This is a genomic window from Streptomyces sp. NPDC090499, assembly GCF_044769305.1.
GTDB lineage: Bacteria > Actinomycetota > Actinomycetes > Streptomycetales > Streptomycetaceae > Streptomyces.
In genome coordinates this window covers 56,586-100,370 of the sequence record NZ_JBIVXP010000027.1, presented here as the reverse complement: position 1 = coordinate 100,370, position 43,785 = coordinate 56,586, and the positions used below count along the sequence as shown (strand labels likewise).

Sequence of the window (43,785 nt, the reverse complement as noted above, 5' to 3'; positions counted from 1 at the left end):
CCACCCTGCGGGCAGGGAACGAAAGCCCATCGGCGCACGCCCCCCGGCGCACTCCCTGACCTTGATCGGCTACACCACGACAAGGGACGCCATCGTCAAGACCGGATCGGCACGGCGACGATGCCGTTTCACTGAGACGCCGCCGGCGCAGGGCAGCCGCGGGGGCTCGGGCTCAGGACACAGCCGGTCCCAGATTGAGGTTGTTCTCCTCCGCACGCAGGTAGGGGGAACGGCGCTGGAACGCCTCGTAGCGGCCCTGCATGTACCGGCTGGCTTCCTCAGGTGATGGCTCCGCGGCAGGCCTTGGGGGCCAGGGCAGACTGCTCAGGTCACACAGAGCCAGAGCGAGGGCGTCTCGTGGATGCACGGGTGAGTTTGCCGCCTGCTGCTGGGCCAGTGAGCAATGGTGCAGCAACGCCGGCTCCAAGCGGTGGAGTTGCAGAGGGTCGAAGATGGCCAGCACGCGGTTCGTGGTGTACGGGGGCACCAGCCGGAAGCCGATGTGCCCGGCATAGGTGAGCAGAGGCAGGGGGTGCGCGGCGTCGTCGGGCAACGCACCGAGGACCTTGCTCCAGTTCTGCGCGAGCAGCCACTGCTCAAGAGCCCGTGCCGCGTCTGCGGGACTGTTGCTGGGCGCGGTGGCCATCACGTGGCGGACCACGCTCCAGTACTCCTCCTCGGCGTCCAGGCGAGCCTGCCCGAGGTTGGCGAGGAAGTCGGGGAGCACCTCGGCCGGCAGTGCGATGCAGGCGAGCTGTCCGGTTTCCCGCCCTGCTCGCAATGTCAGGTTGCCGTGGGAGGAGCCGATCTCGAGAAGGTCGACGACGAGGGTCCTGCGCCCCACAGTCCCGCTACGTGAACGGGACGGGGGCCTGCGGCGCTTGCTCATGCGGCCGTTCCTTCCACCTCGATGCCGCCCGCGGGCCGGGCCGGACGCCGCACTGTGATCGGGCTATAGACGAGAGCCCTTGGAGCCACGGAACGCGGGGAGGCGGGCGTGACCTCGAACTGGGCGGAGAGAAGGGCGAGAAGTTCGCCGGCGGCACTGCGAGCGGCCGAAAGGAGCGCGGCGGCCAGCTCCCGGTCGTAGTCCTCGATCGACTCGTTCCAGGCGCACTCCCGCAGTCGCTCCGCGTCGTCCTCCTGGTCGGTCCATCGCAGCTCCACCGTCACGCCGAACCGGCCGCCGTTGCGCACACGGGTACGCCAGGCCAACTCCGGCCGTGTGCGGATCAGCTCCTGCACTTCGCGGAACAGTGCGGGGGCGTCGATCAGGCGGGCCACGGACTGGGCATCCAAATAGCCTGCGACGGCTTGGGTGATGATGCCAAGGCCCAGCCCCTCGTTGTGGGCTTTCACAATGAGCGCCTCGAGGCTGCGGTGAGCTTCATACACGCCGAGCTGCGCAGAGTGCAGACGGCGGGTGAGTGCCTCCAGCCGTAGGGCTTCGCGAGCCTCGGCGATGTCGTCCGGGGCCGCCTGGCAGATGGCGGAGGGGGCCACCGAGGTCTGGTCACAGACCTGGGCGCAGGCACGGACCTGCACATCCGGCTGATCGGTGTGGGCCTGCAGGACGGATGGGAGGTTCTTCCGCAGCACTCTCTGCGCGAGGTCGTCGACACCGTCACACATTCCTTCGTCAGCGAGATACACGCCGGGCGGATCGGCTTCCTCCTCAAACTGCTCGTAGTGCTGCCACTCGGTGGCGCCGGGTGACTGGGTTTCGAGCCAGCACTGGTAAAGGATCACGAGCTGTCCTTCCTGGGAAAGATCGAGTTGACCTGTATGCACTGCTGTTGGTGGATGCAGGAGCGGCGCGCGGGGCAGGGCCGAGGGCCCACGGCGGAGCCGCGTGAGACGGAAACCGAACCGTGCGGCCACTGGTGGGATGGCATGGCACCCGCCCGTCGGCGAGCCCTCGTGCAGTGCAACGAGCAGATGAAAGGACGGGATGCGCGTCAGACCTGCAGAATCGGATCGCCGTCGAAGCAGCCTGCCAGCCGCTTGTCGAGGAGTTCGTCGGTGATGGCCTCGATGCCGGTCTCGATGACCTTCGGGGTGACCTGGCAGACGAGGTAGGACAGTAGCTTCATGCTTCGTTGCCCGGGTGGCGTGGCTCGCCCTGCGCTCGCTGGTGAACGGTCGGGGCAGCGTCAGCAGGAGGAGGCGACGGCAAAGCGGAGAGCGGGGAGCCGGCGACATCGCGCAGACCTTGTAGGAGTTGCGCGAGAACGGCGGCGGCTGCCTGCCGGCGTGCGGGCTGCGTGGACCACACCGCGGGGAGTATGACGCCCGTGAACACGAAGAACACCAGGGCCAGCACCAGAGCCGGGACAGGGGCGGTGAGCCAGGACATGCGCACTCCTCAAAGGGGATGGGGGTTGTGTCGCATCGACCGTGACGGACGGCAGCCCCGGGCCGGGGTTTCGCTGAAAAGTCCCAAAGCAGACGGCAGTTGGTGCAGGTCACTCCTTACGCTGCCAGAGGTCACACTGAATCAGCGGGAACGGCGGGGGTGGGTGCTTGAGCGTGGGGGAGACCTCGGGACCGGTAGCAGTCTTCTGCAAGCTGCTGGGACGCCTGGTGAGCGAGCGCGGCATACAGCAAAGCGACTTGGCCCGCGCCGTGAACCGCAGCCCCGCCGCCATCTCCATGCTGCTTAACGGGCACCGCTCCACCCTGCCCCCCTGGGACGACGTCGCCCGCATCGTGGAGTACTGCCACCAACGCGCCACCACCCCGCCGTCCGGGCTCACCCCCGACCTGGCCTACTGGCGCCACCGCCACCATGAGGCGGAAACCGACGCTGACCAGGCGCCACCGCCACCGCGCGCCGCCAAACCGCCCGCCTCGCCACCTGCCGAGACCATCCCCGACGACTTCGTGAACGCCGTGAACGTCCTCGTCGGAGAAAGGCGGGGCTTCGACCGGCTGGCCGCAGAACTGCTGGAGCCGCTGAAGCTGCACGGCGCCATCGTCACCGACCTGAACGCCGTGCTGGAAGGTTTCGCCGACCGGGTACGGGCCAGTTGCGCCACCACCCGAACTGCCCTGCTGCGCGCGGCCGATCTGGTCATCCTGGTCACGGCGTTCTGCGAGGCCGTGGGCACCTCAGGCACCTACTACACGACAGAGCTCGGGCACGAGCAGGCCGACCTCACCGGCGACGTGGTGGCCGAACTGGAGCGTGTCACCCTGGGATCGCAGCGGGTCAGGCATTCCGCCGACCTGCGCGCGGAAATCGCCGCCGCCTACGCCTACGCGGCTGACACCGTGTGCGACGAAAGCGGCGTAGGCGGCCAGCGGCCGGACAAGCTCGCGCACCGCGCCTGGCGTCGCTACCAAGCCCTGCTGGCCCAGGTGACATGGGAATGTCCCGAACTGCGCCTGACCTCCGAGACGGAAGACCCGCCCGAAGCCATCAACCCGCCCGAGACCGTGACACCGGCCACCTCACCCAGCCGGGGCCTTGCCGGACTGTCCCGGCTACTGGAGACCTTCGCCCAGGACAACAGCGCCCCGGCCCCCGCGCACCAGCAGCAACTCCGTGCCCCCCTTGCCCAGGTCGACGAGTCGGGCCCGCGCATCCCTGACCTGGAAACCGGCTACATCAACCCCGCCTTTCGCGTGGCCGGCCGCTCAGGTGACCGTGCCCTGGCCCGTGAGGACTGGTGGCAAGTCCAGCCGCTGTGGGACGACCTGGAGGACTTCCTCGCAGCCCACCTGCTCACCGAGGACGCCACTCGTGCGCCGCTGCTGATCCTGGGCCATCCCGGATCGGGCAAGTCGCTGCTGACCAAGCTGATCGCTGCCCGGCTGCCCGCAGCAGAGTTCTTCTGCCAGCGCGTCGAACTGCGCCACCTGCCCGCAGACCTGGGCATCCAGGAACAGCTCGAGGAGGCCGTGCTGCGCTCCACCGGCCGGCGCACACCCTGGCCGGACGTCACCGCCCCGGACACAGGCGTCGTCAGAGTCGTCCTCCTGGATGGTTTCGACGAACTGCTCCAGGCTGCGGCCGACCACACGGATCCCACGCGCCACTTCGCCTACCTGCAAAGCGTGCAGCAGTTCCAGCAGCGCGAGGCCGACCACGCCCGCCCCACGATCGTGATCGTCACCAGCCGCACCGTGGTCGCCGACCAGGCGCTGACCCCGTATCCCAGCACCGTCATCCGCCTGGAACCCTTCGACGCTGACCGCATACGCGGCTGGCTCCACGTCTGGAACACCACCAACCGCCGCTACTTCTCCACCCACGCCCTGCAGCCCCTCACCTGGGATGTGGTGGGCCGTCACGAAGAACTCGCCGGCCAGCCGCTACTCCTGCTCATGCTCGCCCTCTACGACGCCTCCGACAACGATCTGCACCTGCTGCACGGTGCGGGCATCCAACGCCTGGGCCTGTACGAGCGGCTCCTGACCGAGTTCGTGCGCCGCCAGGTGACCAAACACAACGCCCTGCCGACCGAGACCGAAGCCGCCCGCGTCGCCCACGAACTGCAGCGCCTGTCCGTCATTGCGATCGGCATGTTCAACCGTCACCGGCAAGGCATCGCCGCCACCGACGCCGAGAACGACCTGGCTGCCCTGCTCGACGCCGCTCCTGCCGACACCACGCCACTGCTGTTCGGCCGCTTCTTCTTCATCCACGAAGCTCAGGCAGTCGTCACCGGCCACGAACGTAGAGCCTACGAATTCCTGCACGCCACCTTCGGCGAATACCTGCTGACCCGCCTCGTCACCGGCGAACTGCGCCACCTCCTGGCCACCACCAGCCCGGACAGCGACCATCCCGTCGACGACGGCCGCCTGTACGCGCTGCTCTCCCACGTTCCACTCACTGACCGAGCCGAAGTCGTACGCAACACCAGCGAACAACTCACCCGCCTCACCCAGGCACAGCGCGAGCACCTGACCACGCTGCTGACCAGCCTCTTCAACCAGACGCCCGGCGACACCCACCACCGCACCCACGTGCCCTACCGCCCCGCCCCCACCCACCGCACCCAGCAAGACGCCGTCTACAGCGCCAACCTGCTCCTGCTGGCCGTCCTGGCCCACTCCACCCTCCGCGCCTCCGCCCTTGTGAGTAGCCGCAACACGGTCGACTGGTGGCGCCGGCACGCCCTGCTGTGGCGCTCGCAGTTCAGCGATGGATCCTGGGACGCCTTCACCCGCACCCTGGCTGCCGAGCCCTTCACCGATCCCGTCACCGGCCACAGAGACCTACTGGTGGGGCTTTCCACGCACCGGCCCGAACAAGAACTCGCCTGGACCGTGAACCTCGCCACCCGGGACGACGCCACGGCACAGACCTTCCAGTATCTCGACGGCGCTGCTCCAGCCGACCTGTACCGGCCGGCGGCCTTCACCTACGACCTCGGCGCACAGCACGTGTTACACGCTGTGGCACCGATCCTGCACCAGATGCCCACCGCCCTGGAGACCTACCACGGGGTCGACCGCACCCGCAGCCTGTCCCTCGCACATGCGCTGATCTCCCTGCTGTACCGGCCCACCGACGATCTCTGGCCGCCCGGCACCCCCTACGCCGAACTCCTTCTGATGCTGCGGAGCCTGTCCGGCGACGAGCGCCTGCTGGCTGCGGACATCCTGGGCCGCCACCTTCTCCACGCCGCCGCCGACCTGCCCGCGGCCACCGTCATCGACATCCTCGACCAGCTGACCACCATCCAGTTCACCAGCGCCGGCGGCCTGTCCGCCCCGACCTGGCTGGTCCTCGCCCAGTGCGTCAACGACCTCGCCGGACGCCCGGACATCCCGCACGACCAACTGAACCGGATCACACGCCGCTTCGGTCCCGATGCACCCGCCCTCAATGCCAGCGGCGACCCACTGACCCGACTGCTCTGCCTGTTCACTGAGGCCCAGACCAGCACCATGTGGCACGCGGCAGACCACCCACCGGGCCAGGCCGTGCTCACCGAAGGCATCACCCTGCTGGAGCGGATCCCCCACCCCAGACCGCCCCAAGCCGTGGTCGGCCTGCTCCGCTTGGCCCACGACCTCGGCGCCGACGACTGGCTCGCTCAACGCGCCGAGCAGTTGCTGAAGACACTCACCCGTGACGGACTGCACCGCCTGCGCCCCACCGATGTCGACTGGCTGAAGCACCTCGTACACGACGCGACCCTCCTGGACGAACTGAACCTCGTCACCCGTCTCTGGCGGCAGCAGTGACGGGCTGGCACAGGTGCACGTGTCCGTTGCTCAGGTCCACCAGATGGCCGTGACGTTGTTCGGTGGCTCCGGCACGTTGGCTTCCAGCGACCTCACTGACCGTGACGGCTCCCCGTGATTGCTTTTGAGGCGGGCCGGAGGGAGCCGCGTGCGCGTTGGGCTTGCCTGTCATGCCGTGCGAAAGCTGTGGACGACTCCGCGCCGGTCGGTGATGTACAGAGCGTTTCTCGTGGTGGCCGGTTCTCCTTGGACTTCGGGATCCCAGGTGAGTTCGTCCGACCACAGGCGTCTGCCCGTCTGGATGTCGCAGGCAAGTACGCCGGCTCGGTGGCCGATGCACACGGCGCCGCGGAGGACAAAGGGCTGACCCAAAGCAAGGCCCGGCAGACGCCTGACCCATCGGGGTGTGCTGTCCGCAGCGTCGAACGCCGCGAGTGCACGCCCCATATTCACCACCACGGTGCCGTCTGCCACTACAGGCGAGGCAGCGAGGGGAGCGGCAGTGTCACTCCGGTGACAGGCGCCATCGGTACGGGATATCCGGTACAGGCCGCCTCGCCTGCCGGAGACGTAGAGGTACTCGCCTGATGCGACAGCCGCCGATGACACCGGTGCTGGCAGCGGTGATCTCCACAAAGGACGGCCGCTGCCTAATTCGAGAGCGACCAGGACACTGCTGTCGCCATCAGGGCGCTCCACGATGTACAGCACGCCATCGGCGAGTGTCCATGCGAGTGAGACGGCAGCGTCAGCTCGGTGGCGCCATATCTCCGCACCGTCCGTCGTGGCCAGCACCACCACCTCACGGCCGGCCGACTCCGCGGACGGAGTGCTGCCGGGCGACGCGGTGCGCAGAGTGCACACCGCGTCGTCGTTGACGAGGATCGGGGCAACGAGCCGCTGATGATCTGGCGGGGACACCCAGCGGAGCTTGCCACTGCGGGTGTCCAGCGCGTAGATCCTGCCCTCCTCGTCTGGGGCGTAGAGCGATTTCGATGCGTAGACGGCGAGGTCATCACGCACGCGGAGGGACTGCTCCCAGCGTGTGCGCCCGGATGCAAGCGTCAAGGCGCGCAGCCGGCCGGCTGTCGCGGACGCGTAGACGGCTTCGTCACCGAATGGACTGATCCGATTGAAGGCCGTTCTGGCGGACCATGCCTCGGCGCCCGACACTGCATCGAACACGCGGATCAGGTGGTTGTGGCGCACCACCGCATACCCTTCGACCACCTGCGGCTGCCAGGCGTCAGATGCAGCCGTGGCCTTCGTCCACTGCAGCACCGGTGCGCGGAACACCGATGCCCGGCCTCGGCCTGGCCGCGCATGCGAAGGCGTGCCCGCCACCGGATCACTGCCGGCCAGGCCCGCAAGGCACTTCTCGGGAGCGTCGGTGAACTCCTCGATGTGCGCGATGAACGCATCGATCGACGCGGTACACAGCTCGTTCTCCCGGGGGACAGGAACCCAACTGGGAGCTATGGACAAGGCGTTGAGGTGCAGGGTGAGGTTGATCCAGAACATGCGTTGCTCGTCGACGTCGTAAACCACCCCGATCACGGGGACCTTGCTCGACTTCCAGTCCGTGAAGTGATGCCCGACCGGGATCGCGTAGCCGCGGGCACGTTTGTATTTCTTGCCCGCCTTGACCTGGGCGGTGAAGGAGTACCCCGTTCTCTTCCGCTGCCGGGTCAGCATCACGAAGCAGTCCTCGCCGTGGTCAGTGCCGTCGGCGATCTCTTGCACGAGGTGGTCGTGTTCATCGAGGAACGACCGCAGCGCATTGACCCCAGCCCGCTCGATGCGTCGATTCGGGGGGACAGTTGCCATCCACTTCCCTCGGTCATTGCCGCCAGCGCGTCCGCCCGGGCTAGCTCGCGCTGCCGCCGTGCTGGTCGATCCATTCCTGCGGGATGAGAGCGTCACCGTCACGCCAGTTGTAGCGCACGCGGTCCTGGAACCAGGACTCGGGCAGGTTGGCATGGTCGCTGACGATGATCTGGAATCCGCCGCCGAGCTCGTCGACCACATCCCGCATCAGCTCGAACAGGCGCAGGACTGCTTCCCGGTCCTCGTCCCGGGCGGGGACGTCACGCATGCCCGCCTGCTTGGCGACGTCGGAGGGGTAGTAGGGCTGGGTGGGCTGGTCCAGCATGAGCAGGCGCGGCACAGGCCGACCGTGCACGACGAAGTACTGGTGCAGGGCCAGGTGCGCCACCAGGTGGTAGCCCACCCAGTTCTTTCCGCTGCCGATTCGCATCAGCTCGGCCACGCCCTCGTCGGAGTCCGTCACCACGGTCAGCCGCTTGAGGTCCAGACGCACATGTCGGGTGCCGTGTTCAAGCCTGAGCCGGTCGGCCCACTGCGTCATGTCGCTGCTGATGTAGTTCAGACTGTGAGCGAGACGGTCCTCGACCTCCTGCGGATCCAGTTCCGCCTCCAACCCGGTCACCACCTGCTCGGCCAGCGTGATCTGGGAACGCAGCCGGACCAGGTCGCCGCCCGGGCCGGCATGGTCGAGCTGAGCCAGGTAGGTGTCGATACGGCCTCGTGTGTAGGCCTGCTCCTCGGCCCTGCTCTGCAGCCCGCGGCGGGCAGCCTCCGCCTCCGAGACGACCGACAGGGCGCCTTCGACACCGCGCAGCCGCTGGCGCAACTGGTCGGTCTCCTCCTGGAGCTGACGCAGAGCCCGTTCCCGGCCAGGGCGGGTGGTGCGCACCGCGTCCAACTGCCCGCGCAACTCGTCCCGCATGGCCAGCATGGCGTCGACCGGCGGGTCGGGCTCGCTCAGTTCGCTGCCGCAGGCCGGGCACGCCCGCAGGTCCTGCCCGCCGTCCGGCTGCACGGCAACCAGCTGGGCGGCACCAAGCCGGGACACGCCCCGGTTCACGGCTGAGGTGAACCCGTTCTCGTGGTGTTCCTGGTCGGTCAAGAGCTTGCGCTGATCGGCAACGTCGCGCAGGTTGCGCCGCAACTGGTCGCGTACCTGCTGCAGTTCGAGCTCCCGGCGCCGCTGCTCCTCCTCCCGCATGGGGGTGGGCAGGGAAGCGACGGTGGCGGCACGGCGCAGCGCCTCGATGGCCCCGGCCCGGTCGGCCACCACCTCCACGGCGCCCGCCTCGGGCAACAACCCACGGGTCTCGGCCTCTCGCAAGAGTGTTTGGAGAGTGACGTCCACGTCCTGGTTGAGTGCCTCGGCCGCCTTCAGCTCGCCCTGCAGCCGGCGCAGCGCCCGCCGGGCAGTGGTCAGCTGCTGCTGCATGGCAGCCTGGTCCTCGGCGACCGCGCCGAGGAAGTACGGGAGGGTGGTGCGCAGCGCGGTGCGGATACCGTCCTCGGCCTGGCGGTGAAAAAGCCAGCGCCGGTGCGAGACCTCGTCCTGGTTCTGCAGGCACAGCAGGGCGGCGTGCCCCAGGTGCGCGGTCAGCGGCCCGCTGCCCGGCCCGCCCGTGCCCTCAACGGCCGTGTCCCCGATACCGATCCGGCCGCCCAACTGCTCGCGCACCATGGTGGAGTCGGCATTGACCCGCAGCTGCTCGAAGTCCAGCGGCTCCAGGTCGGCGCCCAGCTCCAGCATCGCGTTGGTCACCGACTTGCGGCCGGGCGCTGGGGCCTTGCGCGCCACGAACGCGCGAGTGTCCGGCAACTGGAACAGAGCGGCGTACCAGGAAACGGTCCGGCTGATCGGGCCGATGGGCAGCGTCACCTCGTCGCGGCCCATGCAGAAGTCCACGATGTCCAGCAGCGCGCTCTTGCCGGTTTGCGAGGTGCCAGTGACGATATTCAGCTCGCCCAGACAAAAGTCCAGGACCCGCTTCTCGCCGCTCTTGCTGTAAAGAATGATCGACCGCAGCTGCACGCCGCTTAGGGTCTCACACCCAGCAACGCGAAGACCGTCGACGGCTGCTCGGTGCGCGCGGTCCACCGGCCGACCAGTTGCGCCTTGCGTACGAGCTCACCCAGCTCGCCCTCGAGCCGGGACACCCCGCGCAACGTGCCGCGCACCCGGCCCCCCTGCAGTTCCAGCAGGCCGTGCCGCAGCCCGAAGCGCAGCCCTTCCTGTACCACTGGAGCAAGGGAGGCCGCACGCTGCGGCAGGCCGGCCACCAGCACCGGATTGCGGGCCACCCAGGACGACAGATGTGTGGACACCGCCGTGGGCAGCGCGCGCCGGGTGGGCCCGTGCATTACCAGCGGCGGGGTCAGTGTGACCAGCGGCCACACCATCAGCTCACCGCCGCTCTCACGTTCGTAGGCCGCTGCTGACGCGGCCTGGATGGTGGCCAGCAGCGCAGGATTGAGGAACGCGGCGGCCGCCTGGGGCCGCTGCTGCCAGTTAGCCACGCGCGACTCCGGGCAGGTTCAGGTTCTGCACGCGTTCCTGGAAGCCGGGGTGCCAGCCGATGCGTCCGCGGTCGGCCAGCTCGTGGTGCTTGCCCCGAGAGAAGAACGGCTCGTCGTAACGCTCCCGCACCCGGTACTTGGTCTGATCGAGAGCCCAGCGCAACAGAGCGGACCCCGCCTTCTTGCGGTCCTGCTCCGTCGCGTCCTCATCGAGGCTGTCGAGCATCCAGTCGAACTCGCGCCCCCACTCGTCCCTCAAGTTGTCCTCGAACCGTTCCAGTTCCTCAATCCCGACCAGATCGTCCTCGAGCCACAACACCGTCTGGGTGTAGGCGCGGTAGTAGTCCACCATCGCCTTGTCCAGCTGCCGGGTGGCTCCCACCCACCGCAGTTGGTGCAGGAAACACGCGTCGGTCAGCTCGTCGCGCGCCTCGTCGGTGAACGCGTCGCGCTCCACCAAGGTCGGCAGTCGGTCAGAGGTGTAGTCGTCCCGGATCCGGCTGATCTGATGGACCAACCGGTCCACGGACACACTTGTCATTCGTTTGCGCAACATCGTCACCGTCTGCTCATGCCACCAGGCCCACAACTGACGCATGAACGAGTCCTCATGCCCCTGAGGCAGCGTGGTGCGCAACTTGCTGCGCACCGCCCGGTCCACGTCATCAATGGTGATCACGGAGTCGATGACACGCATCCGGCTGACGAACACCGCCCGCTGCGCCATCGGCAGCTGCAAGAACGCCTTCCGGGCCGCGGCGGACTCTCTCGCCCTGGACTCGGTGGCCGCCGCGTTCAGCAGTCTCAGCGCCACATCCGCCCCCTCACCCCCGGACCGCAGCGCAGCCATCGCCGAGCCGGGCCGTGCCTGCTGCGTGGTCACCAGCGTCAGCCACGGCCCCTCTGCGTCCCCCGGCGCATGCGTGTCCATCCATGCCTGGAGGGTGCGCCACACGTCGTCGTCCTTGTCACCGAGCGTGCGGGCCGTCTTCAGATGGTGCTTCACCTGCAACAGGTCGACGGCCGCGCCGTCCTCGTCCCAGGCCACATCATCGTGCAACTCCAGGCTGATGGCCCCGTCGGGGCGCTGCTCCGCTCCCCGCAGCAGCTCCAGCAAGGCCCACTGCGACTGAAACAGGTAGCCCAAGGCAGAGGAGGAAGCCTCGTGAACGGCGGACGTCATGCCTCAGTCTCCCGACGTGTCAGGCACGGTGTCCACCGCGCCACACCTATGCGTGAACATCAGTTCTATTATTGAGATCGCGGGCGGCCACGCAACCGCAGCCCCCGTCGCCGTGCGCGGCGCCACCCGCGGCCGGCACAGCGAGAAGGCCCGCGACTGCCGCACCGCCTGTCCGAACCCGACCGTCAACCTCATGCCGGGACGGCTGGTTGACATGACGTCATCGCGGCATGGATGCGCTGCACCCCCTTGCCGCGACGACGCCCGCCCGCACTGTGCTGATACCGCCGCCTTGTGGGATCGCGTGAATGCTCGACCATCACACGAAGTGGCCATAAGGCGATCACATCCACTGCTCTTCGTTTCATCGGTCGTTGTCCCGGCGGAGAGACACCGTCGGCCAAACAGGCCCGGCCATCTCCGTGGAGAAGACAGGGGGCACCCATGGGACGTACGAAGAAGAACAAGCCACGCCACAAGCTGCGGGGTCTGCACGACGCCAGCCAGCGCCGAAGCGCCAGGACACGCGCGGCGCCGATCGCCTGGACGCCTCTGAAGCAGTCATGCGGCTGCGTGGTCGACTGGGGATGGAGCAGCCAGACCGCCGACCCAATGACGTTCACGAACTGGTACATCAGCCGCCTGACCGTGCCCTGCCCCTGGCACACTGATTCCGTGGCCGGGGCATCCGGCGTCGCTCTGCCGGACGAGATGGTCCTCCAACCGCACGGCACCAGCGTGCTCCTGCACGGGCGCAGGGCCGCCGCCGACCGCCACGAACTCGGCGGCGAACTCGCCTCCCGTCTCACCCACGTGCTGGAGAAGGCGCGGCAAGGAGAGGCTGCGCTCCTGGACGATGCGCCTGCCGGATTCCGCAGCTGGCTGATCGCCAACACTCCCGACCCCGCCCAGGCCTGGCTCGACCATGAACTGTGCGAGATCGTCCTTAACCAGGGTCGCTCCGCCCTGCCGCGGGAACGGCTCGAGCAACTGCCCGAACAGTTCGTTTCCCCTTCCCCCGCGAGCACCCAGCCGGAGAGCGCGGCCTGCAACATCTGCTCCTTCTCCGCCGCCAACGGCGGCATCCTGTGCGCCTGCGGACATGACTGGGCGTGTCACCCCGGCGAGGTACTGCTGGGCGAGCCGTGCTCGCACTGCCCCTGCACCAACATGGACCACGCCTGGGCCATCGCCCACGCCAGCAAAGGACCGACCCAGTGAACGCCCTTCCCTTGCCTGCCTCCTGTCCGCCGGCACCCGCCCCCGCCTCCGCCCCCTGCACGGTTTCCGTGTGGGAGCTCCTCCACGAGGCCCTGCACGCGGAGGCTCACCGTTGCGAGGGAGGCGCAATGACCTACACATCCGGCCTGTTGGGTGTCCCCGTGGCCCGCGACAGCCTCCTAGCCCTTGCCGACCTGCTGGCTTCCTCCCACAGCGGCCTGGAAAACAGGATCCTGTGCCTGGAAAGTCACGACGAAGAAGGAACCATCCTGGCCGAGAGCGCGAGCCGGGCCAGGCGTTTCAGGCTGGGCCGCGGTTACTGGCCCGGGGTACATCGGCTGTGCCGGCAGACCGGATGCCGCCGAGAACTCGTCCCGCACCGAACCCTGTGTGACACCCATATGAAGGCTGCTGGCCCACCGGCGGTGCGGGATCAGACCAGCCTGGTCGCCGAGGGCATCCGCATAGACCGTGAGGCCGCGGACTCCACCGGCAATGAGGCGATGCAGCAGCTGATGAAGGCCGCGCTCGCCGTGGGCATTCCGGCAGCAGACCACGCCCGCTACTTCGCCGAGCGACTCCACCTGGCCGATGCCGACACGGCGGAGGATTGGGACTACGACGAGCACGAGCATGAGATCCGCCAGGACGAAGTGCGTCTTCTGCTCTGCATCGGAGCCCTGTCCCAGACAGAGCAGGCACCGGCGAATCGCGTCGCTCCCCGGCAGATCGGTCCTGCCGACCCTCGGCAGCTTCCAGGCTCCCCGGACCACTTGATGCTGGACTTCTCTTGCACGACAGGCGGCCTCCAGCCCGGCCGGTCCGATGACGACATCCAGTACTGGCAGGTGGACGTGCACCACCGCGTGCCGGACACCGCCCGCCGCACCGGGGAGCACGATCTGGGACAGGTCGGTCAACTGGCCTTGCTGAGGGTCGGCTGGGGGCAGGACCCTCACATGCTGGACAGCCAGGGCGCCGAGTTCAGCGCGGGCCTGACCGCGCGGGCCGCCTACGATGCCGTCGACGACCCTGACAGTACGATCCACCAGCTGGGCCTGCGTGAGGACGGTGACCTGCTGCTCCTGCTCAAGGTGGAACTGGACCCGGCCTGGCGGGGATTCGGCCTCGGTGCCTTCCTCACCCGCCAAGCCCTTCACGTGCTGGCCCGCGGTTGCCGGGCGGTCGCCACCACCTGCGTCGAGGACACGGACTCGGCCGCAGGCCGCCTTGCGCTGGCGGCAGGGTTTTGCCCCGTCAGCCCGTTGCTGGCCGTGCTCGACCAATCCGGCGGCCGTCAGACTCTGCAGGAACGCCTTCTGCAGAGGCATCACCTGGACCGTCTCGTCTCCCTCTGTGATCCGGACCGCGACGCTGTGCCGCCCTTCTGACCGTGTCACGCTGGCCAGGGACCTCTGACCGTGCTCTGGCCGGCGTGCACGGCCGACAGGCTGCCGACCGGCCCGCCAGTTCACCCTGGCGGGCCGTCGCATCTGCCGCATGATGCGGTGTCTGGTCACCATTGCCGGAGCGGGTCGTCGTCGAAGCGGCCCACCAGCTGGTTGTCCAGCAGTTCCTCGGTGATGGCCTCGATCCCGGTCTCGATGGCTTCTTGCGCGCTCTGGCAGACGAGGTAGGACAGCGGCTTCATGTAGCCGCCGGTACGGCGGTGCAGGTGGGCAGCGAGCTTGAGCAGGTCGCCCGGACGGTGGTGGTGCAGGCGCAGGTCCTGGTCAAGTGCCTTGACGACCTGGTGGAACAGCTCGTAGTCGTCAGCACTGTAGGGGATCGGGTTGACCGCCAGAGTAGGGATGCCGCCCGCACCGCCGTCGGGCGGGTCGGGCCGCTTGCCGCGCCGGGCCTCGTTGACGATCTCCCGGGAACCCGGCCCGCAGTAGACGAAGGACACGTTGCATTCGTCGGCGAGGTAGCCGAAATAGTCGAAGGCCGTCTTCAGCTCGCAGTTGTCCAGCCGGTCGATGCCGTCGACGAGGACCAGGCGGGTGCCGCGGGATTTCATGACATGGCAGACGGGCCCGGTCATGTCGGTGCTGCGCTGGCTGGTCTCGGGGTCTTTGGTGTGCTTGTGGCCCAGGAACTCCGCGAACGGGACCGACATGTCCAGCCTGCTGCTCGGGGCCAGCGGGGTGTTGATGTGGATGACCGGGATCCGTTTAGTGTCGGCGGGCAGCCGATCGCGGATGACGCCTTCGAAGGCGCGGCCGATCTGCCGCAGCACCGTGGTCATCCCGGTCTCGCCCGGCCCGTCGACGGCCAGATGCAGCGGGCCCTCGCTACGGGGGCCGCCCACCAGCCACAGCCGCCGTGCAACCGCGACCGCCTTCTTCAGCGCCGGCGTCTGCACGGTGCGCATCGTTGCGTGGTAGTGAAGGCGTGGGTCGTCGGACCCGACAGGGTCTTCCGTCTGCGGGCAGGTTGCCAGGTCGGGCGGGTCGATGACGCGGCCGAGCTGGGCCTGCCAGCCCGGGCGGGTGGTCGGCGGCAGGAACCGGTCGGTTGCGGCAGGGATTTCAGGGAACGGCATGGCGTCGTCCTCGGCGGCGGGCGGCGGTGACCGGCACGAGATATCCGCGCCGGCCACCGCTCACAGACGGGGTAAGAGCGCTAGGACTGTTCAGCGGATACAGGGTCGTGATCGAGGCCATCGCCCGGCTGGGGCGCGACCGACGGGCTGCCGGGCAGCGCGAGGCGCACAGCCGGCGCGCACAGCCGGCGCGGGTCGACGTCCATCACCGACAGGCTGGCGATGCTGCCGTAAACGGGTGCGGGGATGCCGCGGTAGGGGTCCTGCACCGGCGCCGGCCCGACGCGCATGCCGCGCTCGACGGGGGTCGGCTGCGGAGCGGCGGTGCGGGAGGGGCCGCGGCCGACGCGCTCCAGCAGGGAGCGAACCAGCCGGGCGATGGCCACCTCGTCGCGAGTGTGGCCACCCTTTTCGACGTGGGCAAAGGTGGCCTGGTCCCAGACGTGTTCGCTCCAGGCATCGCCGATCAGCCGCTGGTAGACGAAGTCGGCCTCCGCCCACTTGCCGTTGCGGTGGTCCTCGAGCCAGACCTTCTCCGGCTGGTGGGGGTGATAGCGCACCGGCCATCGCTGGCCCTTGCCCGGCCAGCCCGAGCGGGTGTTGCGATAGCCGTTGAGGGCACGGCTGTCGTAGGTGCGGTTGTTCAGGCGGATGCCCTTGTCGGTGACCTGCACCCAGGCGGTGGGCAGCAGCCGCAGCCGGTCCTCGGCGCTCAGCCGGAGGGGGACGTAGCCGCTGCTGGCGACGTGGGCGGCGAACATCTGGTTGGGGGTGCGCGGCGGCATCGAGGGCAGGAACGGGTTGCGCAGTTCGCTGTGCGGGCGCTGCTGCCAGCCCAGGGCGATCCACTGCTGCAGGAAGTCGTTGATCTGATCGATGCGCCACAGCCGCTCTTTGGCGACGTCCTTGCCGCGGTGGGTGAGGTCCTTGCCGGTGTAGCCGGGCACGAACTGGCTGAAGAGGCTTTTGACCGAGCCGAAGGACCGCTCCATGATCGCCTTGTGGGTGGGGGAGTAGGCGCAGGCCGGGCGTACGGAGATGCCGAGCTGGGCGCAGGCGTCCATGAAGGCCCGCCCCGCGAACACCTTCCCGTTGTCCATGATGATCATCTCCGGAATGATCACCGGCCGGGCGGCCGCGCCCTCCATCCGCTCGTCGGCCTCCACCAGCTGCGCATAGGGCAGATCGGAGCCCTTGGCACCCGCCTTGAGCGACCAGTGCGGGCGCATCGGCTGCGGGGTACACATCTCGGCCAGCAGGAACAGGGCGTCCACGGCCTTGGTGGCCCGCCCGCCGTGACGACGGGAGGTGGATCCGGTCTTGGTGCCGCTGGACTTGGGCCGGATGACCGCGGCCAGGATCGTCCGAGTGACCACGTCGATGGCCGCGGTCAGCTCCAAGGACACGACGCGTGAGGTCTCGTCTAGGGCCAGCATGTCCAATGAGGTGGTGTCGATCTGCACCTGCTCGCCCGGCGCCGTGGCCATGGCCAGAGTGAACGGCGGCTCGGGGCGGTGGCTGCCGTCGCCGCGCCGGGCGGCGGCCTGCTTTCCGCAGACGATCCCGAGTCGGTCCAGCAGCCGGTAGAACGTCGCTCTGGACGGCATCACCTTCTCCGCCTTCTTCTTGAACTTCCGCACGCATGCCCTCCTGAGCAGTTCAAACAGCCGTGACCTGGTCCCGATGGACCTCTTCTCGTGCCGCTTGTGCACCTTGCGCAGCAGCTTGACGACCTGCTCGTCGACGCGGCCGTGCTGGCTTGGGCCGCGCACCCGCCGCTTGTCGACCAGCCCCCACACGCCTTGCTCCAGCCAGGCCAGCCGCTTGCGTTCCACCGTGGCCGCCGACACCGGGTGGTGCGCGGCGCGCAGTTCGGCGGCCTTGGTCTCATACCGGTCGCGCAGGGTAGTGCGCCCGGGGTCGTAGCAGGGGCGCGGAGCCGTGCCCGGGGCAGCGAATCCGGGCAGTCCCGTGTGCACTTCCAGCACATGGTCGAGCCAGAAGTCGACCTCCTTGCGGGCCTCCTTGGACAGGCCCTCCAGCAGGTCCGCGCCGCCCAGGGGCCGGCGTTCGGACGCCGGCGACGGGGCGGGGCTCGTCTGTGACCGGCGCGTCCGGCGCGTCCAGCACGCGGAAGCCAGGGGAGCGGTACAGCGTGTCCAGCAGCACGACGGCGTCCTCCCCGTCGGCGTGCTGGCTGAGCAAGTGCACTCTGCTGCCCTGCAGCGCCGTCACCAGATACGTCTCGTCGTGCCAGTGCACGGCGCTGCCTACCGTCACGGCCCCGGGCCGAGCCGGTGCGTGCACCGCCATCAGCGCACCCCCTGCGGCGACCACACCAGGGAGCGGGCCGGCACGAACGGGGTGCTCCAGTCGATGAGCAGCTCGCGCTTCCAGACCAGGTGCAACGCTCGTGCCACCGTGGCCAGTTCGGGCAGGGCACTGGACTTCACCCCGTCGGTGAACGGGCGCGGCCGGGCGAACACCTGGTGCAGGACGTGTGCGGTGTCCGCGTCCGCCAGCCGCGTATGCCGGTAGCGGGCCAGCCGCTGCCGGTTCGCGGCCGCGGCTGTGTCATCCCCGCCCGGATGCACCCGCACCTCCCAGCCGGCCTGCTCGCCGGCCGCCTCCAGGAGCCTCGATGCCTCCTCCCAGCCGCCCGCCGCCCGCTCCGATGCCCTGCACACCAGCAGCCGTGCGCGCCCGTCGGCCAGCCGGGCGAAGAAGTCCGGCACGTACCCCCCTGCGCTGTCCGCCCAGGCCAGCCGCAACGGCCAGCCGGTGAACGACATCACCTGCGGATCGAACTCCAAAGACAGCGCCGCCTCCAGGGCACCGAGGCTGGCGCAGCCCGCGAGCCGGGCCTGGCCCGCCGGCCGCCACCACGTGGTGATCGCCCGCCGGCCCCGGTACCGATTCGGTCTCCACACCTCGGCCCGTTCCTCCAGCCGCTCCTGACGGACCTGGCTCACGGGTTTCTCCAGCAGCCGCCCCGCGGGGGACAGGAACTGCGCCCACACCACCTCAGCCACGACACCACCTCTCACGACAGCGAAAGCACGGATATCGCCCGCGTGATCGATCCGGGCGATGCCGATCACCGTGGCCGCCCGCTGCCCGCGAGGAAAGCGATCCGGGTCGAACGCCCTCGAACGAGCGAGCGCGCGCCGTGCCTGCGCGCCGTTCGATCACACGGGCGAACCGGCTGTTGTGCCAGGTGAACCCGTACTGAGAGGCCGGAAATAGGGGGGCGCAGGACAACATTCGGTGCGCGCCCGCTCGAACGGAGCAGATTTCCGGCCTGCTTCCGCGGCATCTGTGCAGGTCGACGGCCAGCGGAACGTTCTTGCGTATGACGCATGTGCTTTGCGGATTCCTGCATGCTGCGCTGCCAAGCGCATCTGCTTGGACCAGCAGTGCCGCACCCAAGACCAAGCACCAGTGGGGGAGCCGAACCAGCCCATGGACGGACTGTTCGACTTCGACGCCATCCCAGAGCCCGGGCCGACGCCCGGCGGCCTGCCCGTGCCGGCGCAGCGGCGCAGACTGCGCCGCGAGTCCGGCCTGTCTGCACACCAGATCGCCGACGCCTGCAGCGTGAGCGAGGACACCGTCCACGCCTGGGAACAGGGCAGCACCACCCCACGCGGCGACACCGCGGCCATCTACGGCCATCTGCTGGCCGCCCTCAAAGCCCGGCAGGAGGGCACTGCCGTGCCGGAACCCCCGCCAGCCCAGGCACCCGACTGGGCCGCGCTGGGCGCCCTCCGCCACGAGATCCCCACCCAGGCAGCAGCCCACGCACCGTGCCGACGCTGCCAGCAGCCCACACCCCACCGCGTCGGCGGCCGCCCCCAGCACCTGGGCACCCGCTGCCCCGCGGCCGACGCCGGACAGGCCCAACCCGCCCCGCCCGCAGGCCAGTCAGCCTCTGCACGGCCCACCGGTGCCGCCCCTGTACCGACTTCGCCCTGCCCGCCCGCCGCCGTGGTGCGGCTGTCCTATCCGCCGCTCAAGGCCAGGAGCATCTCCGACGGCCCCCTTGCCGTCCTCGAGGCCGGCCCGTCAGGGCTGGTCGCCCACCTCGCTGACGGCCGCACCCGGGCCTGCCCCGCCGAGAACCTGCGCGGGCTGCTGGCCTGGGCCGTGAACACCCCGCTCGGCGCGACCCCGGTCCACCGCGAAGCGCTGCCGCCCGGCCCGCTGCTGGTGCTCACGTCCACCGCCCGCGCCCGCCTGGCGCTGCCCGCCGGCCTGCCTGACCTGCCCGCACGGCATCCGCGCAGCGACCACCCGCTGCTGCAGCAGGCCCGCGCGATCGGCTGGCAGACCGATGCCGACGGCCTGGGCCCCTGGACGCGGCTGTACCCCAGCGCCGGTGATCCAGCCTGCGACAGCATCCACCTCGCCGTCACCGACTGGGGCGCCCTGCACCAGGATGCCTGGAACCTGCCCGAACGGCTCACCCCCGGCGAACTCGCCGCCGTCCTGGGCCAGTACACCGCGCTCGTGCGCACCCCGCTGGGCCCCCCGGGCGCCTGCGGACACCAGCTCATGCGCGACCTGCGCCCGCCCGCCCACCGCCACACTGCCACCGGCGCCCTGCTGACCGCAGGGGTGGGTGGAGCTCTGACGAGGCCGGTCGACCCGGCCCCCTGCGAAGCCCCGCCCGGCCACCAACTGGCCAGCCACCGTGCCGAGCAGGACACTCTCGCCGACACCGACATCGACTGGTGGCGCCACCCCCTCCCCGACGAAGCCGACCGCGCCTACGCGGTGTGCCTGGCGGTCAACCTGTTCCACCTCGCCGGCATCAGAGAGATCCAGGTCGCCGACGGGCCGGCCCGCCACGTTCCCCACCCGCCCTTCGACCGCAAGCGGCCCGGCAGCTGGCTCGTCGACCTCTCCGCCGTCCCCCAGCACCAAAAGCTGCCACCGGCCTTCGCCGGCACCGGCCCCGTCTGGCACACCACACCCGCCGTCGCCTACGCCGCACTGCGCGCGGGCGCAGCACAGCTGAAACGACCCGCCGAGGGCTGGCTGCGCCCCGGCCCGACTAGCCCCTACCTGGCCCCCTGGTACGACCACCTGCGCCTGGCCCGCTTGCCCGTCCTGGAACGCCCCGGCATCACCGCCACCATGGACACCCCCGACCTCCTGGCCGCCCTCGCCGGCCTGGCCCAGGCCGACCCCCTGCAACGGGCCCTGCTGCACGCCGTGCACGCCACCGGCGAGGACGCCCTGACAGCACTGGCCCAGCCGCCCGCCCAGCCCGACCAGGCCGCGCTGGCCGCCTGGCCCACCCCCAAGGAGCCCACCTGGCGTCCCGACCTGTATGCCGCAGTCGTCGCCAACGCCCGTGCCCACGTCCACCGCAAACTCGCCCGCACCTCCCGCACCGGCTACTGGCCCCTCGCGGTCGCCGGCGGCCACATCATGTACGCCACCCACACTCCGCACCTGACCGAGATCACTGAAACTCCTGGCAGCGACTTCAGGATCGGCATCTCGCCCGGCCACGTCCTTCCCGTCGCGGTGCGCCCCCTGCACTGGTACACGGACCGCTGCGCCGAGGGCACGAACCCCGCCCAGCTGCTGAAGGACACCTGCCCGTCATGGTGAGCCCCCCGCCCGCCCACGGCGCTTCCAGCTTGCCCCGGGCGGCTTCCTCCATCTCACTCCGCGGCGGCCACGGGCCGGCCCAGCCGCCAGTCAAGACACGAGGCGTCCTCCAGCGCCCCTCGTTCCGGCAGGCCGTGATGCGGGTCCATGACCGGCAGGTGCCCCGTTCGGTAGCCGGGCGGCGGCGCCGGCCGGGCCAGCCGGTCCACCACCGGTGCGGTAATGCGATGCTGCAGCGTCCACTGGCGCAGCATCCGGTAGCCGCCGTGCTCTATCGGGCCGGGCATACCCAGCCGCTCGCCCACAAAGGCGATCCATCGCTTCGAGACCCAGCCTGGTGCACCGCCCGCGAACTCCCGGCCCCAGAGCCGCTGCCGCTCGTACACAGCCATGGCCTCGGCGACGATGACGGCCTCCGGGTAGACGACCAGCGGCACTGCCCACCGCTGCCGCCCGGTGCCCAGCACTGTCTCCCGGCCGGCCCAGAGGGTTTCCGAGCCCATCTGGCGGCTCTGCCACCAGGCTGCGGTCACCTGCAGTGCATCGGCCAGCAGCGCCCGCGCGTACGGTCCCAGCCGCTGCTGCAGCCGCACCCGACGGCGATGCGCCCGCACCACTTCCTCAAGCCCGGCCAGCGAGACCTGGGCGGGGCCGCCGTCGGCGGTGCTGCGCAGCCACCGGCCGTGGCGCACGCACACCTGCCACGGATCGCCGGCGGCCAGCACCACCGGTGTCACCAGGTCATCGTGCCGTGTCAGGCACCCCGGGCACGGCTCAAGCGGCGTCCACTGCCCGGCCCAGGGCTCCACCCGCACCGACGGGCGGCGGCCGCCACCAATGCTGGCGGCCAGCGTGGGCAGGGCGCGGCACAGCTCCTGGGGCGTGCGCCAGGACATCACCGCCAGCCGCGCGACGGCCTGTTCACCAAGGAACACCTCTTGCGCCCACGGATCCAGCTCCCCAGGCGGCCGGTGCGCTCCCGCCTCCCGCAGCACCTCCTTCACGGGCAGCTCGTTGAGGTGGGCCAGCCGTCGGACAAACGAGGCCGCCGCCTCACCCGGCACTGGCTCCAGCCCCACCAGCTTCGGCACCGCCTCCGTGTCCATGCCCGCCTCCCACATCCCCGGCCCGGGCCCTCCCGCCCCGCCCCCTTCACCGCGGACAACGACCAGCCGTGAACCCGGTAACCCCCGGCAGGAGACCACCCCACCGTGCCGCTGTTGAACACCTCCGTCGCCCACGCGCTCGACCTCGCCGACGCCCGGCACTGGACACGGCAACCACCCAAGCGCCCCGTCACGCGCCTGCGCCATCTGCTGCGCCAGACCAGCCCCACTCTCCTCGCGCCACGCCTGTTCGCCTATCCCCACGCCCTCACCCGCTGGGCCGAGGGCGACCTCAGCGACCTCACGCCCGCCCAGGCCACCCTCATCGAGCGTGAGATCTACCGCACCTGGCAGCCGGACGTCCGCCACCGCGCGCATCAACAGATCCTCGACCACGACGGCTGCGTCACCGCTCAGCTCCACGCCCGTTTCGCCTACACCACCCTCAGCGGCGAATTCCACGACCTCCGCCTGCTGCGCTTGATCGAGGATCTGCCCGCCCTCCACGCCCGCCAGCTCTTCGACGCTCGCCGCCGCGACGCCGGCGAAGACGAACTGCGCCGCATCCTCGCCGACGGCATCGGCGAGGCCTACTTCTTCCGCGCCCTGCCCGCCGACCAGCAGCAGGCCGCCGTGACCATCAGCGACCTGCACCTCATCCAGTTCCACTACTGACCCAGGGAGCCCCCATGACCGTCATCTACGCCTTCCAGGACCACAGCGGACGCTGGCACGGAGACCCCGACGCTCCTCTGCTCGACCCCACCGACGAGCCCGGCCGCGGGATCCTCACCTACCAGCCCGTGCCCGGAACCCCCGAAGCGGCCAGCCCCTTCACCGGCCAGCGGCTCACCGTCCTGTACGGCGCCACCAACCTGGAGACCGGCCCCGTCTCCTACCAACTCGACACCGGCGGCCGCTTCCTGGCCACCTGGAACATCCACACCCTCCTCGCCTCACCGATGGGCGCCGCCCCTCTGCCCGCACCGTCCGACACGCCGCCCGACCCGCTGCCGGCGCCCTGCCTGGAGTCCGCCTTCACCGAAAACGGCCGCCGCTACGTCCTGACCGGCACCCGCTGCGACAACCGACGACTCGCCCTGGAACTCACCATCAGCAGCGAACGCGGAGACATCCAAGGAGAACTCTGCGGCGCCGTCCCCGCCCACGACCTCGCGCCCCTGGCCCGTCTCCTGGACGCAGCCTCCCGCACCCTCACCACCCCCGCCTCCATCCCCCCGCCCCGCCAGGGCAGCGGGTGGGCGCCCGCAGACTGTGCCCGGCTCGCCGCCCGGTTCCGTCAGGAACGCGACTTCACTGTCCTCGCCGCAGAGTTCGGCTGTTCCCGCGGCGCCATCTACGAAGAACTCGCCCGCCAGGGACTGATCCGGACACCCGGATCCGACCGCGCCACCCCCGCCAGCAAGCCCCTTTCCGACGTCATGCAGCAACGCCGCCAGATCCACCGCAACTCCCATGCCCGCTGGAGCGACGAAGAGGAACGGCAGCTGGCCCGGCGCTGCGCCGACGGAATCCTGATCCCCGAACTCAGCAAAGAGTTCGGCCGCAGCGAACAGGCCATCGAATCGAGGCTGTTGAAGATCGGAGCAGTCGGGCCTGCCGCGGACGAAGCCCGCCTCAACGCCCTGTGACACCCACCAATCTGCAAGCTCGATCTGATATCTGATCGGGCTTGCACGGAAGAGGTGCGTACCGCTAGCGTTCTCTGCGGTACCACACACCACAGGGGACGGACATGGCCGTGCTGCTGACCACGGGACAGGCCGCCGCCGAACTGGACTGCGCCATCACTACCCTGCGCCGCCTCATCCGCGCCGACGTCCTGCCCGGCCTCTCCCACCGCGGCGTCCGAGTCATGATCCCCCTCGACGTCGTGCAGGCACTCCACCAGCGCCCGCACGCCCCGCTCCACCACCTCGACGCCCGGGAGATTGCCGTCCTGCGCGTCGACGCGGCCCGCCACGCCGACGAGGACGACCACACATGGACCGGCTACGCCCCCCACCTTGGCGCCGACCGTCTCCTCACGAGCCTGCGCGGCTGGTGGCGCTGCGACCCCACCAGCATCGCCACCGCAGGCCTGCTGCCCGTCACCCTGTCCGGCTACGTCGTCGCCGTCCTGACCTGCCTGGACACCTGGCAGCGCAACGACCAGGGCCGCTACGCCTTCCCCAACGCCCGTCTGGCCGGCTACATCACCGACCTCGCCACCCCCACGATGGAACTGACGTCCACCCGCCAAGACGACCGCGCCCTTGCCACCCTGCTGCTCGGCACCCGCCTGCAATCCCACTCAGGCGGCCCGATCGCCTACGTCACCACCGCCGGCTGAGCGAGCGCCACAAGGAACCCCGATGAATGCACAGACCTACACAGAAGGCCTCGCCGAACTGCGCACGCTGCGCGACGACGTCAAGAAAACCGCAGCCGCCCTGGCCCGCCTGGAAGCACAACGGGACAAGACCGTCATGGCCCTGGCCGCCCACGACAAGGCCAAGGCCGAGCGGATCGCCCCCGCCGCCGGTCTCAGCATCGCAGCCGTCGTCGCCCTGGCCCCCCAACTCGCCCCCCAGGACATGGACATCACCGCGCCCACCCCGGCCGCCGCCGAACGCACACCCCCGGCTGCCCAGCCAGCCACACCCGCACCAGATACGCCGACCCCCGCGCCACTCCAGCGGCCGACCGACCCCGCCACACCCCGCGAACTGCCCACCCTGCCCCAGGACACCGACACCGGCCGATGGTTCACCCCCACCTCGGGCCTGGCCTCCCAGTACCCCAACTTCACCCAGAACGCCCACCCCACCGTCTTCCTGGACGCCGCCACCGGAGTCCTCGTCCACCGCGACCAGACCCTCCGCCTCGACCTGGGCGACCGGTCGGCCGCAGCCATCCTGACCGCCGTCTTCCACACCGTCCCCCACACCATCCAGCGCATCTACATCACCGCCGGGGCACCCTGGCACCGCGATGCCGACCGCTACCCCTACCTCCGGGACGCCGTCGCCGCCTGGCTGAACGCACCCACCCCCGGCTGGCGCGTCGACACCGGCCGCGGCCGCGACCGGATGGCCGGACACTTCGTCCACGCCCGCAACCCCGTCGCCCGCTACCAGCGCGAGAACGGCGACCACCATGTCGAAATCCGCAGCACGGGGGAGTGGTTCGACCTGGACGCAACCGATACCCCCGGCATCGTCCGCGACGCCTTCCGCCTGCTGTGGGAGGAACTGCGCCGCCACTTCCCCGACGCCGTCGTCCTCGGCTCGCCCTCCCAGACCGGCCGGGACCTGTGGACCCGCACCATCCCCCGCCGGGGCAAACACGCCGACGGCTTCCCCGTCCTGTCCGAAGAACTGCGCGGCCTGCTGCACGCCACCGCCGGACAGGGCCGCAACGAACTCCTCACCCCGCCCCGCATCCCCCAGCAACTGCCCGCGCTGATCGAATACGACCGCACCTTCGCCTACGCCAAACACACCTGGAAATCCCCGGTCGGCACCCCCCGCCGCGTCACCGGCCAGACCTTCGCCTCGTGGTCGGCCAAAGAACAGCACGACGCCCTCTACGGCTGCGGCCACTGGCACATCCGCGTCACGGTGCCCGACGGATGGAACCACGTCGGCCTGCTCCCCGCCCCCGCCCCCGGCGAGCGCGCCTGGCACTACCCGGCTTCGCCCGGCGCCACCTTCACCACCTGGGCTGGCGGACCCGAAGTCCACACCGCCCTGACCAACCCCCTCCAGCCATGGAAGGTCGAAATCCTCGACGGCATCCTGTGGGAAGCAGGCAAACCGCTGGACGAATGGTCCAAGAAACTCAAAGAAACCTGGACCAACCTCTCCGCCCAGGCCCACTTCCAGGGCAATCCCCAGCAGGCCCGCGCCGCCCACCTCGCCTCCCGCGCGGTGCGCTCCATCCTGCTCTACGGCATCGGCTCCTTCGCCCAGCGCCCCCGCATGGTCACCGGCACCACCCCCCGCGCCATGGAACGCGACGTACCCCCGGACGCCGAAATCGTCGGCTTCGACGATGAACTGATCACCTGGCAGAAGCCCACCGGCTTCGCCCGTGACCCCAACGCTCACCCCGAATGGGCCGCCGCCATCTGGTCCTCCGCACGAGCCGCCCTGCTCACCCAGTACCACCGCGACGAGGACACCTACGCCGGAGCCCTGCACACACCCCCCGGCACCGTCGTCGCCTTCCGTACCGACGCCCTCTACCTCACCCAGTCCCAGAACTGGCCCTACCGCCACCGTCCGGGCGACTACCTCCTCAAGGGCCACCTGTCCGGTCCCGTCAACGCCCCCACCAGCGAAGAAGAGCTCCTTACCCTGCGCGACACCGGCCGCCAGAACCTGAACAGCACGCCAGAAGAGGCCTGATGCCGCCCCGACGCCGCCAGCCGGCCCCCCGGCCCGTACTCAACGAAGCCGCCCAGCTCACCGACCAACTCCAGGAAGCTGGCTACACCAAACGAGACATCGCCCGCATCATCGACCGCGACCCCTCCCTGGTCTCGCAGTTCTACACCAAGAACAAAGGCGCAGCCTTCGTCCCCGCCCTGCGCGAAGTCCTGGCCGCCGTGCAGACCGGTGGCATCACCGACCTGCCCGAACTCGCCGCCATCGCCGCCCGCCATACCCAGCGGCGCACCACCGCCTCCGGCGCCCGCGCCCGCGTGCGCGGCAAAGCCGTCCTGATCACCCGCACCGGCTCCGGCACCGGCCGCGTCGGCGCCCAGGCCATCGCCTCCGGCTCGGCCCGCCTGCGCCCCCTGATCGCCGAAGCCGCCCGCCGCGGCCTGCGCCTGGCCTTCACCGTCCGCCTGGCCAAAACTGGCTACCTGCACCCCTCCGGCAGCCGCACCGACTCACCCGGCATCCGCCGCGACGTCATCCAGCGCGCCGACCACACCGAAGAACGCTCCTACGGCTCCGCCCAAACTGGCGGCTTCGACGCCGCCGACTTCGCCCGCCGCGTCAACGCCGCCAGCGGCGACGTCACCGCAGCCGTCCACCAATGGCTGGTCGAGACCGGACGCATTCACCCGGACGCCCACATCATCCACCTCGAAATCCGCACCTGGCGCCCGCGCTGACCGGCTCGCCACAACACACCAGCAATCACCCAGGCACATTGCCGTGCAGGCGTACCGGCGGCGGACAACGGTAAGTTGAACGCCATGGTGCTGTCGTCGGGGGAACGCGTGAGGGCCGCAGTCGCCGCGCTCATGCAACTGGCTGGGGAGACGCAGGCCGATCTCGCGATGGCGTTGGGAGTCAGCCAGGCTCAGGTCAGCCGCCGCCAGTCCGGCGCCGCGGCATGGCCCCTGGACGACTGCGACCGTGTGGCCGCCCACTACGCCATTGATGTACTGGATCTACTCGCCGGCCCCACACGCGCATGCGAAGGCCTTCCGCCGACACGTCGACGCGCTGCCCAGCGTCAGTAACCGCACCAACCAAGAACCAATGACAGACGAACCATGATCGACAGAACAACGCCGCGCAACCTACAACCTGCGAAGAGCGGCGAACGCCAAGCCGTCGCGTGGCAAGCAACCGAAACACGCCCGAGCGGCGGGTGCGCCACGTGGAGAGAACAGACCTACGCGGTCGAAGCGCGGTGTTCGGCCGCCACGGGAACCGCGCTTCTGGCGGTTGCGCCCTTTCGTGCTGTGCCTCGCCGACACCCCGGGGGAGTGTGCTGGAAGCCAGCAGACAGGCTTCCGACACACGCCCTAGCAGGCTTCACCCATGGCGGGGTGGCGGAGGACCTCGACCTGCACACCGAACTCGCCGCCCATATTGTGCCGTTCGCCCGCAAAGTATGATCCGACCTGCAACACCCGGACGCCAGGGCTATCCGCTTAGGCCACGACCAATGCCTGAAAATCTGGGCCCTCACCCGACCTCGCATCGACGCTGACTTTCTGCTCCTGGACGAAGCCCAGGACGCCACCCCGTCGTCGGACAGATCTCCCTCAACCAGCGCGACCACGCTCAACTCGTCACGGTCGGTGACTCCGCCCCGCCCAGGCCATCTACCAGCGGCGCGGCGCCAAAGGCATCATGGCTGGCTTCGGCGGTAGCCACCTGGCGCAGTTGCAGTCCTTCCGCTTCGGCCCCGACCTTGCCCATGAGGCCAACCGCTGGCTGCCAGGCCGGCAGGCCGTCGGAGAGGGGCTGGTGTCGTTCCATGCCCTGCTGCTTGGTGAGGCTGCAGCGCTCAATCAGGTCGATGCGGTTCGTCAGGGTGTGACATCTCAACTTTCCCGCAAAGTGTGCATGCGTTGTGTTTTGGATCGGTTGCAGGCAGGCCAATGTCCGGGACTGTGCCGAAACGCAGCCGACCAGTTGTAGCAGTCGTCGATGTGGCTCGAAGCGGACGATGTAATTTTCGCTTCCTTTGCCAATCTTTTCGTTTACTCGCAGATCCAGACGATGACTTGACCGCTTCCCTTTGCTGTTTCATGATGCAGGCACATAGGGAACCCCTGCCATTCCTTTGCTTATTTTGCAATAACTTATGGGCTGTTTTGGTCGAACTGGTGGCCTTGGTGAGTGATTGACAGTCGCAATTCCCTGGGTTTTGATCATCCGGCCTGTAAGAAACGTGTGAACGCAAGGTGGGGGACATGGGGCGGGGTGGGGGGTTGCGTCGTGCTGTCGTGGCATCGGCGCTTCTTGTGCAGTTGCTGGGCGCCGCGGGCGTTCAGGCGGCCAGTGCGGCCGAAGCGGAACCTTCGTCGGCGGCGGCTGGCGGCAGTGCAAGTGATCTGTCGCCCGAGGCGGCCGCGTCGCAGGAGGCTGCGGCGTCCGGCTCGCCCGTCGAGGTGAGCGCGGAGACGACACCCACGCAACTCGTTACAGCGCATCCGGACGGCACGTTCTCGGTCGAGTTCGATCCGGTGCCGGTGCGCGCGGAGAAGGCGTCGGGCTGGGTTCCGGTCGACACGGACCTACAGACGACGCCGTCCGGCAAGGTCGTACCGAAGGCCGCGGCGGCGGACATCGCCTTCTCGGGGGGTGGCGCGAGCGATCCCCTGGCGAGCATTACCCAGGACGGGAAGACGTACAGCGTCGGCTCTCCCTGGACGTTGCCCACGCCGACGCTGGCGGGTGCTACGGCGACCTATCAGAATGTCATGCCCGGGACAGATCTGGTCGTACAGGCCACACCGGACGGCTTCAGTGAAAACCTGGTGATCAAGTCGCGAGACGCCGCGCAGAACACGGATCTGTCGAGCATTCGGTTCCCCGTCTCGGTCGACGGTGTGTCCGCGCACGACACGCACTCCGGCGGTGCCGCCTTCGTCGACGGCCAGGGGCGGCCGGTCTTCACTACGGGTACGGCGCTGATGTACGACTCCTCGGCCGCCCCGGCCCCCGCATCGGTTACCAACTCGACGACTGCGTCGGCGGCTTCGCACGGCACTGCCTCGCCGGCGTCGTACGCCGTGACCAGTCCTGCGCGCATGACTGCTGCCGCGGACGAAAGCGCACTGAACGGGCCGGCTCCCGGCGCCCGGTCGACCGTCATGGACGTGACGGTCTCGGACGACGCGCTGACCCTGAAGCCCGCGCAGTCCTTCCTCGACGACCCTGGCACCACCTACCCCGTGGTGCTGGACCCCCAGACAACCAGCGCCTCCCTCTCGGGCTGGACGACGGTGTGGACGAGTTCGTCCTCGACGTCGTTCTGGAAAACCTCGCATGCGCTGGGTGTCGGCTACGACGCGTGGGTGGACAACAAGAAGGCGCGGTCGTTCTACCAGTTCGACACGCACACGCTGGGCGGCAAGAAGATCCTGTCGGCGACCTTCACGGCGCTGGAGGTGTGGTCGGCCAACTGCACGGACAAGACGGTGCAGTTGTGGCGCACCGGAACGATCTCGTCGTCTACGACCTGGTCGAAGCAGCCGGCCTGGTCCGCCCAAGTGGACTCGGTCAGCACGGCCAAGGGCTACTCGTCCTCCTGCCCCGGTGGGAACGTCGAATTCGACGCCACAAATGCGGTGAACTACACCGCGGGGCAGTCGTCTTCGACCACCACACTCGGGCTGCAGGCCGCCGACGAGGGGGACGACATTGCCTGGAAGCAGTTCGCCTCGCCCTCCGACCACAAGCCCAGCCTGTCGGTGACCTTCGTATCCAAGCCGTCCGTGCCGACGGATGTGAAGCTGTCGAACCCGAACCTGGCGTGTGCGACGACCCGTGCCACGGCGGCTGTGATCCGGGACACGACGCCCACGCTGGGTGCCGCGCCGAAGTCGGCGGACGGCTCGCAGTCGACGCTGCGGCCCGACTTCCAGGTGTACAAGTACGACGCCGATGCCACCGATCCGCTGGCCGGTTCGGGCAGTCCGTCGGCGTACACGACTTCTGGTACCACGGGTACGTGGACGTCTCCGGCACTGACGAACGGGCAGACGTACTGGTTCCGCGCCCGCAGTGAGTACAAGTACTCCTTCAACGGCAAGACCGGCTACATGTACTCCTCCTGGACCAGTAGTGGATGCTGGTTCCGGATCGACTCCTTGGCGCCGGTGCAGCCGGACGTCGACTCGACGACGTACCAGGAGTGCGCGAGCCCTGACAGTCCGGACGACTGCACGGCCTACGGCGGTGTGGGCGCGCCCGCAACGTTCACGCTCAAGGCCAACGGGGCCTCGGACGTGGTCAAGTACACCTACCAGCTCAACGACAACCCGGTGCGGACCAAGACCTTCACCACCGCGACCACCAACTATGCGGTGTCCCTGGCGCCCGACGTGCGCGGCGTCAACACCCTGACCGTGCAGACCTGGGACGCGGCGGGCAACGCCTCGGCCAGCTACACGTACACCTTCAAGGTCGCGCCGGGCGCGGGCCCTGTCGCCCACTGGTCCCTCGACGAGGGCACCGGAAGTACGGCCACCGACGACATCGGTGGCAGGACGGCGACCCTGGCCGGCTCGGCCGGTTGGTCCTCCCTCGCCCGGCTCGGCAACTCTTTGCAGACCAACGGGACGTCCTCGTACGCGGCGACCGGCTCGTCGGTTCTGGACACCACTAAGAGCTTCACGATCTCGGCGTGGGCCCGGCTGACCGGTACCTCCCACAACGCGGTCGCGGTCGCGCAGGCGGGCGTCAACGGTTCGGCGTTCGCGATCTACTACTCGACCTCTTACAACGCGTGGGTCTTCAACCGGTACACCACGGACGTGGCAGCGCCGACGATCGTCCGCTCGATCGGTACCACCACGCCCGAAGCGGGCGTCTGGACGCATGTGATGGGTGTGTACGACGCGCAGGAGCAGACCATCCAGCTGTTCGTCAACGGCGTGCCGCAGGGTGACCCGGTCGCCTTCACTACGCCCTGGCAGGGCACCGGAGGCCTGCAGTTCGGCCGCGGCCAGTACGGCAGTGCGTTCACCGACTACTTCCCGGGCCAGGTCGACGAGGTGACCGCCTGGAACCGGATCCTGTCCGAGGAGGAGATCGCCGATCTCCAGGCGATGACCGACCCGAACACCGGCCACGCTCAGCCGGCGCTCGCCGCCGACTGGAAGCTGGAGGAGACCACGGGTACCAGCGCCGCCGACTCCTCCGGATACGGGCACACCGCGACCGTCGCGGGCGGCGGCACCTGGAGTACCGACACCGACGGCGGCAAGGGCAACGTCCTCTCCCTGGACGGCACGTCGACGGCCAACGCCACGGCGAACGGCCCGATCGTCGACTCCCAGGGCGACTTCACCGTGGCGGCCTGGGCCAAGCTCGACGTGGACGCGCTGTCCGACACCACGGTGGCCCACCACATGCGGATCGCCACCCAGTCCGGCGGTGTCCGTGACTCGTGGGGTCTGTGGTACGACCAGGCGGCGGGCTCCAAGCAGGGCAACTGGGTGTTCGGCCGCACCACCGCAGACGCCCTCGGCACCGCCGCCACGGTGGTGAAGGTGCCCGCCACCACCGCCTCGGCACAACTGGTCGATCCAGGCCAGTGGACCCTGCTGACCGGTGTGTACGACGGCGCCCACCACCAGCTCTTCCTCTACGTCAACGGAGTCCGCCAAGGCGCGCAGGGCGACACGGACACCGATGACGACACCGGCGACGGTGTCGTGTTCACCTCGCCCTGGCAGGCCACCGGCACCTTCAACATCGGGCGCGGACGGATCAGCACCGGCGCGTACAGCGACTTCGCCCACGCTCTCGTGGACGACGTGCGGGTGTGGACCGGGGTCATGTCCGACACCGACATCAACCAGATGTACGCCAACGAAGTGCCCATCCCGCTGTAACGGCGGCACCTGTCGCGGCGCGGGCCGCGACGACACGTACCGGCATGCGATCCGACGACCTTCGAAGCAGGGGGAGTTCAGTCATGGGTGGGCTACGGCACAGGCCGCTGCGGCGGGCACGGCTGTGGGTGGTCGGCGTCACGGCGAGCGCGGTGGTGGCCACCGGCCTCGGCACCGCCCCCGCGGTGTGGGCGAGCGAACGGCACGGCCACCACACGGTGGACGCGCCAGCGGTGGCGACCGGTACGGCCGTTGCCTTCAAGGCGAAGACTGCCGCGCGCAAGGATCCGGCGAAGGCGGCGGCAGCCCGTACCGCCGGGGCCGTCGCCAGGCCGGTGACCTGGCCCACCGCTGCCGCCAAGGCCGTGAAGGTGGGCGGGAGCTCGGCTGCGGCAGCCACCGTCGGGAGCCTTCCCGTGCGGCTGACAGGCCCCGCCGAGGGCGCTGCGCCCGCGAAGGTCACCATCCGTACGGCCCCGCACAGCACGGCCACCGCCCTCGGCATCCACGGCGCCGTCCTCTCCCTCACCCGCGCGGACGGGCCGAATGCCGCTTCCAAGACCCGCTTCACCCTGGACTATTCGGGCTTCGCGAACGCCTACGGCGGCGACTATGCGTCCCGGCTCTCGCTGGTCCGTCTGCCCGCGTGCGCGCTGACCACCCCGGCCCTGAAGAAGTGCCGTACGGCGACGCCACTGCCCACGAAGAACGACACGGCGGCCCACACCCTCACCGCCACGGCGCCCCTCACCCTCTCCACCATGACGGTCGCCGCGACCGCCGCGGCGAAGTCGGGCGCTGGTTCCTACCAGGCGACGTCCCTGAACCCGTCCGCGTCGTGGAGTGCGGGCGGCTCCAGCGGTGACTTCACCTGGTCGTACCCGCTGTCGGTGCCGCCGTCCAATGGAGGTCCGTCCCCCAACCTGGCGATCACCTACGACGCGCAGAGTGTGGACGGACGGCTGCCGTCGACCAACAACCAACCCTCCTGGATCGGTGAGGGTTTCGATCTGACGACCGGATACATCGAGCGGTCCTACGACTCCTGCGACGACGACGGCCAGTCGGGCAAGAACGACGAGTGCTGGGCCAACGACAACGCCACCCTCGTCCTCGGCGGCAAGTCCAGCCCGCTGATCAAGGACTCGACGTCCGGCGAGTGGCACGCCAAGGCCGATGACGGCGAGCGCATCACCCACTCCACGGGCGCCACGAACGGCGACAACGACGGCGAGTACTGGACCGTCACCACCGCGGACGGCACCCAGTACGTCTTCGGCAAGAACCGCCTGCCCGGGTGGGCCACGGGGAACGCGGTCACCAACTCCACCTGGACCGCACCGGTGTTCGGCGACGACTCGGGCGAGCCGGGCTATGACCAGGGGACGTCGTTCTCCGGTCGTTCGCTCACCCAGGCCTGGCGCTGGAGCCTGGACTACGTCGTGGACCCGCACGGCAATGCGATGTCGTACTGGTACACCAAGGAGACCAACTACTACGCCAAGAACGGCACCACGACCGACAACGGAACGGTGTACGACCGCGGCGGCTACCTGAGCCGGATCGACTACGGCATCACCTCCTCCACCGTCTTCGGCACCGCGCCGGAGAAGGTCTCCTTCACCACCGCCGAGCGCTGCCTGGTGACCGGCAGCGAGGACTGCTCCTCGCTCGCCTCCAGCACCGCCTCGCACTGGCCGGACGTGCCGTTCGACCAGATCTGCGCCTCTGGCAAGGTGTGCACCGCGACCGGGCCGACGTTCTTCTCCCGCAAGCGGCTCACGGGTGTGACCACCAGCGTCTGGGACGCGAGCCTGTCCACCCCGGCCTACCGGGACGTCGACACCTGGGCTCTTGACCACTCCTTCCCCGACCCCGGTGACGGCACCTCGGCCGGCCTGTGGCTCAAGTCCATCACCCGCACCGGCAAGGACGGCTCCACCAAGGCGATGCCGCCGGTCACCTTCGCCGGCGTCCAGTTGTCCAACCGGGTCGACACCACCCACGACGACATCGCCGCACTGATCAAGTGGCGCGTCCGAACGATTACTTCGGAGACCGGCTCGGTCCTGACCGTCAACTACTCCGACCCGCAGTGCGTGGCGGGGACGACCATGCCGAGCGCGCCCGACTCCGACACCCTGCGCTGTTTCCCGACGTACTGGCAGCCGCCGTACACGTCCGACCCGCAACTGGACTGGTTCCACAAGTATGTCGTCACCCAGGTCACCGAGTCGGACCCGACCGGCGGATCCCCGCTGAAGGAGACCGACTACACCTACAACGGCCCGGCGGCCTGGCACTACGACACCGACAACGTCACCGCCCCGGCCAAGCGCAAGACCTGGTCGCAGTGGCGCGGCTACGGCAGCGTGACCACGACCACGGGCGACGCGCAGTCCAGCCGTACCAAGACCGTAGCCACCTACTTCCGCGGCATGGACGGCGACAAGCAGTCCGACGGAACCACACGAAGCGTCCAGGTCACCGACTCCACCAAGGCTTCGGTCACGGACGCCGAACCACTGGCGGGCCAGACCCGCGAGTCGATCACCTACAACGGCTCCGCCGAGGTGTCCGGCACGATCACCGACCAGTGGATCCACCAGACGGCCACGGACGGTACGCGCAGCGCGTACTTCACCCGCCCGGCCGCGGTCCGCACCCGTACGGACCTGTCCTCCGGCGGCACCCGTGACACGTCGGTGTCCACGACGTACGACCCGACGACCGGTGCGGCACTGACCGTCGACGACGCGGGTGACACGGCCGTCAAGGGCGACGAGCAGTGCACCCGCACGACGATCGCCAACAACACCACCGACTGGCTGATGGCCTTCCCCACGCGGGTCGAGACGGTCGACGTGGCATGCGATGCCGCCACCACCCGCCCCGACGACGTGGTCTCCGATGTCCGCACTCTCTACGACAGCCAGTCCTACGGCACCGCCCCCACCCTCGGCGACGAGACGTCGACGCAGCGCCTGTCCTCGTACAGCAACGGCAGCCCCGTCTACCAGACGGTGTCCACCTCCCACTACGACGCGCAGGGCCGGGTCGACTCGGTCAAGGACGCGGACCAGAACACCGTCAGCACCACCAAGTACACGCCCACCACCGGCGGCCCGCTGACCAGCACGATCACCACGGACGCCAAGTCCTACGCGACGACCACCACCTTCGACCCGGCGCGTGGTCTGGCCACCTCGGTCGTCGACCCCAACAGCAAGCGCACGGACTACGCCTACGACGGCCTCGGCCGGCTGACCGGCCTGTGGCTCGCCAACCGCTCCAAGTCCTCAAGCCAGTCCGCGAGCCTCGTCTACACCTACGCGATCTCCAACACCGCGGCCTCCGTGGTCTCCACGGGCAAGCTCAACAACGACGGCACGACGTACGACACGACGTACGCCCTGTACGACGCGCTGCTGCGCCCGCGCCAGACCCAGACCCCGGCACCGGGCGGCGGCCGGGTCATCGCCGAGACCAAGTACGACAGCCGCGGCCTGGCCGTCGAGTCCGACGCCGACTACACCGACAACACCTCCCCGTCCGGAACCCTGGCGAACATCACCTCCGCGGTCCCGTCCCAGACCCTGACCACCTACGACGGCGCGGGCCGTGCCACGGCCGAGGACTTCTACGCGCTCGGCACCAAGCGCTGGACGACGTCCACCGCGTACGGCGGCGACCGCGTCACGGTCACCCCGCCCCAGGGCGGCATCGCGACGACGACCCTCACGGACACTCTCGGGCGCACCACCGAGACCCGGCAGTACGACAACGGCACCCCGACCGGCACCTACACGTCGATCAAGTACCACTACGACGCGAAGAGCCGGCTGAAGGAGGTCGTCGACGACGACGGCAACACCTGGTCGTACGGCTACGACCTGATGGGCCGCAAGACGACGTCGACGGACCCCGACACGGGCACGACGCAGACGACGTACGACGACCTCGACCAGGTCGCCACGACCACCACGGCGCTCGGCACGGCCGACGAGAAGACGCTCAGCTACAGCTACGACATCCTCGGCCGCAAGACCGACATGTACGACGGCAAGACGAAGGACGCGGCGCACGAACTGGCCAAGTGGACCTACGACTCGGTGGCCAAGGGCCAACCGACGTCGGCGATCCGGTACGTCGGCGGCTCCTCCGGCCAGGCGTACATCAGCCAGATCGGCGCCTACGACTCCCTGTACCGGCCAACCCTGACCCGGGTCACCATCCCCTCGGTCACGGGCGAAGAGGCGCTGGCCGGCACGTACACGTCGACGACCGGCTACAACATCGACGGCACCATCCAGGTCACCTCCGACCCGGCGGCCGGCGGACTTCCCGCCGAGTCCCTGGAGTACGGGTACAACGACCTGAGCATGCCGACGACGCTCAACGGCGCCACCGGTTACGTCCAGAACACCAGCTACACCAAGCTGAGCGACATCAGCCAGCTCACGCTGGGGGTTTCCTCCTCGGACACCGCCAAGTGGCTGCAGATCACCAACACGTACGAGGACGGCACCCGCCGCCTTCAGCGGGAACTGGTCACCGACGACGCGCAGAGCGCACCCGTCCAGGACACGACGTACACCTACGACGACGCGGGCAACCCCACGAAGGTCGCCACGCACGCCGACGGCACCGACGACGTTCAGTGCTACCGCTACGACGGCCACGACCGGCTCACCGATGCCTGGACGGCCACCGACGGCTGCGTCGCCGCCGCGTCCACCGCGGTCCTCGGCGGCCCGGCACCGTACTGGCGCAGCTACGCCTACGACGACCTCGGCAACCGCAAGACCGACGTCGACCACGCGACCACGGCCGGCGGCTCCGACACGTCGACCTCGTACAAGTACCCGCCGGCGGGCGGCACCCAGCCGCACACCCTGTCGTCGTCGACGACGACCAAGGGCTCGACCACGACCACGAACAGCTACAGCTACGACGGCGCGGGCAATACCCACACCCGTACGCTGGACGGCAAGACCCAGACGCTGGACTGGGACAGCGAGGGCCACCTCACCAAGGTGACCAACGCCGACGGGACGTCGGCCTCCTATCTCTACGACGCAGACGGCAACCGGCTCCTCTCCCGCGACGACTCCGGCACCACCCTCTACCTCGGCGACACCGAACTGCACCTCGCCAAGGGCGCGACGACGGCCACGGGCACGCGGTACTACACCTGGGCCGGCCAGACCATCGCCGTGCGCACCAGCACGGGCGGACTGCAGTGGCAGGTCACCGACGCCCACGACACCGCCGAGACCGCGGTCGACGCGACGACACAGTCGCTGACCCGGCGGCGACTCGACCCGTTCGGCAACGCCCGCGGCACCCAGCCGAGCTCGGGTTCCTGGCTGGGCGACAAGGGATTCGTCAGCGGTGTCGTCGACGCCACGACGGGGCTGACACACCTCGGAGCGAGGGACTACGACCCGACCATCGGCCGCTTCGTCTCGGACGACCCCGTCCTCGAACTGACCGACGCCCAGCAGATCGACGGATACACGTACGCGGCAGACAACCCGATCACGGGCAGCGACCCGACGGGCCTCATGAACGTGATGGACCCCGGTGGCGACGGCGGCTGCCCCTCCACCGGATGCACAGCCCCCTCCACCACGAGTGACGGCGACGGAGGCGGAACCCACCACAACAGTGGCAACAGCAGCGGTAGCAGCTCGCACCACAGCTGCGGCTGGTCCTTCTCCTGCTACGCCAAGAAGGCCTACCACGTCGTCCAGCGGCACCCGGTGATCGCCGCTGTGGTCGCCACCGCGGTAGTGGTGGGCGCGGTCGCCTGCGTGGTGGCGACGGCCGGCGCGTGCGGCGCCGTCCTGGTGGCGGGCGCCGAGGGCTTCACCGCCGGAGCCGAGATCGGCGGCTTGGGAGCCGCGGTGACGGGCGCGGCGGCAGGGGTGATCGGAGAAGGCGGGGCCGTGGTCGCCGGGGCGGCGGGGATCGCGGGAACCGGGGTCGCGGCCGTCGCCGAGGGCACGAAGACGGGCGAGGCGGAGGAATCCGCGGCGGCCGGGGGTGCCAAGGCCAGTGGTTCGGCGGCGGAGGACAGCGCCCGTGGCGCTAGCCCGCGGGTGGGCAAGGGGGTCGGTGCACCGCACGCGAGGAGCGTCACGCAGAAGGGGCGCTCCGACAACTCCACCGTCATCACGGGCCACGGATACTATGTGCGCGGCAGCGGCGACGCCACGGTGCCGACCGGGACGTGGGTGAAGTTCTACGTCGAGGACGGGAAGAAGCTCAAGGACTCCATCGGTCTCGCCGTGGAAACCGGTGCGAACCTCCCGCCCACCGAGACGTTCGGGCCGGGCCGGAGCATTCCCGACTACACCGTCGACACCCCCGACAACCTGAATATCAGCGGCAGGTCGATCAGTGTGTCGGAACCCACCAAACTGAGTGACATCCTGGAACCGAACATGGGCGCGTGCCACGTCGTCATCTGCCGCGAGCACACGAGCCCCAGAAGGTGAGCGATGGCGTACTACCAGGACCTCAGCCCGTACGAGTACTCGGACGACCCGGATGACTCCGGCGAGCGGATGGGCTCCGGGGAGTCCCTGCTGAACGTGGGGTGGCTCGCCGAGGGGCACGAGATCCCGCAGGGTGAGGTTCCCGACGGACTCGTGGAAGCGCTCCTGGAGCTGGCCAAGGACACGGTGAACGTCTACCGGGGCATGCACTTCTGCGACTTCTGCGTGACGTTCCAGGAAGCGCGGAAGAACGTCAGGTTCCGTGACGTGTTCATTGGCAGCGGAGAGATCCATGTGCGGGGCGGCGAAGGCCGTGTCTACGCCGCCCCGGCGCTGGTCGTACATTACGTGGCGGACCACGGGTACCAGCCGCCGATGGAATTCGTCGACGCGGTCCTGGCGACGCGGGAGGGAAAGTGACAGGCTCACGCGCGGAACGGCGTTCCGCGGGTACCGAGACCATGGTGGACGTGCTGCTGCGCTGGGCATGGATCCGGCGCCGCACGCCCGCGAGGGACATCGCGGACTTCGACGGTGGGCAGCCGCTGCGGGTCGTCGGGTTCACGCAGAGCATCGGTGGGCCGGTCAAGGTCTCGGTCGGCAGGGGCAAGCAGATCGCGAGGCTGAGGCAGGGCTACCTTCGGCTCGCCGTTGGTGAGGCGCCGGTCTGGAACGACGCGCGAGGAGGCCGGAGCGCGACCCTCCAGGCGCCGTTCCGGCTGAAGCCGGCGGCCGGGAAGGTACGCCTGGCCCGGAAGTTCGAGCGATACGAACTCGTCACGGGCGCGGGGACGTATGACCTGGCGGTGCCTAGGAAGGACGGGGAGCTGGTACGGCATGTGTTGGGCGGCGGGGCGGGGACTCGCCAGTGTGATGCGCCAGAAATCTCTGGAAAATAGTTCTGCTCTGTTTTCTGGGTGGTGGTTCCGATCTTGGTGGGGTAGTCGGCGAGGGAGTCGAGGATCTCGCCTGCTGGCTTGGTGCAGGTGCCGATCGTGGACCGGACCTGCGGCGGTGCCGTGGTGGTGGAACAGGCGATGCCCTATGCCGTGGCAGTTTCGGGCTGGGCCTCGCAGGCAGAGGCTGCCTCTTGCCCTGGTGCGTCGGCGGCCGTGTAGAACACCGAGGAGCCCTGCTTGGTGCGGTGAACGCGGCTCTTGGCCACCAGGTTTTCGAGTGTAGTGCGCACCACCTTCGTGTCGATGGCGCGCCCGGTGTGCGCTTGCCGGAGTGCCTCCGCGATCTCTACGGCGGAGCGCGGCTCACTCTGTTTGACCACATGTTGGTGGATGAGATCCACCAACTTGGGCTGAGCTGTTGTCTCGGCCGTCTTCTTGCCCTGGGGTTCTTGTGCCGGTGCCTTCTTCGCCGGCCGGCGGGCGCCGGATGCGGGGGCGGGTTTCTTCCTGGGGGAGGGCACTACGGCGCTGTCGGTGCGGGCCAACTCGGGAGCTGTGGTCGGGGCGCCGAGTGCCTGCTGCATGTTGACCAGCACAGCGTGGTCTCGCTGCAGAGCGGCCGACTGCTCTTGCAGTACGGCGAGTTCCTCAGTGACGCGTTCCTGCTCCTTGACGTTGCGGTCGAGGTCGTTGGCCACTTGGCTGATGTACTGCGACGTCAACTCGGTGGTGTGAGCCGTGCTTTCGGGCATGTCCGTCTCCTCAGGAGTGTGGCCGGATCGAAGCCTGCGGACACACTGCGGCAGGCTGGGGATGGAACATCGTCCGCTGTGTGCCCCGGTGTAGCGATGTTACGGGTGGGAAACCCTGGTTTTCCTGTGTGGGCGACACCTTCTGCTCTGGTGTGAGCATCGGGCGGCAGAGAGTGCTGCTAACAAATGGCTGGTCATGTGTGCCGCGGCGCGGCTCCGACCGTCGTCTGGGACGTGATGAGTTCCCAGAGGACATCCTCGGTGTCCCGGTGTTGACGCCATGCCGTCAACACCCGTAGAGCGACTAGCCGGTCGAGCAGCTCGGCGATCTGCTGCCGAGAGTGGCCGCTGAGACGGGAGAGCACCTCCATGTCGACGGTGTGCGGGGCAGGGCCGGTGATGTGCGTGGCGAGGATCAGAGCGATCAACCGCAGCGCAGGCGGTGAGGCCGTGGGCAGGTGTAACGGCGTAGGCCGAAGCGCCCACTGGGCGGCGCGGCAGCGCGCACGTCTGCCGGGCACTTGGTCCAGGACGGTGGCGTCGAGCAGTTCTACCTCCACCTGTGTGGACCTGAGGTCGGGGCATCGCAGCCAGGCTCCGTGGGCGAGTTCCTCCCAGACTTCCCTGCGTCCGCGCAGGCGCATGCCGCGCAGCAGGCCCGCAGGCAGGCGGGTGTGACCGCGGGCATCGGCGCGCAGCGTGCACTGGACGGCGAGGAGGCGGGCCGCGGGGGAGGTGAACTGGGGCAGTGCGGCGGCGAGGTAGGTGAGCGTCTCCCGCGCTCGCAGGTGTTCCTCGGCTCCGAGCCGGTGTGGGCCACGTGCGGGTACCGACGGGGCGGGGGAGTGGGGGCTGCCGAGCTGCGTGTCGGGGACGACGGCGGTGTGGCTGGTCGCAGCCGCGCAGGCCGCGCAGGCGTCGGCCAGCCGCCAGGCGCGGCCGCCGCGGCCCTGGGTGAGGGCGAGCAGGACCGGGCCGGCGCAGCCGCGGTGGCGCGGATGCCAGCGGCAGCCCTGGGCCCGGCACTGGCAGGTGCGCAGGTGCCCGGGCAGCGCGTCGGCGCGTGCGTGGCAGGCCAGATGGGCCAGGGCGGCGGACCGCGCGGAGGCGGCCTCGCATGCGGGCGTGCGGGCGGTGCACTGGGCGCAGACCAAGTTGGGCCCGCCTGCCCGCGGATGCAGTTCCACCGTCCAGATGCGCCGCACCGCGGCACCGCCGAGCCTCATCGGCCGACCGTCCTCCTGTCTGTCCGTGCCATAGGGGCGGAACGCCTGCGGTCAGGCGTTCCGGACGGACGCACGGTAGTGCAGATCCCTGCACCAGGGTCGCGCGATCCTCCCCCGGGAAGAAAGTGCAGAAACCCGCACTGACGGGGCAGAGGTCTGCACCGTCGGATGGTGGGGTGACGATCATCCCGCCCGATCCCAACCTGAATGCGCTGCGCGTCGAGCTTGTGCGGCTGCGGGGCGAGCGCGGATGGACCTACGACGAACTCGCCGAACGCAGCAACCTCGCCCGGCGCACTCTCATCGACCTCGAACACGGCCGCAGCACCGGGAACATCACCACTTGGCACGCGCTGGCCCACGCCTTCGACGTCCCCATCGAACGCTTCCTCACCGCCCTGTGCGAGGGACATCCCGTCCCGGGCACGCCTCAGCCCTGACCCGGCCGCACCGCCACCCCACTCACCGGACGCGGAAAGAATCACCCGCCCGGGCGGGACGGCATCGAACGACTGATCCATGCTTCGGGCGGGCGTTCCCATGGGTGGGGCTGATCGTGTGACATCACCGAAAGCCGCAACCGGCGCTCGGCGCGTCACCTGGCACGGTCACCGCCATGCGCCCCCACCCCCTGCCCACGGACCGCCACTGGGACGGCAGCCCCCGCCACGTTGCCCGCCGCCGCGGTCTGCAGATTGCCCCGACCAGCCCCAGCCGCCTCCTGCGCGCCCCGCAGACCGGCCGCTGCCGTCACTGCGGCAACCGCATCGACTGGTACCCCCGCCACGACGACCGCCCCATCGCCCTGCACCCTACGGACGTCGCGGTCGTCGGCACCCCGGCGTCCTGCCGCTGGCACATCGGCGGCGGCATCGCCCACCCCCACGACGACGGCAGCGCCTGGTGCCGCATCCCCCACGCCGTCCTCTGCCCCCAGCAGCCTTTGCGTTCCCACCCCGGCCATACCCGGCTCACCGGGCTGCGCCGCGAGCTCGCCGTGCACTCCCGCCGCCTCATCGACACCGGCGCCTTCACACCCCAGCCCTGCCCCCAGGCCCCTGCAGTTGTGCCAACCGGCGAGGCCGGACAGCCCATCCGTCCCGTCGTCCGGATCCTCCTCGTCCCCTACCTCGGCCACAGCCCCCTGGAAGACATCCGCTGCGTCGCCCAGACCCGCCAACGACGTCGCTGCACCCACCCCGTCCTCGCCCCCGGCCACCCGGCAGGCCGCTGGAGACTCCTACCCGCAGGCCCCCACCACGGCCAGCTCACCCTCCCCGACACCACGATGGCCGTCTACGACCTCACCCACCTGCCCTACACCCACCAACTGCGCTGGCGCGCCCAGCACTGCCCCACCCACGCCACCGGAACCGCCCCCGATCTCACCCTCGCTGACTGGCAGGTCTTCGATCCCCTCCTGCACGCGGCACACATCCACGCCCGCCTGCCGCACACCCCGGCAGACCTCCGGAGAGAACGGTGATGATCCACCACGCCCTGGAAATCGTGCTGACACGACCCCTGACGGCGGCCGAGCTGCGCCGCGCCGCCCACAACTGGCCGCTCGCAGCCAACCACGACACCCGCCGCCTCATGGCCGTGGCAGGCGGCAAAACCCCCGAACGGGCCGCCCACCGCCTACGCCAGCGACTCACCGGCCGGCTGCCCATCGACGTGATCACCAGCCACTACCCGGACGCCCACGGCCGCGTCCTGCTCAACGTTGACTTCCCGCCCGACGCCCATACCACCCTGCAACAGACCGCCCGTCACGCAGGCCTGACCCCTGAACGCTTCGTACGAGAGGCCCTCCACCGCGCCCTGGCCGAGCACGCCGACCGGGAAGCCGACCGACTCGACCACGC

The 43,785-nt window shown here is 69.5% G+C and carries 32 protein-coding genes and 1 pseudogene (1 of these 33 cut by a window edge); 18 read left to right on the top strand and 15 right to left on the bottom strand.

Annotated features, from left to right (window positions below; all coding sequences use genetic code 11):
• Positions 1-172: 172 nt before the first annotated feature.
• The 4 genes from ACIQVL_RS47410 to ACIQVL_RS47395 form a co-directional block, all read right to left on the bottom strand.
• Entirely contained in the window at positions 173-889 is a 717-nt protein-coding gene (locus ACIQVL_RS47410) for a hypothetical protein (RefSeq protein ID WP_403478711.1), read from the bottom strand.
• Positions 886-1,749 (bottom strand): hypothetical protein, encoded by an 864-nt coding sequence (locus tag ACIQVL_RS47405; protein ID WP_403478710.1) that lies wholly within the window; start codon positions 1,747-1,749, stop codon positions 886-888. The genes ACIQVL_RS47410 and ACIQVL_RS47405 overlap by 4 nt, the downstream gene beginning before the upstream one ends.
• 209 nt (positions 1,750-1,958) lie before the next feature.
• Positions 1,959-2,093 carry a hypothetical protein gene (locus ACIQVL_RS47400; RefSeq protein ID WP_403478709.1) on the bottom strand — a complete coding sequence of 45 codons (135 nt, stop codon included), beginning with the start codon at positions 2,091-2,093 and terminating at the stop codon, positions 1,959-1,961.
• Positions 2,090-2,356, bottom strand: a complete 267-nt coding sequence (locus ACIQVL_RS47395; protein WP_403478708.1) for a hypothetical protein — start codon at positions 2,354-2,356, stop codon at positions 2,090-2,092. Before ACIQVL_RS47395 ends, ACIQVL_RS47400 begins: the two co-directional genes overlap by 4 nt.
• A 173-nt stretch (positions 2,357-2,529) precedes the next feature.
• On the opposite strand from ACIQVL_RS47395, the gene ACIQVL_RS47390 reads away from it, so the two are divergent.
• The gene (locus tag ACIQVL_RS47390; RefSeq protein ID WP_403478713.1) at positions 2,530-6,201 is read left to right on the top strand and encodes a hypothetical protein; all 3,672 of its coding nucleotides are present in this window, start codon (positions 2,530-2,532) and stop codon (positions 6,199-6,201) included.
• A gap of 168 nt (positions 6,202-6,369) precedes the next feature.
• On the opposite strand, the gene ACIQVL_RS47385 is transcribed toward ACIQVL_RS47390, so the two are convergent.
• Genes ACIQVL_RS47385 through ACIQVL_RS47370 form a run of 4 tightly spaced genes read right to left on the bottom strand, consistent with a single transcriptional unit; the run spans position 6,370 to position 11,725 of the window.
• Positions 6,370-8,028, bottom strand: coding sequence for a PQQ-binding-like beta-propeller repeat protein (locus tag ACIQVL_RS47385; protein ID WP_403478707.1), 1,659 nt, complete (start codon positions 8,026-8,028; stop codon positions 6,370-6,372).
• 40 nt (positions 8,029-8,068) lie between these two features.
• A complete protein-coding gene (locus ACIQVL_RS47380) occupies positions 8,069-10,057 on the bottom strand; it encodes a DUF3732 domain-containing protein (protein WP_403478706.1) in 1,989 nt (662 codons plus the stop codon).
• Between the two features lie 5 nt (positions 10,058-10,062).
• On the bottom strand, positions 10,063-10,542 hold the full coding sequence (locus ACIQVL_RS47375) for a three component ABC system middle component (protein WP_403478705.1): 480 nt from the start codon (positions 10,540-10,542) through the stop codon (positions 10,063-10,065).
• Positions 10,535-11,725 carry an ABC-three component system protein gene (locus ACIQVL_RS47370; RefSeq protein ID WP_403478704.1) on the bottom strand — a complete coding sequence of 397 codons (1,191 nt, stop codon included), beginning with the start codon at positions 11,723-11,725 and terminating at the stop codon, positions 10,535-10,537. The genes ACIQVL_RS47375 and ACIQVL_RS47370 overlap by 8 nt, the downstream gene beginning before the upstream one ends.
• A 444-nt stretch (positions 11,726-12,169) precedes the next feature.
• Between ACIQVL_RS47370 and ACIQVL_RS47365 the strand changes: the two genes are divergently transcribed.
• Entirely contained in the window at positions 12,170-12,946 is a 777-nt protein-coding gene (locus ACIQVL_RS47365) for a hypothetical protein (protein WP_403478703.1), read from the top strand.
• Between the two features lie 128 nt (positions 12,947-13,074).
• Entirely contained in the window at positions 13,075-14,337 is a 1,263-nt protein-coding gene (locus ACIQVL_RS47360; protein ID WP_403478702.1) for a hypothetical protein, read from the top strand.
• A gap of 125 nt (positions 14,338-14,462) precedes the next feature.
• Here ACIQVL_RS47360 and ACIQVL_RS47355 read toward each other — a convergent pair whose 3' ends face one another.
• The 3 genes from ACIQVL_RS47355 to ACIQVL_RS47345 form a co-directional block, all read right to left on the bottom strand.
• On the bottom strand, positions 14,463-15,491 hold the full coding sequence (locus tag ACIQVL_RS47355; RefSeq protein ID WP_403478701.1) for a TniB family NTP-binding protein: 1,029 nt from the start codon (positions 15,489-15,491) through the stop codon (positions 14,463-14,465).
• A gap of 80 nt (positions 15,492-15,571) precedes the next feature.
• The gene (locus ACIQVL_RS47350; protein WP_403478700.1) at positions 15,572-17,479 is read right to left on the bottom strand and encodes a Mu transposase C-terminal domain-containing protein; all 1,908 of its coding nucleotides are present in this window, start codon (positions 17,477-17,479) and stop codon (positions 15,572-15,574) included.
• A gap of 324 nt (positions 17,480-17,803) precedes the next feature.
• Positions 17,804-18,523 (bottom strand): TnsA-like heteromeric transposase endonuclease subunit, encoded by a 720-nt coding sequence (locus ACIQVL_RS47345; RefSeq protein WP_403478699.1) that lies wholly within the window; start codon positions 18,521-18,523, stop codon positions 17,804-17,806.
• Positions 18,524-18,953: 430 nt separating this feature from the next.
• Between ACIQVL_RS47345 and ACIQVL_RS47340 the strand changes: the two genes are divergently transcribed.
• Positions 18,954-21,113 carry a helix-turn-helix domain-containing protein gene (locus ACIQVL_RS47340; RefSeq protein WP_403478698.1) on the top strand — a complete coding sequence of 720 codons (2,160 nt, stop codon included), beginning with the start codon at positions 18,954-18,956 and terminating at the stop codon, positions 21,111-21,113.
• Positions 21,114-21,166: 53 nt separating this feature from the next.
• Here ACIQVL_RS47340 and ACIQVL_RS47335 read toward each other — a convergent pair whose 3' ends face one another.
• Entirely contained in the window at positions 21,167-22,219 is a 1,053-nt protein-coding gene (locus ACIQVL_RS47335) for a TniQ family protein (protein ID WP_403478697.1), read from the bottom strand.
• A 105-nt stretch (positions 22,220-22,324) separates the two neighbouring features.
• Here ACIQVL_RS47335 and tpg point away from each other — a divergent pair, with 105 nt between their 5' ends.
• The 7 genes and pseudogenes from tpg to ACIQVL_RS47300 all read left to right on the top strand — a co-directional run.
• Positions 22,325-22,894, top strand: a complete 570-nt coding sequence (gene tpg / locus ACIQVL_RS47330) for a telomere-protecting terminal protein Tpg (RefSeq protein WP_403478696.1) — start codon at positions 22,325-22,327, stop codon at positions 22,892-22,894.
• 14 nt (positions 22,895-22,908) lie between these two features.
• On the top strand, positions 22,909-23,871 hold the full coding sequence (locus ACIQVL_RS47325; protein ID WP_403478695.1) for a hypothetical protein: 963 nt from the start codon (positions 22,909-22,911) through the stop codon (positions 23,869-23,871).
• Positions 23,872-23,975: 104 nt separating this feature from the next.
• Positions 23,976-24,572, top strand: a complete 597-nt coding sequence (locus tag ACIQVL_RS47320; protein WP_403478694.1) for a DNA-binding protein — start codon at positions 23,976-23,978, stop codon at positions 24,570-24,572.
• Between the two features lie 22 nt (positions 24,573-24,594).
• Entirely contained in the window at positions 24,595-26,631 is a 2,037-nt protein-coding gene (locus ACIQVL_RS47315) for a hypothetical protein (RefSeq protein WP_403478693.1), read from the top strand.
• Complete coding sequence (locus ACIQVL_RS47310) at positions 26,631-27,347, top strand: helix-turn-helix domain containing protein (RefSeq protein WP_403478692.1); 717 nt, start codon at positions 26,631-26,633, stop codon at positions 27,345-27,347. The genes ACIQVL_RS47315 and ACIQVL_RS47310 overlap by 1 nt, the downstream gene beginning before the upstream one ends.
• An 84-nt stretch (positions 27,348-27,431) precedes the next feature.
• Complete coding sequence (locus tag ACIQVL_RS47305) at positions 27,432-27,701, top strand: helix-turn-helix domain-containing protein (RefSeq protein WP_403478691.1); 270 nt, start codon at positions 27,432-27,434, stop codon at positions 27,699-27,701.
• Positions 27,702-28,019: 318 nt separating this feature from the next.
• Positions 28,020-28,407, top strand: a pseudogene (locus ACIQVL_RS47300) (DNA helicase); the annotation flags it as partial.
• Between the two features lie 556 nt (positions 28,408-28,963).
• Here the strand turns inward: ACIQVL_RS47300 and ACIQVL_RS47295 are convergent.
• Positions 28,964-29,356, bottom strand: coding sequence for a hypothetical protein (locus ACIQVL_RS47295; protein WP_403478690.1), 393 nt, complete (start codon positions 29,354-29,356; stop codon positions 28,964-28,966).
• Between the two features lie 40 nt (positions 29,357-29,396).
• On the opposite strand from ACIQVL_RS47295, the gene ACIQVL_RS47290 reads away from it, so the two are divergent.
• From ACIQVL_RS47290 to ACIQVL_RS47275, 4 genes are all read left to right on the top strand, one after another.
• Positions 29,397-32,537: a LamG-like jellyroll fold domain-containing protein gene (locus ACIQVL_RS47290; RefSeq protein WP_403478689.1), complete on the top strand. Its 3,141-nt coding sequence runs from the start codon at positions 29,397-29,399 to the stop codon at positions 32,535-32,537.
• Positions 32,538-32,620: 83 nt separating this feature from the next.
• Positions 32,621-39,040: a putative adhesin gene (locus ACIQVL_RS47285; protein WP_403478688.1), complete on the top strand. Its 6,420-nt coding sequence runs from the start codon at positions 32,621-32,623 to the stop codon at positions 39,038-39,040.
• Between the two features lie 3 nt (positions 39,041-39,043).
• A complete protein-coding gene (locus ACIQVL_RS47280) occupies positions 39,044-39,460 on the top strand; it encodes a hypothetical protein (RefSeq protein WP_403478687.1) in 417 nt (138 codons plus the stop codon).
• Positions 39,461-39,501: 41 nt separating this feature from the next.
• On the top strand, positions 39,502-39,939 hold the full coding sequence (locus ACIQVL_RS47275; RefSeq protein WP_403478686.1) for a hypothetical protein: 438 nt from the start codon (positions 39,502-39,504) through the stop codon (positions 39,937-39,939).
• A gap of 143 nt (positions 39,940-40,082) precedes the next feature.
• Here ACIQVL_RS47275 and ACIQVL_RS47270 read toward each other — a convergent pair whose 3' ends face one another.
• Together ACIQVL_RS47270 and ACIQVL_RS47265 are read right to left on the bottom strand one after the other, a co-directional pair.
• The gene (locus tag ACIQVL_RS47270; protein ID WP_403478685.1) at positions 40,083-40,691 is read right to left on the bottom strand and encodes a hypothetical protein; all 609 of its coding nucleotides are present in this window, start codon (positions 40,689-40,691) and stop codon (positions 40,083-40,085) included.
• A gap of 194 nt (positions 40,692-40,885) precedes the next feature.
• Positions 40,886-41,917: a hypothetical protein gene (locus ACIQVL_RS47265; RefSeq protein ID WP_403478684.1), complete on the bottom strand. Its 1,032-nt coding sequence runs from the start codon at positions 41,915-41,917 to the stop codon at positions 40,886-40,888.
• 176 nt (positions 41,918-42,093) lie between these two features.
• Between ACIQVL_RS47265 and ACIQVL_RS47260 the strand changes: the two genes are divergently transcribed.
• The 3 genes from ACIQVL_RS47260 to ACIQVL_RS47250 form a co-directional block, all read left to right on the top strand.
• A complete protein-coding gene (locus tag ACIQVL_RS47260) occupies positions 42,094-42,357 on the top strand; it encodes a helix-turn-helix transcriptional regulator (RefSeq protein WP_360511445.1) in 264 nt (87 codons plus the stop codon).
• 176 nt (positions 42,358-42,533) lie between these two features.
• Positions 42,534-43,403 (top strand): DUF6083 domain-containing protein, encoded by an 870-nt coding sequence (locus tag ACIQVL_RS47255; protein WP_403478683.1) that lies wholly within the window; start codon positions 42,534-42,536, stop codon positions 43,401-43,403.
• Positions 43,403-43,785 carry the 5' portion of a hypothetical protein gene (locus ACIQVL_RS47250; RefSeq protein ID WP_403478682.1) on the top strand. Its footprint extends 94 nt past the window's final position, so the window shows 383 of its 477 coding nt (coding positions 1-383); its start codon is at positions 43,403-43,405; the stop codon falls past the right edge of the window. The genes ACIQVL_RS47255 and ACIQVL_RS47250 overlap by 1 nt, the downstream gene beginning before the upstream one ends.

Coding starts and splice junctions, on each gene's coding strand:
- ACIQVL_RS47305 (WP_403478691.1), top strand. CDS start 27,432: ATGGTGCTGTCGTCGGGGGAACGCGTGAGGGCCGCAGTCGCCGCGCTC.
- ACIQVL_RS47340 (WP_403478698.1), top strand. CDS start 18,954: ATGGACGGACTGTTCGACTTCGACGCCATCCCAGAGCCCGGGCCGACG.
- ACIQVL_RS47395 (WP_403478708.1), bottom strand. CDS start 2,356: ATGTCCTGGCTCACCGCCCCTGTCCCGGCTCTGGTGCTGGCCCTGGTG.
- ACIQVL_RS47360 (WP_403478702.1), top strand. CDS start 13,075: ATGACCTACACATCCGGCCTGTTGGGTGTCCCCGTGGCCCGCGACAGC.
- ACIQVL_RS47325 (WP_403478695.1), top strand. CDS start 22,909: ATGACCGTCATCTACGCCTTCCAGGACCACAGCGGACGCTGGCACGGA.
- ACIQVL_RS47320 (WP_403478694.1), top strand. CDS start 23,976: ATGGCCGTGCTGCTGACCACGGGACAGGCCGCCGCCGAACTGGACTGC.
- ACIQVL_RS47355 (WP_403478701.1), bottom strand. CDS start 15,491: ATGCCGTTCCCTGAAATCCCTGCCGCAACCGACCGGTTCCTGCCGCCG.
- ACIQVL_RS47280 (WP_403478687.1), top strand. CDS start 39,044: ATGGCGTACTACCAGGACCTCAGCCCGTACGAGTACTCGGACGACCCG.
- ACIQVL_RS47255 (WP_403478683.1), top strand. CDS start 42,534: ATGCGCCCCCACCCCCTGCCCACGGACCGCCACTGGGACGGCAGCCCC.
- ACIQVL_RS47275 (WP_403478686.1), top strand. CDS start 39,502: ATGGTGGACGTGCTGCTGCGCTGGGCATGGATCCGGCGCCGCACGCCC.
- ACIQVL_RS47315 (WP_403478693.1), top strand. CDS start 24,595: ATGAATGCACAGACCTACACAGAAGGCCTCGCCGAACTGCGCACGCTG.
- ACIQVL_RS47290 (WP_403478689.1), top strand. CDS start 29,397: ATGCCCGGGACAGATCTGGTCGTACAGGCCACACCGGACGGCTTCAGT.
- ACIQVL_RS47400 (WP_403478709.1), bottom strand. CDS start 2,093: ATGAAGCTACTGTCCTACCTCGTCTGCCAGGTCACCCCGAAGGTCATC.
- ACIQVL_RS47335 (WP_403478697.1), bottom strand. CDS start 22,219: ATGGACACGGAGGCGGTGCCGAAGCTGGTGGGGCTGGAGCCAGTGCCG.
- ACIQVL_RS47410 (WP_403478711.1), bottom strand. CDS start 889: ATGAGCAAGCGCCGCAGGCCCCCGTCCCGTTCACGTAGCGGGACTGTG.
- ACIQVL_RS47365 (WP_403478703.1), top strand. CDS start 12,170: ATGGGACGTACGAAGAAGAACAAGCCACGCCACAAGCTGCGGGGTCTG.
- ACIQVL_RS47270 (WP_403478685.1), bottom strand. CDS start 40,691: ATGCCCGAAAGCACGGCTCACACCACCGAGTTGACGTCGCAGTACATC.
- ACIQVL_RS47370 (WP_403478704.1), bottom strand. CDS start 11,725: ATGACGTCCGCCGTTCACGAGGCTTCCTCCTCTGCCTTGGGCTACCTG.
- ACIQVL_RS47265 (WP_403478684.1), bottom strand. CDS start 41,917: ATGAGGCTCGGCGGTGCCGCGGTGCGGCGCATCTGGACGGTGGAACTG.
- ACIQVL_RS47310 (WP_403478692.1), top strand. CDS start 26,631: ATGCCGCCCCGACGCCGCCAGCCGGCCCCCCGGCCCGTACTCAACGAA.
- ACIQVL_RS47285 (WP_403478688.1), top strand. CDS start 32,621: ATGGGTGGGCTACGGCACAGGCCGCTGCGGCGGGCACGGCTGTGGGTG.
- ACIQVL_RS47385 (WP_403478707.1), bottom strand. CDS start 8,028: ATGGCAACTGTCCCCCCGAATCGACGCATCGAGCGGGCTGGGGTCAAT.